The sequence below is a fragment of the Winogradskyella sp. ECml5-4 genome, from assembly GCF_036903175.1.
Classification (GTDB): domain Bacteria; phylum Bacteroidota; class Bacteroidia; order Flavobacteriales; family Flavobacteriaceae; genus Winogradskyella; species Winogradskyella damuponensis.
Genome location: NZ_JAYJLF010000010.1, coordinates 57,672 through 115,342, shown reverse-complemented (window position 1 = coordinate 115,342; position 57,671 = coordinate 57,672). Strand labels below are relative to the sequence as shown.

The 57,671-nt window shown below is 32.8% G+C and carries 52 protein-coding genes and 1 pseudogene (1 of these 53 only partly in view); 19 read left to right on the top strand and 34 right to left on the bottom strand.

Features of this window, described 5'->3' with window-relative positions; all coding sequences use genetic code 11:
• Nucleotides 1–212: 212 nt before the first annotated feature.
• From VDP25_RS12055 to VDP25_RS12045, 3 genes are all read left to right on the top strand, one after another.
• Complete coding sequence (locus tag VDP25_RS12055) at nt 213–959, top strand: class I SAM-dependent methyltransferase (RefSeq protein WP_334470083.1); 747 nt, start codon at nt 213–215, stop codon at nt 957–959.
• An 83-nt stretch (nt 960–1,042) separates the two neighbouring features.
• On the top strand, nt 1,043–1,450 hold the full coding sequence (locus VDP25_RS12050) for a hypothetical protein (RefSeq protein WP_115817482.1): 408 nt from the start codon (nt 1,043–1,045) through the stop codon (nt 1,448–1,450).
• Nucleotides 1,451–1,548: 98 nt separating this feature from the next.
• Complete coding sequence (locus VDP25_RS12045) at nt 1,549–2,829, top strand: APC family permease (RefSeq protein ID WP_334470076.1); 1,281 nt, start codon at nt 1,549–1,551, stop codon at nt 2,827–2,829.
• On the opposite strand, the gene VDP25_RS12040 is transcribed toward VDP25_RS12045, so the two are convergent.
• The 4 genes from VDP25_RS12040 to VDP25_RS12025 form a co-directional block, all read right to left on the bottom strand.
• On the bottom strand, nt 2,826–3,512 hold the full coding sequence (locus VDP25_RS12040) for a peptidoglycan DD-metalloendopeptidase family protein (protein ID WP_334470074.1): 687 nt from the start codon (nt 3,510–3,512) through the stop codon (nt 2,826–2,828). The genes VDP25_RS12045 and VDP25_RS12040 overlap by 4 nt on opposite strands.
• Nucleotides 3,513–3,622: 110 nt before the next feature.
• The gene (locus VDP25_RS12035) at nt 3,623–5,176 is read right to left on the bottom strand and encodes a hypothetical protein (RefSeq protein WP_334470072.1); all 1,554 of its coding nucleotides are present in this window, start codon (nt 5,174–5,176) and stop codon (nt 3,623–3,625) included.
• 127 nt (nt 5,177–5,303) lie between these two features.
• A complete protein-coding gene (locus tag VDP25_RS12030; protein ID WP_334470070.1) occupies nt 5,304–5,873 on the bottom strand; it encodes a hypothetical protein in 570 nt (189 codons plus the stop codon).
• On the bottom strand, nt 5,857–6,444 hold the full coding sequence (locus VDP25_RS12025) for an RNA polymerase sigma factor (RefSeq protein ID WP_334470068.1): 588 nt from the start codon (nt 6,442–6,444) through the stop codon (nt 5,857–5,859). The genes VDP25_RS12030 and VDP25_RS12025 overlap by 17 nt, the downstream gene beginning before the upstream one ends.
• 181 nt (nt 6,445–6,625) lie before the next feature.
• Between VDP25_RS12025 and VDP25_RS12020 the strand changes: the two genes are divergently transcribed.
• Together VDP25_RS12020 and meaB are read left to right on the top strand one after the other, a co-directional pair.
• Nucleotides 6,626–7,192: a DUF2911 domain-containing protein gene (locus tag VDP25_RS12020; RefSeq protein WP_334470066.1), complete on the top strand. Its 567-nt coding sequence runs from the start codon at nt 6,626–6,628 to the stop codon at nt 7,190–7,192.
• 27 nt (nt 7,193–7,219) lie between these two features.
• Nucleotides 7,220–8,299 (top strand): methylmalonyl Co-A mutase-associated GTPase MeaB, encoded by a 1,080-nt coding sequence (gene meaB, locus VDP25_RS12015; protein ID WP_334470064.1) that lies wholly within the window; start codon nt 7,220–7,222, stop codon nt 8,297–8,299.
• 69 nt (nt 8,300–8,368) lie between these two features.
• Here meaB and VDP25_RS12010 read toward each other — a convergent pair whose 3' ends face one another.
• The 9 genes from VDP25_RS12010 to VDP25_RS11970 all read right to left on the bottom strand — a co-directional run bounded on the left by VDP25_RS12010 (nt 8,369) and on the right by VDP25_RS11970 (nt 18,022).
• A complete protein-coding gene (locus VDP25_RS12010) occupies nt 8,369–8,935 on the bottom strand; it encodes a phosphatase PAP2 family protein (protein ID WP_334470062.1) in 567 nt (188 codons plus the stop codon).
• Nucleotides 8,935–9,162, bottom strand: a complete 228-nt coding sequence (locus VDP25_RS12005) for a hypothetical protein (protein WP_215924224.1) — start codon at nt 9,160–9,162, stop codon at nt 8,935–8,937. Before VDP25_RS12005 ends, VDP25_RS12010 begins: the two co-directional genes overlap by 1 nt.
• 120 nt (nt 9,163–9,282) lie before the next feature.
• Entirely contained in the window at nt 9,283–10,662 is a 1,380-nt protein-coding gene (locus tag VDP25_RS12000) for an MATE family efflux transporter (RefSeq protein WP_334470059.1), read from the bottom strand.
• Nucleotides 10,663–10,770: 108 nt separating this feature from the next.
• The gene (locus tag VDP25_RS11995) at nt 10,771–11,280 is read right to left on the bottom strand and encodes a DUF3124 domain-containing protein (protein ID WP_334470057.1); all 510 of its coding nucleotides are present in this window, start codon (nt 11,278–11,280) and stop codon (nt 10,771–10,773) included.
• Between the two features lie 131 nt (nt 11,281–11,411).
• Nucleotides 11,412–12,884: a potassium/proton antiporter gene (locus VDP25_RS11990; RefSeq protein WP_334470056.1), complete on the bottom strand. Its 1,473-nt coding sequence runs from the start codon at nt 12,882–12,884 to the stop codon at nt 11,412–11,414.
• A 195-nt stretch (nt 12,885–13,079) separates the two neighbouring features.
• Nucleotides 13,080–14,021, bottom strand: coding sequence for an NAD(P)H-dependent flavin oxidoreductase (locus VDP25_RS11985; protein WP_334470055.1), 942 nt, complete (start codon nt 14,019–14,021; stop codon nt 13,080–13,082).
• A gap of 157 nt (nt 14,022–14,178) precedes the next feature.
• On the bottom strand, nt 14,179–15,804 hold the full coding sequence (locus VDP25_RS11980) for a S8 family serine peptidase (protein WP_334470053.1): 1,626 nt from the start codon (nt 15,802–15,804) through the stop codon (nt 14,179–14,181).
• Nucleotides 15,805–15,909: 105 nt separating this feature from the next.
• A complete protein-coding gene (gene mnmA, locus VDP25_RS11975) occupies nt 15,910–17,097 on the bottom strand; it encodes a tRNA 2-thiouridine(34) synthase MnmA (protein WP_334470051.1) in 1,188 nt (395 codons plus the stop codon).
• A 214-nt stretch (nt 17,098–17,311) separates the two neighbouring features.
• Nucleotides 17,312–18,022, bottom strand: a complete 711-nt coding sequence (locus tag VDP25_RS11970; RefSeq protein WP_334470049.1) for a toxin-antitoxin system YwqK family antitoxin — start codon at nt 18,020–18,022, stop codon at nt 17,312–17,314.
• A gap of 64 nt (nt 18,023–18,086) precedes the next feature.
• Here VDP25_RS11970 and VDP25_RS11965 point away from each other — a divergent pair, with 64 nt between their 5' ends.
• Nucleotides 18,087–19,079, top strand: coding sequence for a fasciclin domain-containing protein (locus VDP25_RS11965; protein WP_334470047.1), 993 nt, complete (start codon nt 18,087–18,089; stop codon nt 19,077–19,079).
• A 264-nt stretch (nt 19,080–19,343) separates the two neighbouring features.
• Here the strand turns inward: VDP25_RS11965 and yidC are convergent, their stop codons facing one another.
• A complete protein-coding gene (gene yidC / locus VDP25_RS11960; protein ID WP_334470045.1) occupies nt 19,344–21,242 on the bottom strand; it encodes a membrane protein insertase YidC in 1,899 nt (632 codons plus the stop codon).
• 122 nt (nt 21,243–21,364) lie between these two features.
• A complete protein-coding gene (locus VDP25_RS11955; protein ID WP_334470044.1) occupies nt 21,365–22,981 on the bottom strand; it encodes a CTP synthase in 1,617 nt (538 codons plus the stop codon).
• 587 nt (nt 22,982–23,568) lie between these two features.
• On the opposite strand from VDP25_RS11955, the gene VDP25_RS11950 reads away from it, so the two are divergent.
• Nucleotides 23,569–24,450 carry an acyltransferase family protein gene (locus VDP25_RS11950; protein WP_334470042.1) on the top strand — a complete coding sequence of 294 codons (882 nt, stop codon included), beginning with the start codon at nt 23,569–23,571 and terminating at the stop codon, nt 24,448–24,450.
• Between the two features lie 73 nt (nt 24,451–24,523).
• Here the strand turns inward: VDP25_RS11950 and VDP25_RS11945 are convergent, their stop codons facing one another.
• The 6 genes from VDP25_RS11945 to bshC form a co-directional block, all read right to left on the bottom strand.
• Nucleotides 24,524–24,751 (bottom strand): DUF3820 family protein, encoded by a 228-nt coding sequence (locus tag VDP25_RS11945; protein WP_215924199.1) that lies wholly within the window; start codon nt 24,749–24,751, stop codon nt 24,524–24,526.
• Between the two features lie 84 nt (nt 24,752–24,835).
• On the bottom strand, nt 24,836–25,369 hold the full coding sequence (locus VDP25_RS11940; protein ID WP_334470038.1) for a DUF922 domain-containing protein: 534 nt from the start codon (nt 25,367–25,369) through the stop codon (nt 24,836–24,838).
• Between the two features lie 62 nt (nt 25,370–25,431).
• Nucleotides 25,432–27,339 carry a LysM peptidoglycan-binding domain-containing protein gene (locus VDP25_RS11935; protein WP_334470036.1) on the bottom strand — a complete coding sequence of 636 codons (1,908 nt, stop codon included), beginning with the start codon at nt 27,337–27,339 and terminating at the stop codon, nt 25,432–25,434.
• 58 nt (nt 27,340–27,397) lie between these two features.
• Nucleotides 27,398–28,933 (bottom strand): glutamine-hydrolyzing GMP synthase, encoded by a 1,536-nt coding sequence (guaA, locus tag VDP25_RS11930; protein WP_334470034.1) that lies wholly within the window; start codon nt 28,931–28,933, stop codon nt 27,398–27,400.
• A 152-nt stretch (nt 28,934–29,085) separates the two neighbouring features.
• Complete coding sequence (locus VDP25_RS11925) at nt 29,086–30,456, bottom strand: pyridoxal phosphate-dependent decarboxylase family protein (protein ID WP_334470030.1); 1,371 nt, start codon at nt 30,454–30,456, stop codon at nt 29,086–29,088.
• Nucleotides 30,457–30,459: 3 nt separating this feature from the next.
• Nucleotides 30,460–32,058 carry a bacillithiol biosynthesis cysteine-adding enzyme BshC gene (gene bshC, locus VDP25_RS11920; RefSeq protein WP_334470028.1) on the bottom strand — a complete coding sequence of 533 codons (1,599 nt, stop codon included), beginning with the start codon at nt 32,056–32,058 and terminating at the stop codon, nt 30,460–30,462.
• Nucleotides 32,059–32,174: 116 nt separating this feature from the next.
• On the opposite strand from bshC, the gene VDP25_RS11915 reads away from it, so the two are divergent.
• From VDP25_RS11915 to VDP25_RS11895, 5 genes are all read left to right on the top strand, one after another.
• A complete protein-coding gene (locus VDP25_RS11915) occupies nt 32,175–34,655 on the top strand; it encodes a M14 metallopeptidase family protein (protein WP_334470026.1) in 2,481 nt (826 codons plus the stop codon).
• A 154-nt stretch (nt 34,656–34,809) separates the two neighbouring features.
• A complete protein-coding gene (locus VDP25_RS11910; RefSeq protein WP_334470025.1) occupies nt 34,810–35,634 on the top strand; it encodes a hypothetical protein in 825 nt (274 codons plus the stop codon).
• A 346-nt stretch (nt 35,635–35,980) separates the two neighbouring features.
• Nucleotides 35,981–36,544, top strand: a complete 564-nt coding sequence (locus tag VDP25_RS11905; protein WP_334470023.1) for a helix-turn-helix domain-containing protein — start codon at nt 35,981–35,983, stop codon at nt 36,542–36,544.
• A gap of 131 nt (nt 36,545–36,675) precedes the next feature.
• On the top strand, nt 36,676–37,071 hold the full coding sequence (locus VDP25_RS11900; RefSeq protein ID WP_334470021.1) for a hypothetical protein: 396 nt from the start codon (nt 36,676–36,678) through the stop codon (nt 37,069–37,071).
• Between the two features lie 50 nt (nt 37,072–37,121).
• Entirely contained in the window at nt 37,122–38,006 is an 885-nt protein-coding gene (locus tag VDP25_RS11895) for a hypothetical protein (protein WP_334470019.1), read from the top strand.
• A gap of 42 nt (nt 38,007–38,048) precedes the next feature.
• Here VDP25_RS11895 and VDP25_RS11890 read toward each other — a convergent pair.
• Nucleotides 38,049–38,243 (bottom strand): annotated as a pseudogene (locus tag VDP25_RS11890) (transposase); the annotation flags it as partial.
• A gap of 369 nt (nt 38,244–38,612) precedes the next feature.
• Between VDP25_RS11890 and gapS4a the strand changes: the two are divergent.
• The 5 genes from gapS4a to VDP25_RS11865 all read left to right on the top strand — a co-directional run bounded on the left by gapS4a (nt 38,613) and on the right by VDP25_RS11865 (nt 43,422).
• Nucleotides 38,613–39,548 (top strand): GapS4a family protein, encoded by a 936-nt coding sequence (gene gapS4a, locus VDP25_RS11885; protein WP_334470017.1) that lies wholly within the window; start codon nt 38,613–38,615, stop codon nt 39,546–39,548.
• A 2-nt stretch (nt 39,549–39,550) separates the two neighbouring features.
• A complete protein-coding gene (gapS4b, locus tag VDP25_RS11880) occupies nt 39,551–40,657 on the top strand; it encodes a GapS4b family protein (protein WP_334470015.1) in 1,107 nt (368 codons plus the stop codon).
• An 881-nt stretch (nt 40,658–41,538) separates the two neighbouring features.
• A complete protein-coding gene (locus tag VDP25_RS11875; RefSeq protein WP_334470013.1) occupies nt 41,539–41,910 on the top strand; it encodes a VOC family protein in 372 nt (123 codons plus the stop codon).
• A 43-nt stretch (nt 41,911–41,953) separates the two neighbouring features.
• Nucleotides 41,954–42,664 carry a flavodoxin family protein gene (locus VDP25_RS11870; RefSeq protein WP_334470012.1) on the top strand — a complete coding sequence of 237 codons (711 nt, stop codon included), beginning with the start codon at nt 41,954–41,956 and terminating at the stop codon, nt 42,662–42,664.
• Nucleotides 42,665–42,879: 215 nt separating this feature from the next.
• Nucleotides 42,880–43,422, top strand: a complete 543-nt coding sequence (locus VDP25_RS11865) for a DUF4287 domain-containing protein (protein WP_334470010.1) — start codon at nt 42,880–42,882, stop codon at nt 43,420–43,422.
• Between the two features lie 36 nt (nt 43,423–43,458).
• On the opposite strand, the gene rimO is transcribed toward VDP25_RS11865, so the two are convergent.
• Nucleotides 43,459–44,766: a 30S ribosomal protein S12 methylthiotransferase RimO gene (gene rimO / locus VDP25_RS11860; protein ID WP_334470008.1), complete on the bottom strand. Its 1,308-nt coding sequence runs from the start codon at nt 44,764–44,766 to the stop codon at nt 43,459–43,461.
• 79 nt (nt 44,767–44,845) lie between these two features.
• Between rimO and VDP25_RS11855 the strand changes: the two genes are divergently transcribed.
• Nucleotides 44,846–45,925 (top strand): serine hydrolase domain-containing protein, encoded by a 1,080-nt coding sequence (locus VDP25_RS11855; RefSeq protein ID WP_334470006.1) that lies wholly within the window; start codon nt 44,846–44,848, stop codon nt 45,923–45,925.
• Here the strand turns inward: VDP25_RS11855 and VDP25_RS11850 are convergent.
• The 9 genes from VDP25_RS11850 to VDP25_RS11810 form a co-directional block, all read right to left on the bottom strand.
• Nucleotides 45,922–46,269, bottom strand: coding sequence for a hypothetical protein (locus tag VDP25_RS11850; protein ID WP_334470004.1), 348 nt, complete (start codon nt 46,267–46,269; stop codon nt 45,922–45,924). The two genes, VDP25_RS11855 and VDP25_RS11850, sit on opposite strands and share 4 nt — an antisense overlap.
• 41 nt (nt 46,270–46,310) lie before the next feature.
• Nucleotides 46,311–47,285 (bottom strand): signal recognition particle-docking protein FtsY, encoded by a 975-nt coding sequence (gene ftsY / locus VDP25_RS11845; RefSeq protein ID WP_334470002.1) that lies wholly within the window; start codon nt 47,283–47,285, stop codon nt 46,311–46,313.
• 185 nt (nt 47,286–47,470) lie between these two features.
• Nucleotides 47,471–47,623: a DUF4295 domain-containing protein gene (locus tag VDP25_RS11840; RefSeq protein ID WP_008271041.1), complete on the bottom strand. Its 153-nt coding sequence runs from the start codon at nt 47,621–47,623 to the stop codon at nt 47,471–47,473.
• A 6-nt stretch (nt 47,624–47,629) separates the two neighbouring features.
• Nucleotides 47,630–47,812 (bottom strand): 50S ribosomal protein L33, encoded by a 183-nt coding sequence (rpmG, locus tag VDP25_RS11835; RefSeq protein ID WP_215924165.1) that lies wholly within the window; start codon nt 47,810–47,812, stop codon nt 47,630–47,632.
• A 27-nt stretch (nt 47,813–47,839) separates the two neighbouring features.
• On the bottom strand, nt 47,840–48,076 hold the full coding sequence (gene rpmB / locus VDP25_RS11830) for a 50S ribosomal protein L28 (RefSeq protein WP_215924163.1): 237 nt from the start codon (nt 48,074–48,076) through the stop codon (nt 47,840–47,842).
• A 169-nt stretch (nt 48,077–48,245) separates the two neighbouring features.
• Nucleotides 48,246–49,493 carry a competence/damage-inducible protein A gene (locus tag VDP25_RS11825; protein ID WP_334469992.1) on the bottom strand — a complete coding sequence of 416 codons (1,248 nt, stop codon included), beginning with the start codon at nt 49,491–49,493 and terminating at the stop codon, nt 48,246–48,248.
• A gap of 7 nt (nt 49,494–49,500) precedes the next feature.
• Nucleotides 49,501–49,842 carry an Hpt domain-containing protein gene (locus tag VDP25_RS11820; protein WP_334469990.1) on the bottom strand — a complete coding sequence of 114 codons (342 nt, stop codon included), beginning with the start codon at nt 49,840–49,842 and terminating at the stop codon, nt 49,501–49,503.
• Entirely contained in the window at nt 49,843–50,454 is a 612-nt protein-coding gene (locus VDP25_RS11815; protein WP_215924157.1) for a fumarylacetoacetate hydrolase family protein, read from the bottom strand.
• A 19-nt stretch (nt 50,455–50,473) separates the two neighbouring features.
• Nucleotides 50,474–51,250, bottom strand: a complete 777-nt coding sequence (locus tag VDP25_RS11810; protein ID WP_334469987.1) for a 3'-5' exonuclease — start codon at nt 51,248–51,250, stop codon at nt 50,474–50,476.
• Nucleotides 51,251–51,481: 231 nt separating this feature from the next.
• On the opposite strand from VDP25_RS11810, the gene VDP25_RS11805 reads away from it, so the two are divergent.
• A complete protein-coding gene (locus VDP25_RS11805; RefSeq protein WP_334469985.1) occupies nt 51,482–53,701 on the top strand; it encodes a response regulator in 2,220 nt (739 codons plus the stop codon).
• 311 nt (nt 53,702–54,012) lie between these two features.
• Here the strand turns inward: VDP25_RS11805 and VDP25_RS11800 are convergent, their stop codons facing one another.
• Both VDP25_RS11800 and VDP25_RS11795 read right to left on the bottom strand, forming a co-directional pair.
• Complete coding sequence (locus VDP25_RS11800) at nt 54,013–56,355, bottom strand: hypothetical protein (RefSeq protein ID WP_334469983.1); 2,343 nt, start codon at nt 56,353–56,355, stop codon at nt 54,013–54,015.
• A gap of 316 nt (nt 56,356–56,671) precedes the next feature.
• Nucleotides 56,672–57,671, bottom strand: partial view of a dihydrolipoamide acetyltransferase family protein gene (locus tag VDP25_RS11795; RefSeq protein WP_334469981.1) — the 3' portion only. Its footprint extends 395 nt past the window's final position; only the last 1,000 of its 1,395 coding nucleotides appear in the window; the start codon falls outside the window, past its right edge — the gene reads right to left on this strand; the stop codon is at nt 56,672–56,674.

Below are 57,671 nucleotides of genomic sequence, written 5' to 3'. Positions count from 1 at the left end.
GATTTACAAAACGTTAGTTCTTTTGCGTTTAACCTTCGTTAATTAAGATTAAATGCAAAAAACAAGGTTGAACACATCAAAAACCCACCTCAAACACTGATTGTTAATAACTTAAAAAAAACTAAATTTTTTTAATGTTTAATATTTCCTATTTTTAAAAAGCTATAAATCAACTAATTGACATATGTCAATAATAAAAATGGGGAAAACAAATGACAGCCAACGTACAAAACTTAAACGCTGAGCGCTATTCAAATGAAGTATTTGAATTATGGGCCAACCAACAAAATCTGAATAAATCTGAAGATTATTTATTAAAAAAATACATCACTGACACTTCTAAACATGTATTAGAAGCCGGAACAGGAGGCGGAAGACTTTCTTTTTATATTGAAGAAAAAGGATTTAATAATATTTCTGCATTTGATGTGGTACCTAATATGATAGCGCACGCCAAAAAACGAGCGAGCACCAATGACTCTAATATTAATTTTAGTATCTCTGATGCTGCTGTTTTAGAAAATTATGAAAGTAATTCCTTTGACTATTTAGTGTATCTGCAACAAGTACTGTGCTTTATAGATAAAAAAGATTTGTTTACTAATGCACTAAAGGAAGCTTATCGTGTTGCTAAAAAGGATGCTATTGCTATGTTTTCGTTTTTAGATTATGAATCTAAAATATATAATCCTGCTTTAAGTTCTTTCGTAAATGTATTAAGAAAACTGCGAAACGAAGAACAGTCTAGTCGTCATCTTCCTTGGCTAAAAATAAATAATGACATTAATTGGAAACTGTTTCATAAAAACCAACCCAAAACCTATTGGGTAAAACGCGCAGAAATAACGTCGTTACTAGAAGACATAGGTTTTTCTATTGAAGAAGTTAAAAATGCCAATCAGTTTTCAAACAATACAGGTAAACGTAAAGGTATTCTTTATGTGGTGTGTAAAAAATAGCATAACACAACTAAAAACGTAAAATCAAATTGGTTTTTAACATTTTTTATTACCTTAAACCCTCTAACTAATCAAGTCGGTTTATGAAAAACGTTTTAGCAACCATAATTGGGTTTATTGTCGCATCTCTAACTGTTTACATTTTTGAATCATTTATAGGACATAATTTATTTCCATTACCAGAAGGTGCAAACCCTATGGATATGGAATGGATAACAAACAATATGGATAAAATCCCTATGGGTTCTAAGATATTTGTTGTTATTGGTCATTTTGCAGGTATTATAGCTGGTATGTTTGTTGCTGCTAAAATTTCTAAACAAAGCATGATCCCTTCTTATATTGTAGGTATACTTATGCTAGCAGCAACCATCTTCAATATTATTATGCTACCAAAAGAATTATGGTTTTCACTTTCTGATGGATTGCTAGCTATAGCTGGCTTCTTAATCGGGAAAACGCTGGCTCAAAAACAAATACAGAAAACTTAGTTAAGCAATTTTGTTATTGACGGATTGTAATAATTATTATAATGCTCAATCATAGCACTATAAATCAATAAGGATAAACGCATAAACTAAGTTATTAAGTGGCAGGCAAAATAAGTTTAAGGGATGCAATTTCAATTGGTATTGGAGGCATGGTTGGTGGAGGTATCTTCGCTGTACTTGGTTTAGCCGTTTCCATAGCACATGGAGGAACTCCAATCGCTTTTTTATTTGCAGGTCTATTGGCATTAATTACATCGTATAGTTATGTAAAACTATCCCTAAAATATCCTGACAGAGGCGGCACTGTTAAATTTATCAATCAAGGCTTTGGTGTTTCAATTTTTAGTGGAGCCATTAATAATTTACTTTGGGTAAGTTATATCATTATGCTCTCGTTGTACGCTTCTGCTTTTGGATCGTATGCTCCTAATTTGTTAGAGCTAACATCAAACAAAACTGTCGACTTTCATATTTACGCAAGTGCCATTATCATCCTCGCCACTGCCATAAACTATTACAGTATTGCTGTTGTTGGAAAAATAGAATCTTACGCGGTGATTATAAAACTGATTATTTTAATTGGTTTTATTGGAATTGGTGCTTATGGTCTTATTGGGAATCCCAATATGTCACAATTGGCAATTTCTAATTGGGAAACACCTGTACAATTATTTGCAGCAGGTATGGTGATTTTTGTGGCTTATGAAGGTTTTGAATTAATTGCCAACGCAGCTCCAGATATTGTAAATCCTAAAAAAAATATTCCACGTGCGTATTATTACTCCGTAATTTTTGTAATAATTCTATATATAATCATTGCCATTGTAACTGTAGGCTCACTTCCTTTTGATAAAATAGCAAAAGCCGAAGATTATGTTTTAGCAGAAGCGGCAAAACCCATGTTAGGAAAAATTGGATTTACTATCATTACCATTGCAGCGCTCATCTCTACATTTTCGGCCATTAATGCCTCCTTATATGGAGGTAGTCGTGTTAATTTTGAAATTGCAGAAGATGATGAATTACCACATCACTTTACATCTAAACTATGGAATCAACCCATTGGTTTACTTGTCACAGCGATTGCTACATTAATTTTAGTGAATATTTTAGATTTAGAAAGTATATCTACTGCCGGAAGTGTTGGGTTTATACTCATTTTTGGCATCGTTAATTTTGTGGGTTTTAAAACCGCTAAAGACACGAGTAGTAATAAAATAATTCCGTTAGTGGGTTGTACGCTTTGCGTATTAGCTTTGGTGACATTAATTAATCAACAGTACAAATCTAACCTTACAGGTGTGCTCGTTTCTGGGGCAATAATTGCTTTATGCTTTATTGTGGAATGGATGTATAAAACTTCTGAAAAGAAAGCTTAATATAGCTTCAATAGTAAATTAGGATCAGGACAATTCTCTTTATAAAATTCTAAATCTAACAAACTACTCACTCCAGGATAATCTCCTTTACATTCTTGGATATCCTTTATAATTTGAAAATGTAAATGCGGAGGATAATCACCATTGATCTCTGCCGTTCCAAGTGTTGCGATTGGGTCTCCTTGGGTTACTTCTACTCCAACGTCTAAATCCTCAATAGATTCTAAACTAAGATGACCATAGAGTGTATAAAATTCAAATTCTTCAATGTGATGTTTCAAAACAATAGTTGGTCCGTAATCACCATAATTGGTATTGTTTTTAAAACTATGAATGGTTCCTGATAAAGGCGCAAAAATTGGAGTTTCGGCTTCTATCCAAAGATCCAATCCTAAATGAATGTTACGTTCCGTGTCAGAATTTGTTTGATTAAAATAGTTACTACGTTGGTAAATCGCTCGTTTTTCTAGGTAACCTCCATAAGCGATTTTGGCATTGTTGGTGTTTATATGATTCCAGATGAATTTTTCTAAATCCTTAGAATTAGAAACATTAACAGCCTTTAATTCTGAATTATCAACGGATAAATCTAAAGGCATATATAATGCTTTTGGTATTGAAGGATCCACTAAAGGATGGACGTCAAGGGACTGTAAGAAACTTTCAAAAGAAGAAAATAGCATAAAAACAAAATTTCCATAAAAATAGGAAATCTATCTTATGGAAAACAGGAAGAGTAAACAGATTCTAAAAATGTTAGATTCAGTATTGGTTGCTGAGCAAAGCCAATGTATTAATTAATAATCACATTACTAAATTTGGCATTCACCATAATATTTCGGTTAGAACTTTGTCCATCTGGATAATTGCGAAGTGTTTTTTGTGTTGTTACTTTATTATTGTACCTAGAACGGTTGCCTTTAAAATAAAGGGTATAATCTATATCTTTTGGTAAATTAATAAGCGCATCGCTATTTTCTAAAACCAAATTGAGATTTTTAAAAGTGGCACTTAAATTGGAAATTGTTAAATCGCCAAAACTCCCATCAATAATAGCCGTGTCTATTAAATTACCTACCGTTACATTAGACGATTTAGAATTTAGCACTAAATTTTGAGCCGTTTTAATCTGAGCTTTATCCACAAAATTGAGATTTAAAGTCCCCAAATTCCAAGTATTCACCATTACCGGAGAATAGGATACATTGATGGAAGTCTCGCTTCCATCAATGTATTCTGCTACTAAAAATGAATGTGAAATATCACCTTTCATATTGTGTATTGCAGATGTTATTTTTAATTCACCATGTCTAATATTAGTCTTTAGTTTGGCTTTCTTGGGGATTCTAATTTTAATCACCTTTTTTATTTTACTATTGTTTCCCGATTCTAATCGCTTCATATAAACAGAAGTTCTTCTATCCGCTAGATGTTCATGTCGCTTGGCAAGTGCTTCCTGTCTTTTCTCTAAAGACTCACCTCTTTTCTCCATAGCTTCTGCCCGTTTTTCCATTTGTTTCTCCAAGCGCTCTCCCCAAACTTCCATTTTTTCTTCCCATTCTTTTCCGAATTTTTCACCAAATTCCTCACCCCATTTCTCTATATCCTTACCGTACTTTTCTCCAAATTTCTCTCCCCATTTCTCCATATCCTTCGCCCATTTACCTTCAAAGCGTTTGGCATAGTCTTCTCCCCATTTTTTCATTTTTTCTTGGTAACCCGATTCCCCAAACTTCCGTGCCCAGTCTTCCATTTTTTTCTGAAATTCTTTTCCACCTTGCTTTTCATACTTTTTACTCCATTCTGCTAAGTACTTTTCACCATCTTTTTGGTAACGGTCATAATCAAATTCTATAGTAGTTACTCCTTTTGGTAAGGTTGGTAACTTTGGCATCACTGGCATGTCGGGCATCTCTGGTACCATTGGCATTTCTACTAGTTCTGGTAGCATTGGCATCATTGGCATTTCTGGCATTTCTGGTAATTCGATTAATTGGTACTCTAATTCTTTTAAGGCATTAGAATACTCTGAATGCGGAAATAATGCAGAACTGCTTCCTCCTGTTGAAGATATAAGCACGCTGTTACTTGAGCCTTCTACTTTTAAATTCCAGTTTTCTAAAGCGTCTTTTAATTCGGCATCAGATAATTTATCGCCTTCAATATAAGCCTCAACGCCTACCACATCTTTGTTCCATGTATCTATTTCTATCTCTACATAACTAGTATTTAAATCGACAACGACCTCTTTGTTCACTTTGATCGATTGCGATGTTTTAGTCATCTTTTTTTGTGCAAAACCCAATGTGGTTATTAGGCACATTACTAAAATTCTAATGTTGTTCATAATTCTTGATTTTTAGAAATACCCAGAACAACTGAGTAAATTCTGTTCGTTTTTTGATTTGATTGATTTATTTATTTATTTATTTATTTATTTATTTATTTTATACAACTTTAAATACAATGTTTTTCTAAACACGTTCTTCAGAAAAGGCATCGTCATTAAACTCTTGTAATTTATCTTTTAGTCGCATGACTAAATTGAGTCTAAATTTTAAATTATTAATTAAGGCATCTAAAGTGGCTTCATTGGGGCCATTGGTATTTAACTCAATGGTTAGTGTTTTGTATTCATCATTTAACTCTTTTAGCCGTTCCACATAACCATCAAATAATTCCTTATTCTCTGGGGTGAGTTGTACTTTAGATAATTCTAAATTAATGCTGGCCAAATAATAATCTTCCACTTTTTTTAAATCTGGTGAAACATCTCCTAAGGATTTCATTTCGGTATTAACAACCTTTATTGGTTCTACCGATTCTACAGGAAGCTTTAAATACTTATAGCCACCATAACCTAAACCTAACAGCAACACAACACTTGCAGCGATATTTAAAATCTTTAATCTGCTGGCTGATTTTTGCTCCTTTGGAAATTCATTTTCTAATTTTTGAAGAAAACGTGCTTCATGACCTTTAGACATTTTTATATGTTGATCTTTTTGGTCTTCTTCAAATAAATTTCTAAGATCTTGTCCCATTCTTTTTTAATTTTAAGGCGTTCTTTAATTTTTGTTTTCCTCTAGATAACTGTGTCCGCGATGCGATTTCAGAAATATTCAAAATTTCAGCTATTTCTTTATGGTCGTAACCCTCTATTAAATACAATAACACCACAAACTTGTATTTATCAGGCAAGATTTCTATCGCTCGTTTTACATCTTCAACTGTAATATCGTCTTCAACAGTCCAATCATCTTCGTTATTATCTTCAATAACATTCAAATGATACGCTTCTAATTCAACTATGCGCTGTTTTTTCGACTTTAAAACATCAATACATTTATTAATAACAATCCGTTTTAGCCAAGCTCCAAAACTAACTTCAGCTTTAAAATGCTCTAATTTTGAAAATGCATTTATAAACGCTTCTTGTACCACATCTTCTGCTTCCATCGTATCTTTTACAAATCGAAGTGCCACGATAAGCATGCCGTTACAGTATTGATTGTACAATTGCATCTGCGCTTGTCTATCATTCTGTTTGCATTTTTCAACAATATGAATTTGAAACGTACTGATTTTGGTTCTGTTTTTTGATTGGTTACACATTAAAGACGACACAAAAATTGAAGTGTTGCAAGAATCGTCAATAAAAAATTCAATTTTATAAGATTTACATAAAATTCAACGTTTGACATCTATAAAGTTAGGGATTTGAATTATCTTTAAATCTTGAATGCATAAGTTTGTATTCTAAATTTTTAACCCGAATTATTTAAGATTAACAACTATGTTAAAACGCCTCCTTATTTTCTTATCCATTTTAGCTTTAGGCTTGCTATTATATTCTGCATTTGTTGAAAATATTTTTTCACCTCGTTTAAGCCCGAAAGATTCTGCTGAAATTACACTTAACGATTTAAACTTAAAGGTAGAATACAACAGACCATCAAAACGTGAACGTATTGTTTTTGGAGCACTTGTACCTTTTGAAAAAGTATGGAGAACTGGGGCAAACGAAGCTACCACTTTTGAGACTAACAAAGATTTGATAATAGAAGGTATCCTTTTAAAAAAAGGAAAATATACCATTTGGACTGTTCCTATGGAACAATCATGGAAAGTCATGTTTAACACTAAACAGTATGATTGGGGTGTTAATGAAAAAATGGAGCCTATGTGGGATCCTAACTACGATGCCTTAGAGATTGAAGTTCCAACACAACAATTAGACGAAACAGTAGAAAAATTCACCATCGCTTTTGATAATAAAACAGGGAACTTAAAATTAACTATGGCTTGGGACAATACCTTAATTGAAGTGCCCATAGAAGAGCGTTCTAATACAAAATCTTAACCTTTTTACAACTTTATTAATAAAAAAGTGGCTAAGACCAATAAAACATATCAATCTGCTTTACAAGAACAAGATGGTGTTGAATCTCCTGATAGTTTAAGTGCCAACGTTGCTAAAATCATAAAAGCAAATCGTAAAAAACAACCTTCAGTAAAAGATTTAGTTTCGGGTATTACTTCAGGAAATATAACAGCTTTAAGTAGAGCTATTACCTTAATTGAAAGTACAAATCCTACACATTCAAAAAAAGCAAACGAAATAATTACCAAATGTTTACCCTATGCCAATAAATCTATAAGAATAGGTATTACTGGAGTGCCTGGTGTAGGCAAAAGCACCTTTATTGAAGCTTTTGGAATTCATTTAACGACTTTAAATAAAAAAGTTGCAGTCTTAGCTGTTGACCCAAGTAGTAGCTTAAGTAGAGGTAGTATTTTAGGTGACAAAACCCGAATGGAAGATTTGGTAAAAAACCAAAATGCATTTATAAGACCCTCACCTTCTGGTGATTCTTTAGGTGGTGTAGCTAGGAAAACACGTGAGACTATAATTTTATGTGAAGCTGCCGGTTTTGACACTATTATAATTGAAACCGTTGGTGTAGGACAAAGTGAAACAGCCGTTCACAGTATGGTAGACTTCTTTTTATTATTAAAATTAGCAGGAGCTGGAGATGAGCTGCAAGGTATTAAACGCGGTATTATAGAAATGGCAGATGCCATAGTAATTAATAAAGCGGATGGAGAAAACATAAAAGCCGCAAAATCTGCAAAAGTAGAATTTAATAGAGCATTGCATTTATATCCTGCAAAAGCCTCGGATTGGTCGCCAAAAGTATCTTTATGTAGTGCTCTTAAACGTGAAGGCATCTCTGATGTTTGGACTATGATTGAAGATTACACCAAAACGACTTCAGAAAACCAATATTTTGAAACTAACAGAAATAATCAAAATAAATTTTGGTTACTCCAAACTATAGAAGACCGTTTAAAATCTAAGTTTTATAATTCAGCTAAGATAAAAGTTGAATTACCAATGCAAATCGCTTTAGTTGAAACAGGAAAAACAACGCCTTTCGCTGCCGCTGAATACTTACTTTCACTTTAGAGCAAAATAGAAAAGGTTTTTGTTTTAACTTAGATTACAAAACGAAGAAATAAGCTTACAAAGCCGGAATTAACGCATATATCTTTTAATAAGATAATTGTGCAACTTATAAAACCCAAAACCAGATAAAGCTCCAAAAGTTAAACCACATAACAAATCTAACGGATAATGTACTCCAACATAAATGCGACTATAAGCCACAACTAAACTCCAAAGTATTAAAACATATATAAGATTCTTAAAATAAGGTTTTAATATTAGACCAGCGAAAATCGCAGCAGCCATAGAATTGGAGGCATGTCCTGAGAAAAAGCCATATAAACCACAACGAGGCGCTATAAAACGTGTAAAGTCCATCACTCCTTCTGCTCTACAAGGCCTTGGACGCTGAAAAGTATACTTAAAAAGATTCGTGATTTGATCGGTAAATGTGATCATAGCAGCAATAACAAAGACCATTAATAGCAATGTTTTCCAGCCGTATTTTTTAAAAATCACATATAATAATAGAGCATACAACGGAATAAAAGTTAGCTTATTGGTTATAACTAACCATAAACCATCCCAAGACTCAGACCCTAAATTATTAAGGAACAAGAAAAGTTCTTCATCGTATTGTATAAGTTGGTCTAGCATTACTCGTCGTATCTCGCAATTTCTCTATCGTAGAAATCTGTTGCTTGTTGAATGTAGTTCTCAGTTTCCGTTTCTAATTCTTTTTCATCGTGCTGATCGAATTCTTCAAACCATTCTACCTCATCATTTTCAAGATTAATAATAAAACGAGGAAATTCTGTATGTATAATAAATATGGCATTAGGATAATCTGTATTGTCTCCTAATATAAATTTTGGTAGTTCCATTTTTTTTGAATTGTGTATTTAAAAACCCGAAGCTTTCCGAATTTAAGTTACAAATATATAGATTTTGAATGAGCTACTCGACTAATATTAAAATATCAAAACACCAATAAAAATCACCCGTTAGTTAGATGATTTAACTATAAGTTTCTTAGTCAGCAAATTAAATCTAATAAACAAGAGAATAGCGGCTACAGTTAATCCTGCAATTAATCCAATCCAAATACCAAGACTTCCATAAGCTTCTGCTTTCCCTAAATAATAACTAATAGGAAAACCTACAACCCAATACGAAATAAAAGTAATTATGGTTGGAATTTTTACGTCTTGTAAACCACGTAAAGCGCCAAGTGCAATAACTTGAAGACTATCACTTATCTGAAAAACAGCTGCTGTTAATAATAATGTAGCTGCAATCTTTACGACTTCTGCTGTATCTACTGCATTTTCAGGATCATCTAAATCGACATACAAATCAGGAAGCATTTGATGAAACGCCACAAAGAGTAAGGCAAAAATCACCGCAAAAATAAAACCGACTAAGAATATAGATTCTGCTATACGTTTTAAAGCTTTAAAATCTTTTAATCCTTTTTGATTTCCTACCCTAACCATAGCAGCAACGCTCAATCCTGTTGCCACCATAAAAGTCATTGAGGATAAATTTAATGCAATTTGATTAGCTGCTTGAGCATTTGCCCCCAATGTTCCACTTAACCATATAGCTGCCGTAAAAATACCAACTTCAAAAAACATTTGCATAGCACTTGGCAGTCCTAGATTGCTTAGTTTTTTAATAGGCTGTTTACTTAATTGAAAGAACTTTAGATTAGTCACATACGCTTTCGATTTTTCGCGTTTAGCTAGTAACCACCATAAATAAGCTACCATAACAAAACGAGAAACTAAGGTTCCAACTGCGGCTCCAACTATACCCATTTCAGGAAAACCAAACTTTCCAAAAATCAACACATAATTAATAGCGACGTTTAGTAAATTGGCAACTATTGTAGCATACATAGGGTATTTGGTTAGCGACAAACCATCACTAAATTGCTTAAATGCCTGAAAAATGATTAATGGCACTAAAGAAAATGCCACCAAGTCTAAATAAGGAATAGCCAAATTCACGACTTCTTCTGGCTGATCCATAATATACATCAAAGGTTTAGCAAATAATAAGATGCCAAATAAAATCAATCCTAAAACTGTACAAAGAAAAAGGCCATGTTTAAACACTGACTTTCCTTTTTCAAAATTTCCTTCAGTATCAGCTTCTGCCACTAAAGGTGTAATGGCTGTGGAAAAACCAATTCCTATAGACATGGCAATAAAAATAAAGCTGTTACCTAAAGATACTGCTGCTAATTCTGCTGCACCTAATTGGCCTACCATGATATTGTCTATAAAGCTCACAAAGGTATGACCAAGCATACCCAACATCACAGGAGATGCAAGTTTAAGATTGTATCTAAATTCTTTAGTGTAGTTGCTTAAAACCATGGCGCAAAAGTAATACTTCCATTTAGTTTTAAGAATGAATAATTTGGTAAATGATAAGGGGCTTTTAAAATTTTAACAGGTCTTTATAATTCTCAAAATAAAAGGTTATTAATCAATTCTTTTAGCTTGTGTTAAAAAAGATAAACCTTGCTGACCAGACGTAGAAGTCATCACTCCTTCAAAAATGGGTTCAGGGCAATTTTTAGGTGTTTTCCAATCAAAAATAAAATTACCACCTGTACCACCTGCATCATCTACTTCGTTGATAATAATATCTATGGTTTCCATAGGAGTTAAATAAGCAGGTTTGTCAATATACGTTTTTAACAAGGTGCCATGTGTATCATAATAGTCGACTTTAGACAAATAAATAGTGTCTTTAGCACTTGTATTTCTTATACTTATCATCGCTGTAAGATTATACGTTTTGTGCTGTGAATAACTATAGATTTGAGAATAAACAGACAAATATGATTTCCCCACTTCTAACGAATCTGAAGGTTTTATAGTGGCTTCTCTGGCGTTCCAATTAACTTTTTCATATTCTTCCTTACCTAAAATATCATTGCAAGAGTAAAAACCAAAAAGCACTATAAGTAAAGTTATTATTTTTTTCATGATGTGATATTTGATATATGATAGGTTATAAAATAATAGATTGGAAGTTAATTTAATTATAACGATAAATTTTAAAACTGCAAATAAAAATTAAATAATATTAGTTACGAAGCTAAAGTGAAATACCAATCTTAACCTATTAAAGCTTGATTAAGTATTTCTTTTACATCACTTAAGCTATCTTCATTATCTAATAGAAGCACTAGAGTATCATTAGCTTCAATAACTGTAGAACCTCCCGGACGCACAAACTTATCATTACGCTTAATCATTACAATAAATGCAGACTTAGGAAAATGTAAATCTATAATTCGTTTGTCTACCGCAAAACTATTAGGTGGTATTAAGATTTCTTCCATTGCTGATTTAGGCAAGTTAAGAATATAACGATCGTTCTCTGCAATAGGTTTTACTTCTTCTGGCAACGCCACATTTAGCCATTTTGCAAAAAGCGATAAGGTTGTTCCTTGAATTAAAACAGAGGTTACAGAAATAAAGAAGACAATATTAAATATCATATTGGCTTTATCAATGCCTGCCAAAAGCGGATAGGTGGCAAACACTATAGGAACGGCACCACGTAACCCCACCCACGAGATATAAAACCGTCTTCTCATTTTCATTTTAAAAAAGATGAGACTTATAAATACAGCAGCTGGTCGTGCAACAAGAATTAAGAATACTGAAATTAACAATCCTATGCCCATATAAGGAATAATATGCGACGGAAAAACAAGTAAGCCTAAGGTAAGGAATAATACAATTTGCATTAACCATGCTATCCCATCAAACATTTTAAGAATTGTAGATTTATGGATTAAATCTTGGTTTCCTAAATACACTGCACATATATAAATGGCGAGAAATCCATTTCCTCCAACAAAATCAGTTGCAGAAAATGTAATAAACATTAGCGCAATTACCAAAACAGGATAAAGCCCTTCAAAACCTAATTTAATTCTATTGATAATAATCTTACTCAATTTACCAAAGGCAAAACCAGCAATACCACCTAAGATCATTTGCTGAAAAAACATTAGAACCATGGTAAAAACACTCTGGTCTTGATTAATAACTAAACTTAAACAAGCCAACGTTAATACATAAGCCATGGGATCATTACTTCCACTTTCTAACTCTAATGTTGGTCTTAAATTTGTTTTTAATGCTAAGTTTTTGGAACGCAAAATAGAAAAAACAGCTGCTGCATCTGTAGAAGACACAATAGATCCCAACAACAAACTTTCATAAATAGTAAAATCGGTAACAAACCAAACAAAGACACCAAGAGTTGCTGCGGTAAGAAATACTCCTAGAGTAGACAAGACCAAACCTTCTTTAAGAATGGGTTTTATGGCTTTAAAATTGGTATCTAGACCACCAGAAAACAATATAAAGTTAAGAGAGACAATACCTATAAACTGTGCTAATTTAGGATCATCAAAACGAATACCACCAATACCGTCTGAACCGGCTAACATCCCTATTGCTAAAAAAAGTATTAATGTTGGTACCCCAAATTTATAAGATGTTTTTCCTACTATAATACTTATAAAAAGTAAAAGAGAACCTATTAAGAGGATGTTTTCAGTGGTTAAATTCATACGCTACTAGTTAAAATTAGTAAGCACAAATTTAGGTTTTTTATTAAAAAAAAATAAGTAATTAAGCGTTTTAAAATGTAGTAGTTCAATAATTTATCAACTTAAAAAAAACAAGGTTAAATTCAACAATTTTAATAATATTAAACCACTTTAATTATGAGACCTATAGCTGTTTAAGCGTGTTTAATTTAAAAACTATAATGCACTTAACATTTTCTTGGCTTCCTCAAACTCACTTATCATATCATCAACAATTGCTGCCACAGGTTTTACATCATGAATTAAACCTGCTATTTGGCCTATCTCAAGCTCTCCATCTTCTAAATCTCCTTCAAACATACCGCGTTTGGCTCTAGCTCTACCTAATAATTCTTTAAGTTGCTCTGGTGTTGGGCTCGTTTTATAAAGTTCTTGTAGCTCGTTATAGAATTTATTCTTTATTAATCTCACAGGAGCTAATTCTTTTAAAGTAAGCTGCGTGTCTCCCTCTTTAGCATCAACTACAACTTGTTTAAATGCTTGGTGTGCTGAAGATTCTTCACTCGCTACAAATCGGCTACCCACTTGTACTCCATCAGCACCTAGCACCATACAAGCTAACATGGCTTTTCCTGTGGCGATACCTCCTGCTGCTATTAACGGAATTTGAAGTTGCTCTTTTACCATTGGAATCAACGTCAAAGTCGTAGTTTCATCTCTTCCATTGTGTCCTCCCGCTTCAAAACCTTCGGCTACAATGGCATCTACTCCTGCTTCTTGTGCTTTTAATGCAAACTTCACACTACTAACCACGTGCACCACTGTAATACCTTTGTCTTGTAACCATTTGGTCCAAGTCTTTGGATTTCCTGCAGAAGTAAAGACAACTTTAACACCTTCTTCAACAATAATATCCATAATTTCCTGAACATTTGGATATAACATTGGTACATTAACACCAAATGGTTGATCTGTTGCAGCTTTACATTTTTGTATGTGTTCTCGTAAAACATCTGGATACATAGAACCTGCGCCAATTAAACCTAAGATTCCTGAATTACTTGCTGCAGATGCTAATTTCCAGCCGCTATTCCAAATCATTCCCGCTTGAATAATTGGATATTTTATATTGAATAGTGATGTGATTCTATTTGCCATATTCTAAAATTATATCTGTTATAATAGTGTATAAATTTCGGTAATTCAAGTGAATTTCACGATTGAAATTGAGGTTAATTTTTATTATACCACAGGAATTGTAGTCCACACAGTTCTCGATACAATTTCTCATACCTCAAAATCACTTAAACTGACATTAATTATGACTTTGACCTTTAATGAACTTAACTGTTTTAGAATTATTTGTTGTAGCCAATTTAATGAAATAAATCCCTGAAGCTAAATCTGATACATTGACAAAACTTAAATCTTTAGTTATCCATTGATTCAAAACCTCTTGACCCAATTGATTATAAATTGACACTTCTAATTGATTTACAGTAGAAGGTATTTTAATATTAAGTCTTGTTTCTACTGGATTTGGATAAAAACTAAAGTTTTCAATTTGAGATTTATCTATAGATAAGGCATTACTTAGGGCTAAATCTAAATCTGGTATCCCATAGCCTAAAAAATCATCAGGTGTATTAAATTGTGATGCAGATTGCCTAACATAATCCATAATTTCTGTAGGTGAAGCATCTGGAATGGCTTGCCATAATGACGCAATACCTCCACAAAGAATAGGTCCACTAAAAGAAGTCCCATTATTTTGAATAATACTATTAAACTCATTTATAACATAAGCAGCTCCACCTCTAGCCACTACATCTGGTTTTTGATAACCTATTTGTGCTGCTCCTCCTTGTGAACTAAAAGCTACATAGTCGCCATTTTCATCTACAGCTCCAATAGACAACACAGCTGGAGAGTCGCCAGGAGACCCAACGGTTTGCCAATCTGTTGCGCCAGAGTTACCTGCACTTACCACAACTAAGATTCCTTTTTCTACGGCAATAGCAGCTCCTTTAGCAATAAAGGTGACTTGCCCATTCATATCTGCGGGAGTATAATTGTAATTAGGATTGTCAAACATACGATACCCTAGAGATGTATTAATCATATCTACACCTAAACTATCTGCGCGCTCGGCTGCTTCTACCCAATAACTTTCTTCTACAGGATTTTCACTTCCAGAATCTTCTGTTCTAAATAAATAATAAGAAGCATCTGGCGCTGTTCCTACAAACTGATCTTGAATAAAACCAGCCATAGTACTCAATACTTTTGTACCGTGATTACTACCTGTAAATGCATATATTTCTGAGGTTCTATCTACAAAATCATAACCATCTAACAAATCATTGTTATCTCGTAACCGCTGAAATGCGCCCATAGTATTTGCATTGGGGAAGCCAGAATCCATAACAGCAATAGTTATACCTTCTCCTGTAAAATCCGCTAAATGAAGATTATCGACATTAATCATTTCTACTTGATTTTGAGTATCTCCATAAGTAAATGCAATTGTTTCTTCTTCAATTTCGGTCTTATTTAGGCTTGTATAACTTCGTGATGCAGAATTCAAATTATGATCTGCAAAATCTATACGTTCTACAAACGTTAGACTACTTAAAGCATTTATAGCTTCTTCTGTTCCTCTAACATGAACCGCATTAAACCATTTCGATTTTGCTAAGGCTGTAATTCCTGTTTGGGCTTTTATATCTGAAATATAAGTTTCATTTACGGGCACATCACGTTCGTCAATAGCCACATTATGATTTTGTTTTCTATCTATTGCTTTTTGAGTGAGTATACTAATTGGGTTTGCTATTGAAGCGGCAACGTTTGGTTTATCTGTGAAATAAACCCATGCATCTTGTTGCGCAAAACTGTTAGCGATAACCACTAAACATAGAAGTGTAAAAATCTTTTTCATAGGACCATTAATTATTGAACTTAAAAATATAGTTATTAGTGAACTATCTTATGGTTAAAAACACAAATTGTTCAATCATAAACACCTAAATACATCAACTGTAATTTAGGAAATAACTCCCGAACCTAGTAATTCATCTTCCAAATACCAAGCAACAAATTGACCTTCGGTAATTGCAGACTGCTTATTTTCAAACTCTACATACATACCAGAATTAACCTTATATAAGGTGGCCTTTTCTAAATTTTGTCTATAGCGAATTCTAGCCATTACAGACATTGTTTCACCGTCCTTTAAAGCTAAATCTTCTCTAACCCAATGCAGTTCTTCATTGGTAACAAACAACACATTTCTGTATAAACCAGGATGTTGTTTACCTTGACCTGTATATATTATATTTTCTTTAACGTCAGTATCAATTACAAATAAAGGCTCTACAGTACCTCCAACACCCAAACCTTTTCGTTGACCTTTAGTAAAATAATGTGCTCCTTGATGCTTGCCAACTACTGTTCCATCTGTTAAATGATATGTTGGTTTTTTAGATAAGAATTCTAATTCATTCTCTTTAGAATCAAATTGCGGTAAAACTTGGCTATACATTTCAAACGTATCTGCCACCTCAACAATATGCCCCTCTTTTGGTTTTAGTTGCTGTTGCAAAAACTCTGGCAATCTTACTTTTCCTATAAAACATAAACCTTGAGAATCTTTCTTTTCGGCTGTTATTAAACCTTGAGCTTTGGCTATTGCTCTTACTTCTGGTTTTTGTAATTCTCCAATAGGAAATAATGCTTTTGCCAATTGCTGTTGTGATAATTGACAAAGAAAATACGATTGGTCTTTATTATCATCTGCTCCAGCTAACAACTGATGGATTTGTTTTCCGTCTTTTTCAATCGTGCCTTTTCTACAATAATGCCCCGTTGCCACGTAATCTGCACCTAATTCTAAAGCGATATCCATAAAGACATCAAACTTTATTTCACGGTTGCAAAGGACATCAGGATTTGGTGTGCGTCCTTTTTCATATTCATTAAACATATAATCTACAATACGTTCTTTGTATTGCACGCTTAAATCGACCGTTTGAAAAGGAATACCTAATTTATCTGCCACAAGCATGGCATCGTTACTATCTTCTAACCAAGGACATTCGTCTGAAATGGTTACGGAATCATCATGCCAATTTTTCATAAACAGACCTATAACCTCATAACCTTGCGCTTTTAAAAGATAGGCTGCAACACTAGAATCTACTCCTCCCGAAAGTCCTACAATGACTCTTTTCATATTAATTACCTGCAAAAGCAAGTATCTCTTTTTAATTAATAACTAGATGCTTTTTTAAACATCCCTCCAGTCCTTTTAAGAGGACAACCTAAAACACTAACATAATAATAATGATACTATTTTAGTTCGAAAAACTTCGGCAAAATTACAAAATAAAAAAGGCAATCCTATTAAGATTGCCATTCTGAAATTCTATATATAATATAGTTTTAAACTATTCTTTCTTGTATAACACTTCTTGTGTGGTGTGGTCTATTTTTTTTGTAAGCTTACCATCTTTATAATATTTCCAAATGCCTTTTTTCTGGCTTTTAATATAATTACCTTCTGAAGTTATATTACCATTAGCATCATAATTAATGGTTTTACCTTCTAAATGATCGTCTTTATAATGTGTATGCCTTAACAATACATTCTTTTCTGAAAACCATTTTGACTCTCCATGTAATAAGCCATTTTTATAATGGGCACTTTCTGCTACCAATCCATTTTTAAAATAAACAAAGCGCTCACCTTCTAGTAACCCGTTTTCATTATAATTTTCAACAATCATTTTGGCCGAAGAGTTTTTATGGTAAAACGTCCATGTACCAATAAATCGTTTACCATTCATTTTACCTTCACTAATCACTTTTTTAGTTGAAGCTAAAAAAGTAACATCTGCAATACTGTCTTTTTCATTAAAAACTTTTATAGCACTCAAAACACTTTTTCCTGCAGATAACGTATAGTATTTAAATGAGTCAATTTCTTTACCATGCTTAAATACCCCTTCATAACGTTTTTGATCTGTGTTATGATAGTTTTTAGTCCAAATACCGTGTCGTAGCCCGTCTTTATCAAATTGATTCACTGGATTTTGAGCATAGACAGATGTTAAAAATAGTGTTAAAGTGAAAATCGTAAAAACTTTTTGTTTAATCATTTCGTATTTTTGTTAAACAAACTGATATAAGTTTGCAATGTTGAACAATATAAAACTCAAAACAATGAAAATTATTTCAAAAAACTTCAAATTACTTACAGTATTTCTATTAGTTGTAGGTATTACTGCTTGTAGTGATGATGATGACAATAGGACATCACCAACGCCAACAACAGTGGTTGACATCGCCATAGAAAACAATTTAACGTCTTTAGCTGCAGCATTGCAGGCAACAGACTTAGTCACAACCTTACAAGGTGAAGGTCCTTTTACTGTATTTGCCCCTAGTAATGATGCATTTGCACAATTACTATCGGATACTGGTCTAGATCTAGACAACTTGTCTACAGCTGAAAAAGCCTTAGTTAAAAACATTTTATTAAACCATGTTATTATTGGTAGCACTCTAACATCTACAAACTTAGTTGATGCTGAATCTGGTTATACCAATACTGCAGCAACAGGACCTAATGAGGCAAATTTAAGTTTGTACTTTACCACTTCTAATGGAGTGATGTTGAATGGATCTTCAACAGTTACAAATGCAGATAATGTTGCAAGCAATGGAATTGTACACATTGTTGATGAAGTCATTGGCTTACCTACAATCGCAACCTTTGCGACTACTAATCCTGCTTTATCAAATTTAGTGGCAGCATTAGAATTAGCTGATTCGGGTACACCAACAGTACCATACATTGCTACAGTATCTGATGCTACTGCTGGACCATTTACAGTATTTGCACCAACTAACGATGCTTTCTCTAATTTATTAGTAGAATTAGATCCTTCAGGAAATACTGCTCTTGCAGATTTAGATCCTGCAACAGTTGACGCTGTATTAACCTATCATATCGTTAGTGACAACATACAATCTAGCGGTTTACCAAACGGAGCGGTTATGACATTAGGCGGTGAAATTACTGCTGATAATTCTGCATTTACTTTAACGGACTCTAATAACCGCGTCAGTAATATTGTTACTAGTTTAGTAGACATCCAATCTATGAATGGTGTTGTACATGTTATTGACATGGTGCTTTTACCAATGCAATAAATAAAATAATGAGGCATATAACCTCACAACTTTTTAGGTTGATTAATTAGTTAAGAGGCTCAAACTGTAAAAGGTTTGGGTCTTTTTTTATTATCCTATTTAAGAAAAGACAAATACAACATTAAGTTAGATTAAGACAATCTACAATCCCCTTATCTGCATCCTTAGAAACGTTGTTTTCTGCGCGTTAAAATCATTTAATAAAATAGCCTCAACAAAAATGTTGAGGCTATAATTTAATTATTAGTATTTAGACAAAAATGATTATTTCTTTTTGCCTTTTTGTTGTGCTTGTTTTTGTTGCTCTGCTTGCTCCATCATCTCAGCCATTTTCTTCTGAAACTTGTTTTGTTTCTTAGGCTTTGTTTTACTTACTTCAATCTTAGCTAGCACTTTTTCTTCATCAATAATATAATTTTTGATTACTAACATAATACCAATACTAATTAAGTTAGAGATAAAGTAATATAAACTTAATCCAGAAGCATAGTTATTAAAGAATACCAACATTAAAAGTGGAGAGAAGTAAATCATATACTTCATCATTTTTGCCATATCTGGCATCCCTTCTTGAGTTGGCTGTGTTGCCATTTGCTGACCTGTTGTCATTTTCATATAGAAGAAAATAGCAATAGCAGCTAAAATTGGAAATAAACTAACATGACTACCATAAAAAGGAATATGAAATGGTAAGTCTAAAATAGAATCGTAAGAACTTAAATCTTTAGCCCATAAAAACGGTTGCTGTCTTAAATCGAAAGCTGATGGGAAAAATTGAAACAAGGCATAAAACACAGGGATTTGCATTAGACCAGGCAAACAACCACTTAGCGGACTGGCACCTGCTCGACTTTGAATAGCCATAGTTTCTTGCTGTGCTTTTAATTTGTTGTCTTTGTACTTTTCTCTAACAGCATCTAATTCTGGCTTTAAAATTTTCATTTTAGCCTGAGACAAAAATTGTTTGTATTGTACAAATGACAGTACTATTTTAGTTAAAATAGTCATAACTACAATAGCAATTCCATAAGGAAGGAAACTACCTAAAAATGAAAATAAAGGCATAAAGATATAGCGGTTTATCCACCCAAAAATGCCCCAACCAAATGGTACAATTTCATCTAAATTTCTACCATAGTCATTTAAAACCTTAAAATCACTTGGTCCAAAATAAAAGTCCATAGGTTGATTTATCTCACCACCTTGGTATGCTAATGGAATTTTAGATGAAAATTGTTTTGTAAAAACAGTATCTATTTCCTCATCTTCAACTAAATCTTCAGCTTCTATTCTTGCCCTTTTAAAAGCTTTATCTGTTAATAAAACAGAAGTAAAGAAATGTTGTTTGTAACCAATCCAAGTGACATCTTCTAAATCCTCTTCGGTATCTCTTGCACCTGTATAATCTGGTTTACCGTTTTCGTGCTCGTAATGAATATCTGTATATCTATTCTCGTAACTGATACTTTTTGCATGACGGTACGCTTTTAAATCCCAATTGAGTTCTAAAGGTAGTGATGTATTAAAAACTCCACTTAACCCTTGAGATTTAACTGAGAAATCAATCATATAGTCATTTGGTTTCAACTCATAACGGTATTCTAAAAATGCCGTTTCAGAAACTTTAAGTTTCATAGACACAATGGTATGGTCTCCGCTTTTAGTTACACTAGGTTGAAATGGTAAATCTTTAGAATTGAATGTACGATTATCCGATGTACCAAAGGTGATATTAAAAGCACTATTACCATCCTTAATTAAATAAATTGGCACCGAATCATAGTCTACAAAATTCTTCAGCTTTACTTCTGCTAAATAACCACCTTTTCTGTTAAATTTTAGTTCAAAAACATCTGTATTAACGGTTGTTATTGCTTCTCCTGGCACTGTTAAAGCATAAGATAATGCTCCTAATTTACTTTGAGCAGCAACAAGCTGTGTTGAATCTAAAACCTGAGAAGTTCCATAATCTTCTGAAGTGGTAACCAAAGTTTCAGTTTGCTTACTGCTGTTCTTCTCAGCTTCCAATTTTTCTTGCTCTGCTTTTTTCTGTGCTTCGAGCTCTTCTGGAGTGGGCTGATTTTGGTACATCATAAATACCAAAATTCCGAATATGAGGATAAAACCTATTATAGATTTAATATCGAATTTTTTTTCTTCCATGTTTATTTTTCAGTTTTAGACCCGTAAGGTTAGAGAAACCCAACAGGTCTTGTATGGTAACAATTGCATAACTCAAATAGTTATCCAAAATCTATTTTACGCCAAAGTGGCACATTTTTTTATTATTTTTTCTTTTTATATTTTAATGTTGCAGCCACAAAAGCGACAAATAATGGATGTGGATTTTTCACTGTACTCTTATACTCTGGATGGTACTGAACACCAACAAACCAATTGTTTTCTGGTATTTCTACAATTTCTACTAAGCCCGTTTCTGGATTAAAACCTGTAGCTTTCATACCTGACTTTTCAAATTGAGCTTTATAATCGCTATTAAACTCAAAACGATGTCTGTGTCTTTCTGTAATCGTTTCGGTTTTATATACCTTATAAGCAATACTATCTTTTTCTAGATTACAATCCCAAGTACCTAAACGCATAGTACCTCCTTTATTAACCACATCTTTTTGTGACGCCATTAAATTAATTACAGGATCTGGAGTTTGCTCATCCATTTCTACAGAATTCGCGTCTTTAAGATTTAGTACGTTTCTAGCATATTCTATAACGGCCATTTGCATACCTAAACAAATACCTAAAAAAGGAATATTTTGTTCACGTACAAAACGTACCGCTTCAATTTTACCTTCAATACCACGTTCGCCAAATCCAGGTGCAACTAAAACACCATCCAAATGACCTAGCTTAAAGTCAATATTACTCTTAGATAAATATTCTGAATGAATAGGCTCTACATTAACCTTAACTTCATTTTCTGCTCCAGCATGAATAAATGACTCTAAAATAGATTTATAAGAATCCTGAAGCTCTACATATTTTCCAATTAAACCAATAGTTACTTCGCTTTTAGGATTTTTATGACGTTTTAAAAATTCATTCCAACGTTTCAAATCTGGCACATCACTTTTGAGTTGTAGCTGATTTAAAACAACTTTATCCAAACCTTCTTCTAACATTAAATTTGGCACATCGTAAATAGTTGAAGCATCTATAGATTCTATAACCGCTTCCTTTTTTACATTACAAAAACGTGCCAACTTTGTTTTAATACTATCGCTAAGTTTGTGCTCTGTTCTACAGACCAAAACATCAGCTTGTACACCACTTTCCATCAATGTTTTTACACTGTGTTGGGTTGGTTTGGTTTTTAATTCTCCTGCTGCAGAAAGATAAGGTACTAGTGTTAAATGAATAACACATGTATTGTGTTCGCCTAAATCCCATTCTAGCTGTCTTACAGCTTCAATGTATGGCAAAGACTCTATATCTCCAACGGTTCCACCGATTTCAGTTATCACGATATCGTAATCTCCAGAGTTTCCAAGAATTTGAATTCTTCGTTTAATCTCGTCGGTAATATGTGGAATAACTTGAACCGTTTTACCTAAAAACTCACCACGCCTTTCCTTATCTATTACACTTTGATAGATTCTACCAGTTGTAACGTTGTTAGCCTGCGATGTTGGTACGTTTAAAAAACGTTCATAATGGCCCAGATCTAAGTCAGTTTCTGCTCCATCATCTGTAACGTAACATTCGCCATGTTCATACGGATTTAGAGTTCCTGGATCAATGTTAATGTACGGATCTAATTTTTGAATGGTTGCTCTGTAACCTTGTGCTTGCAAGAGTTTAGCTAGAGATGCTGCTATTATGCCTTTTCCTAGAGAAGAAGACACGCCTCCTGTTACAAATATATATTTAGGGTTTGTGGTCATATTGCGCTGTTAAACGCAGGCAAATTTACGAAATAAAACGAGTTATCTATGAATTGTTTATGGTTTGTTAATATGTTCTTATTTTTATGGACTACCACAAACAAATAACGAACTTACACAATGACTGTCAAGCCATTACAAACACCATTTCATAATACATTACACGCTAAAAACAAGCTCACAATGCTTTTAGATGATAAAAGGATTACTACTTAAAACCAATTAAGGGAATACACTAAGCATTTACGCTATAAAAGAAACGCTAATAGAACAGATGTATAGGAAATTTTAAATGAGAAAAAGACACTTGCAGTTCTAAACACACATTCCTAAAACATAGTATTAATTTAAGCACATTAATCAAGAGACGAATTAAAATAAGTGCAAGGGTTACTCGTTTTGAAAAAAATTTAAAACCCAGAGAAACCTGTCTTAAAAATTTGAAGGTTTGTCTTTCTAAATATTTCTTCTACCTTCGTTTTACATTTTATATAAAACATTTACATAGAATACTGCAACAACTTTAATATATAGAAGTATAAAAATGCTTGCATATCCATATAAAGACATTGACAACAGTTAATTGAATGAAACCAAGTATCGAATTAATTAGGTTAATTGCAGTAATACTAATTGTATTTACTCATACTAAAAATGAATTGGAATATGGTATAGCTTATGTTATAGTAGAACAAATTCCGCCTTATGGCACTGCAATTCTTTCAATAATTTCAGGTTATTTATATTTTGAAGTATCTAGACATAAACAAAATTTATTTTTTAAAAAGATTAAAAGTTTATTAATTCCATATCTAATTGCCAATATGGTTGTTTTAATTTTAGTCTTGTTTGTGTACTATATTTTAGGATATAATCCTCTAAATCGATTAAGTTTTGATTTGTCTCTAATAACAGAAGGGCTCTTCTCTTTAAACTCAGCTCCAATAAATCCGCCTACCTATTTCATAAGAGACATATTTGTTATTTTTTCAATCATTGCTTTAGTCACTCAAAAAGAGTTTAAAACGCTATTTGTTATACTCCCTTTCTTATTACTTGGTACACTAATCTTAAGGTTAGATGTCGCGTTTTTATTTTTAATTGGTGTTTTATACTCAAAATATCACAACAAGATTGATAAAAAAACCTTAATCATTACCTCTGTTATCTTAAGTGTTATTTTAGGTTTTTTCTACGTTGATTTTCTAAAATTTCCTATCGCATTTTTGATATTTATTCTATTAATAGATATTCAAATTAAGTTTTATAATACAGGTAGATTTTCTTATTTACTGCATTTGTACCACTCTCCTATTATTGTAATCTCATATCCTATATTAACCACGTTTATTGAGGATCCAATACTAAAAATAGTTGCTCAAATTGCAATGGCCTTACTTCTTGTATATGTCTTTTTTTTAGTCACAAAAAAGTATGATTTTCTTAAGATATTGAGTGGAGGACGATAAAAAAACAAAGCATAAAAAAGCGAAAACTATTACTACAAATTACTTAGGTCAGCATTAAGACAACCCTCTAATATCACTTCCTAAAATCTCTTCGGATGGTATAAATTAACTCTTCTAAACCGTTAATTTTAATATCACACATTTGTGCCATCATCTTTCCTAGCTTACCTTGAGGAAACCCTTTTTGTTGGTACCAGATGTAATAATATTCTGGAATATCTACGAGATATTGATCTTTGTATTTACCAAAAGGCATTTTATAATGTGCCAATTCAATTAAAACCGTGCCATCTAATTCCATTTTAATTAAATTTTATGTGTAAATAAAAGTAGCGTATTGCTTTTTATAGAATTGATAAATGAAGTACTAGCTTTCAAACAATTACTATTTAAATTGATCTAAAGCTTTAAGCTCTTTCCCAATAAAAACTTCCCATTCTTTTTGTTTTTCAATATTCATAGAATGCATAGTCTCTTGGTCATAACGTTTTTGAGTTTTGCTAACAGCCTCGTTAATGGCATTGTGCAATGCATTCATCTGCGCTTTTATATTTTGATTAACCTCAAGCTCAGCTAATTGTTGTCTAAACTTTCGTGCGTAGAGTTCTGTTATATCAAAATGCAATTGCTCGTGAGCTAAAATATGAGCGTTTCCTTTATCTTTTAAATACCACGATTTATTAGGATAAAAATGAGCTTCTACAGTGGTTGAAACCGCTGCAATTCTTTTACCAGCCGTCTTTAGAGAATAGCCAAAGGTAATCCCTGAGGCCGTTAAAGCTACAGCATCGGATTCTGCATCTGGCTCTGCCTTAAAATCTGCCCAAGTAAGCTTAGATGTTTCATCCCATGTTACGGTTTCTTCATTAGAAAAAATCCCAACACATAATAAAGTAAAAAATATAAGTAAGCTTTTCAAGGGTGATTAATTTTAATATTTAGGATATAATCTATAAGCTTTTTTTGAGGGTATTCTTGCAACTATTTTGCTTCTACAATTCGTAAATCATCAAACTTTACAACGTAAACCGCTTGATTAACATAACCTCCAAAAAGCACTTTATTATATCTAAATTTATTTTCTATATACTCTGTTTCAATAGTATCTTTAGAAGCAATATATAAATTTTCTGCAGAAGCCAATCGCATTAAAAGATCTAATGTTATATCAAACCCACGAGCAGCATACTTACTCGGTGAAACACCATATGCTTTTCTATAAGCTTTAACAAAACCGTTAGACTTTGTTTCATCAAAATCTTTATGTATAGAAGGATAGTGAAACTTTAATTTAGACAAACTAATATTGTCTATATCTTTACCTTCAAATGCTTTATTCTTATCTGTTGTTACTAAAACTATTTCAGTTTTATTTACCACTAAACCATTTAATAAACTTATTACACTAGAAATAAACGAGTTATTATTGGTTTGTAAAAACACATAAGTTTTACCAGCAGAAAACACATTTTGTATATCTGCAGGATAAATATAATGCGCATCTTTAGTTTTATTTTTCTTATCCATTCTCGATAATATGAGTTTCGAGTTTGGAAACTCGTTTTGTAGAGCTTGACTTCCTACTTTATGAGCTTGATCAGAAATAATAACAACTTTTGTCTTTAAGCTATCTGCTTTTACAAAATCTACCATTGCCTTGCGCAACAATTTATCGTCTGGAATGGTTTGAAATACATTGCTATAAACTTCCTTAGGTTTATTCATCGCTGCAATTACAGGAACATGATTTGCCTTTAATGCCATGGCCACACGATTAAAACTCGTCTCTTCCATTGGACCAATAACCGCATCGTAATCTGAAAAATCATTTTCGTCTAATAACTTTCTTGTCGCTGCAATATTATAACGTGTATCTAAAACCTTTAAGTCTGTTGAAATTCCTAATTGCTTTGCCGAATCTAATGCCATTAATACACCAACATGAAAATCTAAAACAGCCGATAAACGTCTACTATTTTTAATTTGGTCTTTAACTTCTTCAACAGAATCTACATCAATTCGGTGCAGCTGATAAGGCATCATTAAGGCTATTTTTTTAGTCTTAAAGTTTATTAAACTCGTTTTTAAGTTTGTTTTACCTACAGTTGCCATACGTCCTGTTGTATCTACATCTGCTGGCACCTTTAACACCATTCCTGCTTTTAAACCTGTTGTTTTTAATTCAGGATTTAATTGCTCTAATTGTTCTTGTGTTAAATTAAGTTTCCCCTTAAGGCTATAAAATGTTTCTTTTGGCAATACTTCATAAAAACCAAAACTTGCTTCTACTGTTTTTTCTTCTTTATCTTCAATATTTGGCACATTAAGCTCGTCTCCTGGCTGAATGGTTTCATTCATAAAAGGATTTAAAGCTTCTAATTCTGCGACAGTAATGCCAAATTTATAGGCAATTCTCCATTTGCCCTCCTTAGGTAATACAGTATATTTTTTTACGGTATTAGTCAAGGTTTGCTTAGAAACAACTGTTCTATACCTTGGAATTCTAATTTTATCTCCTTTTTTAAGGTTTTCAGAATACAAGAATCGATTTGCTTTCTTTATCTCATCTTCAGAAACGTTATATTTTTGTGCTAAACCATATAACGTTTCTTTACGTTTTACCTTATGATTTTTATAGTCAATAAGTTCTCTGCTTTCTCCTACAATTGGTTCATTCTTTATTTTTGAATTCGGAATAATCAATATTGTATTAGGCTGAAATTTACGTTTTGCATCAGGATTAAGTGCGTAAATATCAAAAGGAGTTACTAAATACTTCTTAGAAATACTCTCTATTGTTTCCCCTGTTTTTACCGTATGCTCAATATAATTTTGAGCCGTTAAACCAAAGGTAAACGCAATTAATATGATGGTTAAAATGTTCTTCATGTATTCTATTTTACAACAAACTGTACTTTGACATTGCTAAGCAATTCGTTCTTATTTTTTATTCCCACTCAATCGTAGCTGGTGGTTTTGAGCTGATATCGTATACCACTCTATTAACACCTTTTACTTTATTTATAATTTCATTTGAGGTTTTTTGCAAAAACTCATATGGTAAATTTACCCAATCTGCCGTCATGCCGTCTGTACTTTCTACAGCTCTTAAAGCTACACATTTTTCGTAAGTACGTTCGTCTCCCATGACACCTACACTATTCACTGGCAACAACATAGCTCCTGCTTGCCAAACTTTATCGTATAAATTCCAAGAACGAAGGTTATTAATAAAAATAGCATCTACCTCTTGTAATATACGTACTTTTTCTTCAGTTAGATCTCCAAGAATTCGAATTGCTAATCCTGGACCTGGAAATGGGTGACGACCTAACAGCTGACTATCCATATTCATTGACGCTCCAACACGTCTTACTTCATCTTTAAATAAAGCGCGTAAGGGCTCTACCACACTTAGCTTCATATAATCTGGTAATCCACCAACATTATGATGACTCTTTATGGTTGCACTTGGGCCTCCTGTTGCTGAAACACTTTCTATAACATCAGGATATATTGTGCCTTGCGCTAACCATTTTACATCTTGTATTAAATGGGCTTCGTCATCAAAAACAGCGATAAATTCAGCTCCAATAGCTTTTCTTTTCTGTTCTGGATCACTCAATCCTTTTAAGGCATTCAAAAAGCGTGCCGAAGCATCTACTCCTTTAACGTTTAATCCCATGCCTTCGTATTGATGCAATACATCTTTGAATTCATTTTTACGTAGCAATCCATTATTTACAAAAATACAGTAGAGATTTTTACCAATAGCTTTGTGTAATAACATGGCAGCGACTGAAGAATCTACTCCTCCAGATAAACCTAGTACCACTTTATCGTCGCCTAGTTTTTCTTTTAAATCTTGAACCGTTTCTTCAACAAAAGCATTGGGTGTCCAATCTTGTTCAACCGCAGCTATTTTAACTAAAAAGTTCTGTAATAATTGATGTCCATCTGTAGTATGGTACACTTCAGGATGAAATTGAATCGCATATGTTTGCTCGCCTTCTATTCTGTAAGCAGCATTTGTAACATCACTCGTACTTGCTAAAAGCACACCGTTTGTTGGTAATTGTTTAATGGTGTCACTATGACTCATCCAAACTTGACTCCCTTCATGAATATTTTCAAAGAAATCTTCATCAGACTTTATAAAAGCCAAATTTGCTCTTCCGTATTCTCTAGTATTTGATTCTGCGACTTCGCCTCCTGAAAAATGTGCCAAATATTGCGCGCCATAACAAACGGCTAGCATTGGTTTTTTCCCTCTTATAGTCTCTAAATCAGGATGAAGCACATCTTCGCCTCGCACTGAGTTTGGACTACCAGATAATATGACGGCTTTAAAGCTCTCTGAATCTGAAGGAATTTTGTTAAATGGGTGAATTTCGCAGTAGATGTTTAACTCTCTGACGCGTCGCGCAATAAGCTGTGTGTATTGCGATCCGAAATCTAAAATTAGGACTTTGTTGTGTTGCATGCGCAAAAATAAGGATTGATTTGCGAATTACGATTTACGATTTACAATTTTTTAGATTAAGTTTTTAACATAAAATCCGCTTTTGTGTTATTAAGTTAATATCACAAATCCATCAAATAATTCATCAATTTACTACATTACATTTAGTGAACTTAGACCATACTGTCTAGAATCATAGCAATATCCTTTTCGGTAGTATCAGGATTGATAAAACAAAAACGTGAACAAGTTTCATAGGTATCACCATTTTTCCATTTGGTTGGTGTCACTAATGCAAATCCTTTTTCATGGTTTTCATAGGTCCAGTGTGTGTAATCTTCGGGTTTCCAACCTATTCTTCTGTATAAAACACAAGATAAACTTGGTGCTCTCACCAATTCCAAATCTGGATGCGCTTCAATGAGTCGTCCTGCTATTTGTGCCAATTCCAAACCACGTTCTACAGCTTCTTTATAACGGTCCGTACCATGTGTTGCTAAAGAGAACCATAAAGGCAAACCTCTAACTCTACGTGTCAATTGAATTTGGTAATCGGTTGGATTAAATCCATGTGCTCCTTCATCCTTAAATATTTCGAGATATGAGCCTTGTTGCGAATGGGCATTTTTTGCCAATTCCATATTCTTATAAATTACAGCACCACAATCGTATGGTGAAAACATCCATTTATGCGGATCAATGGTAATACTATCGGCTTTTTCTATACCCTTAAATAAATGACGTACAGAATCAGCCACCAAAGCGCCTCCTCCATAAGCCGCATCGACATGAAACCATAAATTCTCTTCTTCACAAACTTTGGCTATACTATCTAAATCGTCAATGATTCCGGCATTAGTGGTTCCGCCTGTTGCTACAACGGCAAATAAACATTTACGTTGGTTTTCAGTTAATGTTGCAATCGTTTCTTTAAGCGCTTCGCCTGTTAAATGCTCTTCAGAATCTACCAAAACAATATCCACATCAGCCACTTTTGCCATGGCTTTTATGGATGAATGTGCACCAATTGAAGTGACAATCAATCCTTTTTCGCGCTTAAACTCCGGATTTTCTCTCCAATGTTCTCTAGCAGTAACAATCGCAGATAAGTTGGCTGCTGTACCTCCACTTGTAAAAACTCCAAAAGCACCTTCTGGTAAACCGGTTAAAGACACAATCCATTTCATGGCTTCGTTTTCACAAAAAATACCTCCTGCACCTTCCATCCAATACGCGCCATGTATACTTGATGCCGACGTAATTAAATCGAACATAATGGCTGCCTTAGTTGGCGAAGCTGGTACAAATGCTAAGTTTCTTGGGTGATCTACAGGCACATTGGCTTTTGCTAAATGTGCTTTCCAAAGGTTAAACGCATATTCACCTCCAACACCATCAGGTGTTACAGTTTCGCCAACTAATGCTTTTAATTCTTCTGATTTTTTAGGTTTTCCTATTTGATGTTCGGTTGCAGAAACGCGGCCGATGACATATTTCATGACATCTAAGGTCATTTCTACCAACTCTATATCAATCTTGTGCATGGACTATTTTAAATTTAATATTAAGAACTCACCTTTCAATGGCTCTAAAGCTTTCTTTAATTCTGGAATTAATTGCTCACCAAACTCTAAATACAATTCCGAAAAATTAGTGTTTCGTTCTTGTAAACTTTGATTAGGAAATAATTGTTCTTGCAATGCTGTACAACGACTAATTTGGTCTGCTAATTTCCGTTTTTGAGCTGTTAACAATCGTTTTTCAAGATGTTTTAAGCCTTTTAATTGTTTGACTTCTTGGGCTTTTACAGCACCAACAAAGGATTTATCAGTTTGTTCTGCTAAATCATACAAGCCTTTAAACTGGGTTTCTAAATGTTGAATTTGTTCAGAAAAGTCAATATCTATATTCGATATTTTTCTAACCTTTTTATTAATAAACGAATGTCTATCTAAGAACAAATCGTTATCCGAAATATGCAATTTTTCAAGTTTCTCTGCTTGCTTCGTTGTTTTTACCAAGGCCGAATTTCGTAATAGCAACATCGGAAATGTAACGTTCTGCGCTTCAAAATTAGATTTTAATTGCAACCAATAAATCATTTCTCCGCCTCCTCCAATGTAACAGAGGTTTGGTAAAATCACTTCTTGATATAAAGGTCGCATAATCACGTTTGGCGAAAATCGCTCCGGAAATTCATCAAGATGCTCTAGTAGCTCACTCTTGCTCCAAGAAATATCAGTATCAAGCACCGAATACACTCCTTCACTTTCTACAATACGCTCGCGTAAACCATCTTTAATATAAAAGAGGTTGATTTCTCTAGGATTTACTTGAATCTTTAACTCTAAATCTTCTAATTTCTTATTAGTTTCAGAAACAGTTTTAAATGCTGTTTGTTCTAGCATTTCTTGTTTCATCTGCGGAATAAACAAACGTTTCAATTTCCTATCATCGGCATCTATAATCACTAAACCATGTGCTCCAAATAATGCGTTAGCCAAATAACGTGTAGCATCTGCTAAATTATGATGTTTAAGATACCCTTCCTTAAACCATGTTTTTAGTTGTTCTGCATTTTTTCCACCTCCAAATTCTAAAGAAATCACCTCGAATACTTCATCTAAACCTTCAGTATTAAAATGACCAACAGCTCCCGTTTGCTCAGAATTCCACTGAATCTTTTTGCCTTTAAAATTGAAATAATTGATTTCTTCAAAATCATGATCCTCAGAAGCCATCCAATACATAGGCACAAAATTGTACTCTGGATATGCTGTTTGTAATTGCTTTGCTAGGTTTATAGTAGAAATAATCTTGTACAGAAAATACAATGGTCCTGTAAATAAGTTTAATTGATGACCAGTAGTAATCGTGAAGGTATTTTCAAGATTTAGACGTTCAATATGTTCTGCTGTTAACTCTGAAGTCGCTATGTTTTTATATTGCTGCTTTAAAGTTTCTGCGAGAATAGTTCTAGACTGCGCTTTAACAGACAAACCTTTTTCTTTTATCTGTGCTTCAAAATTTTCCAACTTAGGAAAACGATGGTAGAATTCTTTTAACTCTTCTTTTTCAGCGAGATAATCGCATATAAAATCTGAGAAATAATTAGTATCCTTAAACGGAATATAGTTGGTTGGCATTATCAAACTTATTTATGGCATAAAGATAATACTCTTCAATTTTTTATCTGCTAATTTTTAGTTAATTCAGTTGCACTAACTATCTTTACTAGCTTACAACCTTAATTTTAAATTAAATGCAAAAATTCATCTTAGTTCTTTTGGTCGTTTTTGGCGGCCTAACCTTAGCTTCAGCGCAAACCATTCCATCTCCAACAGACTTTTTAGGTTATGATATTGGCACACAATTTAGCAGAAATCATCAGGTTATTGATTATTTTAAAGCCGTTGAAAAAGCAGCTCCTCATCAAGTAAAATTAGAAAACTACGGAAAAACCAACGAGCGTAGAGATTTGTATGTGGCTTTTGTAACGAGTGAAGCTAATATGAAGCAACTCGAAACTATTAGAGAAAACAATTTAAAAAATGCAGGTTTATTAGAAGGCGAACCAACGGCAACAGATATTGCCATTGTTTGGTTAAGTTATAATGTGCATGGCAACGAAGCATCGAGTTCTGAAGCGTCTATGCTTACCTTATATAAATTATTAACTGAGCAACAAGAATTACTTAAAAACACGGTTGTAATTATTGACCCAAGCGTCAATCCTGATGGTCGCGATCGTTACGTAAATTGGTACAACAGAACCAAAAGCGAACCATACGATGTTGACAAACAAGCTAGCGAACACAACGAACCTTGGCCAGCAGGACGACCAAATCATTACCTCTTTGATTTAAATAGAGATTGGGTTTGGGCAACACAAGTAGAAACACAACAACGTTTAGAGGTTTATAACAAATGGATGCCTCATGTGCATGTCGATTTTCATGAGCAAGGCATTAACGAGCCTTACTATTTTGCACCTGCAGCAGAACCACTTCATGAAATTATTACCGATTGGCAACGCGACTTTCAAACACAAATAGGACAAAATCATGCTAAGTATTTTGACAAAGAAGGTTGGCTATTCTTTACCAGAGAACGTTTCGATTTATTATATCCAAGCTATGGAGACACCTACCCAACGTTTATGGGAGCCATGGGAATGACTTATGAGCAAGGTGGTCACGGTATGGCTGGTTTAGGTATATTGAATGACGAAGGCCATGTGTTAACATTAGTAGAACGCTTAACACACCATACAACCACAGGACTTTCTACAGTTGAAATGGCATCAAAAAATGCAAAACAATTAAATACTGAGTTTGGTAAATTCTTTAATAATACCAACTTAAAATACAAAAGCTACGTCTTAAAAGGCAATGAAGATAAATTGAATAGCCTAAAAACGCTTTTAAATAAACATCATATTGCTTTCGAAAATGCCACAAACACTAAGGTTTCTGGTTACCATTATGCCACAGGAAAACAAGGTAGTTTTAATGTAGATGCAAATGCGGTAGTGGTGCATAGCAATCAACCAAAAGGTAAAATGGTAAAGGTATTATTTGAACCAAACACCAAACTTTCAGATTCTTTAACTTACGATATTACGGCTTGGTCACTGCCTTATGCCTATGGATTAGATGCTATTGCAAGCACCTCTCAAGTACAGAGCAGAATACTTTTAAGCAAAAAAGCACTTCAAAACTTAAACGATGCTTATGGCTATGTAAGCAAATGGAATTCTATGGAAGATGCTCAGTTTTTAGCCGAACTATTAAAGCAAGATTTTAAAGTAAGGTTTACCGAAAAACCATTCACTTCTAATAATACCAAATTTGAACGTGGGTCACTCATCATCACCAAAGGCGACAATAAGCATATTGAAAAAATGGTTTCAAAATTAAATGCCATTGCACAAGAGCATGCACAACCTTTAACAGCAATTAATTCTGGATTTTCACAAAGCACTCCAGATATGGGCTCACCAGATATTAAATTAGTAAACAAACAAAAGGTGGCTATTCTTTCTGGTGAAGGCACATCGTCTTTAAGCTATGGTGAACTATGGCATTTCTTTGAGCAACAATTACACTATCCGTTAACCTCTATAAATACGGATGATTTTAGCAAAACCAATTTAAACAAATACAATGTATTAATCCTGCCAAATGGCTATTACGGCAAAGTGTTCACCGAAAACAACTTAACTAAACTAAAAGATTGGGTAAAATCTGGCGGAAAAGTAATTGCTATTGATGGTGCACTGCGAAGTTTTGCTGGTAAAGAAGGCTTTAGTCTCAATTTTAAAACACCTGAAGCTGATGACCAAAAAGAAAACCTAACGGCTTATGCCGATCGCGAACGCGAGTATAGCAACCACCTTATTACAGGAGCCATTTTTAATACCAAAGTAGATGCGACGCATCCTATGGCATTTGGTTACAGCGATCAGTATTTCACGCTTAAATTAGGAAGCTCTGCATACAATATATTAGAAAACGGCTATAATGTGGCATACTTAAATGACACCAAAGTGTTTTCTGGTTTTGCAGGCCAACAAGCTTTAAAAGCATTAGACCAAACCTTAGTATTTGGCGAAGAACCCATGGGAAGCGGTAGTTTTATTTACATGGTAGACAACACGCTTTTTAGAAGCTTCTGGGAAAATGGAAAATTGTTTTTAGTGAACGCTGTGTTCTTTGTGAACAATAACGCTTATGAGTTGTAATAAACTCTTGTTTTAGTTTATTAACAATTGAAGATAAAAAACTAGATAATTAAGACTGAGTCACTTGACTTTAAATCTCAAAAAAACTACTTTCGTTTAATGTTGGATATAGAACCTCAGAACGCTTTTATATGCGCGAGACATTAGCACAAATATGAAAAAACGAATTCTGACAATATTATCAATTCTAATTTCAACACTTACTTTTGCTTGTGATTGCGTTGTTTATAATCCTATATTAGAATTTTATTCATCAGAATATGTTTTTGAGGGGGAAATTATTTCAAAAATTTACGCTAAAGATAGCTTGACTTATAAAGTTACCTTTGACATTTCTAAACATTATAAAAACGGAGATTTTCCCAAAACACTAGAATTTGATGTAACAGCAGAAGAAGAATATACTGGACAATGGACTTCTTGCGATTGGAGCGCTAAAAAAAATCAAAAATGGTTAGTTTATGCCTATAAATATAAAGGTAATTTAACTTTTAGTGGAATGTGTTCTAACTCAAAAATTATTAACAATAGACCAATTGGTCTGAGAGAACAAAAAATGTTAGATAATGGCAATTCATTCAAAATTGAAAATTACATTTTTGAATATGAAAGTGAGTTTAACTACTGTATAAATGTAACTGACATAAACTCTATTCTCGAAAATGGAAAAATAAAGGAATACAAAAAACCCATTACTCTTTTAAATGTTTTGATTGATTCAAATGGTAATTTAATTTCAATAACAAGACAAAGAGAATTAATAAGAAAGAAAGATTCTATCTTTAATTTAACAACAGGAATTGAAGATGCTAATAGAAAACCTATTACAGAATTTGAAAAAGATGCGATTGAATTAATTAGTCAAGTTAAAAAATGGGAAGTAAAAAAATATAAGAAGACAGGTATTAATGTTCCCTATTTAAGACATATTTGGGTTTCTTATGATTTAAAGACAAATAAATGGAGTTATGAATTATAAAATACTTGTGCTAACACCGTATGTAATTTATTGCTAGTTCTAGCCTACTTACGAAAATCCTCGCGGATTTTCTATCTGGTTTTTATTTGCTAAATTACGTACTAAACCACGCAACAAACCATATACAAACACGTAAGGGATCACTAATCTAAAACACGTTATAGTTCTCCTCTTTTTCTATATAAAGATATTTATTACAAACTAAAGAAACACGTTGCCACCAATTAAAAATAACTCAACAAAATCAACAGATTGACAAGAATGTCGTAAAAATGTCGCAAATAAACCGTTATCAAAATGATAGATTCATAAGTAGTTTTGTAGAAACAATAAAACACAAATAACTATGAATGGAATCGGAAAAAAAATTAGAGAAATAAGAAAGACAAAAGGGCTTTCTCAAGAGGAATTAGCTGAATCTGCAAAAGTAAATTTAAGGACAATTCAACGGATTGAAAATAACGAAAGTGAACCTCGTGGAAAAACCCTGAATTTAATTTGTGAAGTTCTTGACATAAGTGCAGAAGATATTTTAGACTATGGTAAACAACCTGATAAAAGCTATCTAACAATTTTTCATCTTTCTGTAATAGTCTTTTTAGCAATTCCTGTTGGAAACATAATTGTTCCTCTGATTTTATGGATGAATAAAAAAGATAAAGTTGTCGGACTAAAAGAAATCGGAGCAAACCTTTTGAATTATCAAATTCTATGGTCGATTATAACATTTTTAAGTATAACTGGATTCGCATTTTCGAAAATTATGCATTATGGTTATTATCCTATTCTTTTTTATATTTTTATCGGACTTTATGTTTTAAACATAATATTACCAATAACTTTTGCGATTAAAACGAGTAAAGGAAAAACAGAGAATTTATATCCGAATATAATTAAACTGATAAAATAACTGGTGGCAACAACGTTTATAATTAATAGCAGGTTATCACCTACTTACGAAAATCCTCACGGATTTTCTATTCAGTTTTTATTTGCTAAATTAGGTGCTTAAACACGCCACTAATCATACACAAAACCGTAATGCATTATAACGACACACAAATACAAATCTTAAACGATGTTAAAGAGTTTGCGAGAGTCGCTATTATTAATGGTAGTTATGATGAAGAAACAATTTCAACTTTAGACCAATCTATACAAGAGCATTTTACACTTGACCAGTTTATAGATTTAATGTTTTATTTAGATAATCCAAGTGTTTCAAACATTGGCTCTGACACTAATGCAAGAATGGGTTGTTTCTGGTGTAATGAAACTATCAGTGAAGGACCTTGCCATCTAAATGGGAATGGAGTTGTTGTTAAAACAATTACATTTAGAAAGAGAAGAGTTTTCATCGGTTGGAGTAATGGTGAAGCAGACGTTCCTTGTTCAGACTCTGAGATCTGGGATCAATATGATGATATTTTTAATTAATAAAAAGATTTCTATAACACCTTTAAAGAGGTGCTATAGTTTTTTAAAATATGAAGAACTTAGTTATACTTTATTTTATTTTATTTACATTAAATTTATATTCACAAAATAGAACTATCACTTTCATAGATGAACAAAAAAAACCTGTTACCAATTTTCAATTAAACTTTTTTATTAAAGATAGTCTCACAATATATAAAAGCACAAATAGTAACAATTATAATTTTAAACAATCCTTAATAAAAGAGATAGATTCTGTATTTATAACATTTGATAGCTTTTATTCGAAAAAAATTAACATTACAGATTTAATACTAAAAGACTCCATATTTTTAAAAAAAGAAATTCCTTTAGATGAAGTTATTATTAATAAAAAATTTATAAGAAAAGAGTTGGGAGTTATTTCTAAGAATAGAAATATTTTTAAAATTGGTAATGCTTCTAGAACTGATAAAATAATTGAAATTGACGTCAGCAATCATTTTGGTGTTTCTATCGAATCAATTAACTTATATATTTTTGAAAAATTTCGTGATTTATATAATAAAAAGCATACTAATAAAAATTTAGATATTAAATTTTACTTGTTTCAGTCAAATACCAATCCAAATGAAAATGTGATAAATCTATTAGAAAAGGAATTAGTAGTAAATACCGAAAGAGGTAATAAAGGTTGGGTTAGTATTGATTTAAAAAAATTAAACATTAAGATTAAAGATTTCAAATACTTGTACATTGGTTATAGTGTTTTTGGTAAACCTATTGCAGCTGGAGCTGTAAAAAGAAAGAGAATTAAATCGGATAAAAATATTACATCTTACATAAGGAGTTCTAGTAAAGATGTAAATAGAAAATGGATAAAAAGTCACTTTAAAATATATTTACCCGAAAAAGAACTTTCCGAACCTGCAATTAAAATCGAAATAAAATATTAACGCATTACAACAAAGAACTGAGTTAAAAAACAAGCAACTTTAAGCTAATTTTGCACGCTTTCCTTTAGCTACAATTCTATCATATAAGGCTTTGCAGCCTCGGTTATATTTATAGGCCGAAAAGGCTACTAAAAACACAAGATCTCTTAATTTCTTATTGCCTACTTTGCTTATTCTACTTCGCCCTCGTACACTGCTTCCAGATTCTCGAATCGTTGGTGTAATTCCTACATAGCTATTTTCTAGATGAACCGACCTCAAGCTTAAAGGCCATAAAATATAAAAAGGACGTCCTGTAATTAAACACCTAACCTCATCAATAGCAAGTTTGATCTGTATAGGGTTTTGGTTATTATGAATTGACTATTACGGTTTACCGTAAGTTATTTAGAATAGAAGGCTTTAACTTGGTTTTTGATAAAGCGCAGCTGTACGTAACTTTACGTATAGGTTTTTGAAAAAATAGAATTAACTTCGTAGCTCATGACTTTAAATATTTAAAACACTTGCTAATACCTACCTAATTAGTGGGATATGAGTGATAAAAGTTATGATAGAACAAGTTGGCTGTAATTTAACTGAAAACTAAGATTAAAAAATATAACTATGGGAGAATGGTCAAAATCCATTGGAGAAAAAGGAGAGAAAATTGTCAAATTTATATTTGAGGAAATTTTAGAATTTAATTCTCTAGTAGAAAACTCTTCAATAGATTGTGTAAGAGGCGAGAAACATAAAGAAAAGACAGCTAAAAAAAACAAAACTACTCACGGTATAGATGGGTTAGTCTATGTTGAAAGTCCTTTAGAAGATGGATTATTAGACACAGTAATCATTTCTTCTAAGTACACGACAAAATATCCTCAAAACCCAAAATCATTATTTAAGTCTCATATAAAAGATTTGGCTTTTACTATAGAATGTTTTAAAAATTCTAAATTAAACAATTCAATAAACCAAAAATTTAGTTCGGTTGACAAAACTCAACTAACAGGTATCTTAGTTTGGCTTTCTAATGAAGATGACATTAATTTTGACCTAAACTCTAAAGTAAATAATATAGCGATTGATAGCTCACTAATATTTGACAAAATCATTTTGCTCGACAACAGTAAAGTGAACTTCTTATATCAAAGTATATTCCGTGCTAAAGAAATTTACAATAGAGATAACGTTTCATATGTTTATCATAATTCAAGCTTAAACTACAGTTCTTTACAATCATTCACATACGGAAAGATTTTTCCAGTAAATTATTTCTATTCAGATATAATTCCTATTCGAGTTGAACAAAACAACAGTGTTTTTTTAATTATATATGTTAATGATGATTTTTCCCCAGAAAATTTTTCTCAAATCTTGTCATTTGCGAAAACATTTGACCATTTGAACTCTATAGAAAAAACTATAGTGAACTATAAAAATTTTGACAGTCTTTTAAATGATAAAGAAATTAAAGATGTTTTAGTAAGTTTCCAAAAATATAAACTTGACAAAAATTTAATAGTAAATAAATTTCCTGCTGACTATAGAAACATTTAATTATGAATAAAGAATTTTTACCACAAGGAGATAATATTAGACAACTATTAGTTAAATCAAATATTTCACAGTCAAATATCAATTTGTTATTAAGAGAAAAAGGAGTTTATTTAGGTCATTCAGAAAAGAATAATTCTGTTCCTTTATTAATGAAAAGCATAATCAGCCCTAATGATTTTGAAACTTTATATTCAACTCAAAAAACTAAAGAAGATAGTATAAAATACAGAACTGCTTCAATTAATTGTAGTTCAGATTTCAATGTATCTGAAATATTTTCTGATGCTTTAGATTTAAATCAATCAATTATTGAAAAACATACTTATAAACCAAACTATAAAGTTATTGGTAATCCAAGTTTCTATTTTGAAAACGAAAACACAGCTGTAATAGATTATAAAATTGAAAGAGAAAATTTACTAAATGACTGGAGCAACAATAAAACATATCACGAAGGTTCTGTAATTTTAAAAAAATTACAGAATGACACAATACAGGTTACCATTCAACAAAACTCAACATCTAAAGAGACTTTTGAAGTAAATAATATTATTATAAATAACGTCAAAAAGTTATTAAGTCAAAACTCTGTAATTGAAAACAAACAAGATTTCATAAGAATTAAATTCAATGATTTTTCAAATAGTAATAGAATAAAATTTTTATATTCATTTACCGCTGAGTTCTGTCTTTATTTAGAGTTTAAATCCATAACAGATATTGACTTATTTCTCGACCCAGATATTGAAAGTCCACAAGATGTTAGAACTTTTTTAAAGGAGATAGATAATCTAAAATTAAATGGTAAAGGACTACAAAATCACTTATTACTTACAAATGAAATCTACTATCCAAAATTAATTTTTGGCTCAATTAAATTTAAATACAAAATAAACTATCGTGGAATGGAAGGTATTGCTAATTTAAACCTTTCATTTCCTGAGTATATTAAAAGTAATCAAGAAAATGCCGAATTACAAATCTCAATTGATTTATTATTAAATAAAGAGTATCGGAATTCAAGAACTGAAAATGAAATAAGAAAAAAATTATTTGAATTCATTGAAAAAAAGAAAATTGAAAGTTTTAATAATTTTAGAAACAAATAAAAACTACAGCCAACAATGGCTATAAGTAATTGCTTGGTCTCGCCTACTTCTGAAAATCCTCGCGGATTTTCAGTTTGGTGTGTACTTGCAAAGTTAAGTACTAAACCACGCAACTACTCATAGCCGAGACCGGTGGTATGAAATTGCCTTCGGTACGTAGAATCGCGTTTTGAAAACGATTCCCTTCTACTAATTCCATACCATCATCCAGTGTTAATTACAATTCCTCAAATTTTATGCTATATTAAGTCGAGTCTACGATAACTCCAAACGAAACTACACACATCAGCGCGTATTGTGAATGAGGGACAATTATGGCTGCCCGTGAGACGCGCCTCACTTCGCCATACACAGTAGACGATAAACGAATAAGCAAACCTAAACACTTTATTCACCGCTAAGCAATACCCATACCCATTGGCTTTTTCACGTACACGTTCCATACTTGCCTTAGTTTTTATTCCTTTCTAGTAAACCCATCACCCACTTTTTGTGCCGTCGGCTGACCATTCAAATCCTAAAAATTAATACCATACAACCTTCCTACTAAAGGGGTAATTTCGGTCTGTTGTGTCATAATATCAAATTTTAATCTAAACACCTATAATACAGCAATATACAAAATTTCACAATACAGGTTATAGCGTGGTTATAGCATGCTTATAAGGTGCTTAAAACAAGCTTATAGCATCACAAAATACACTACGTAAGGTACAATACTAATATCTAGATTAATAATACAGGCTTATAACCTTAAGGTTTGCATAACTAATTGCTGGTGCTGTGTGTACTCGGTCATGAGAACTAGTATTAAAACACATCTACCAAACGCCATAATTAAAACTTTCATTACCTTTAAGTACTCACTTAAACTCTAAATTATGAAACTAGGCGCATTTTCAATAAGTCTTGCGGTAAAGGATATAAAAGCCTCACAAACATTTTACGACACTTTAGGATTTTCAGTATTTGCTGGAAGTATAGAACAGAACTATCTCATTATGAAAAATGGAGAATCCTTAGTGGGTTTGTTTCAAGGCATGTTTAAAAACAATATACTTACCTTTAATCCTGGTTGGGACCAACACGCCAATACACTTGAAAAATTTGATGATGTGCGTACCATTCAGAAACATCTAAAAAGTAAAAACATCACACTAGAACACGAAGCCGATGAAACCACTTCTGGACCTGCAAGCTTTGTGGTTTTAGATCCTGATGGCAATGCTATTTTAATCGACCAGCATGTCTAATAATTTTTTATTATCTTTTAAGGATAACTAAAAAACGAAACACATGTCAAAGCCAGATTTTTCAAATTTAAAAGCCGTTTTCATTAACTGTACACTTAAGAAGTCACCAAGAGTGAGTCATACACAAGGCTTAATGGATCGCTCCATAGACATTATGAAAAAGGAAGGTGTTAGTGTAGATACCATTCGTTTTATAGACCATGATGTGGCATCAGGAGTATATCCTGACATGACGGAATACGGCTGGCAAACCGACGAATGGCCAACACTCTTTGAGCGTATTTTTGAAGCAGATATCTGCGTTATTGGCACACCAATTTGGTTGGGTGAAAAATCCTCGGAAGCCACCAAATTAATTGAACGTTTTTATGCCATGAGTGGCCAACAAAATGACAAAGGGCAATATCTATTCTACGGAAAAGTTGGAGGTGCTATTATAACAGGCAACGAAGATGGCGTAAAACATTGTGCCATGGGTATGCTTTATGCCTTGCAACATATTGGTTATTCTATTCCACCACAAGCAGATTGCGGTTGGATTGGCGAAGTTGGACCTGGTCCTAGTTATCTCGATAAAGAAGCAGATGCTAAAAACAACGATTTTACCAATAGAAATACCACCTTTATGACTTATAATTTAATGCATTTGGCTAAACTTTTAAAGGAGAATAATGGGTATCCTGCTTACGGTAATTCTCGTAAGGATTGGGATGATGGTACACGTTGGAATTTTGAAAATCCAGAATACAGATAAATGAAATCAATTAAAATAAAGCCTTAAAAAACGAAAGGCAGCATTTAAAAAACAAAATACCAAATAATAGCACTAACAAGCGTATAAAACAATAATAAACCAATTTGCATTCTATTGTGTTTTACTGAGCTTGTCATATTACTACGGGTTTGTATTCAATTATATGACACAAAACATCACAAATTGTCACTTGTTTAACAGAAATACCAAACAAAATGGAAAAAGCTTTACAAACCATGATTCATAATATGCCTGAGAAAACAGGCAAATCCTTAGAACAATGGAAATCTATTTTAAGTAAAAAAGCATTTGCTAAACATTCTGAAGGAGTCAATTTTCTAAAAAAAGAACATGGTGTCACCCATGGTTTTGCCAATACCATTGTTACCCTTTCTAAAGAAGAAAACAATACGTCTGAGGATTTGGTGAGCAACCAATATAAAGGCAAGGAGAGTTTATTTCCTATTTATGAAAAGATACTTGCTAGCGTTAAAACCTTTGGAACAGATGTGACCATCACACCTAAAAAAACCAGTGTTAGCATTATTAGAAAACGTCAATTTGTCTTAATAAAACCTGCTACAAAAACACGAATTGATTTAGGATTAAAGCTTCCTGAAAAACCAACTACAGACCGATTAGGCAATTCCGGACCTTTTGGCACCATGTGCACACATCGTGTTCAAATAACATCTATTGACGACATTAACGACGAATTAATTGAATGGATGAAAGAAGCCTATATAAAAGCCGAATAGTACAACTGTAAAAAGCTTTAGCTATTTCAAATTGTTTTAAGACACTAAGACTTCGCCATACAAATCAAAATCTTCTGCTTCAGTTACTTTAATGGTTGCAAATTCTCCGGTTTTTAAATAAACCTTAGAGGCATCAATTAAAACTTCGTTATCTACATCTGGCGAATCAAATTCAGTCCTACCAACAAAATAGTTACCTTCTTTACGGTCAATAACCACTTTAAACTCTTGTCCTATTTTGGCTTGATTCAATTCCCAAGAAATCTGAGACTGAATTTCCATGATCTCATTGGCACGCTGAATTTTCACCTCTTCAGGTACGTCATCTTCTAAGTTATAAGCATGTGTATTTTCTTCGTGAGAATATGTAAAGCAACCTAAACGCTCAAAACGCATTTCAGAAACCCATTGTTTAAGTTCTTCAAAATGTGCTTCTGTTTCACCAGGATAACCAACAATTAATGTTGTTCTGATGGTCATTTCAGGAACTATAGCTCTAAATTCATGAATCAATTTAGTGGTCTTTTCTTTAGTTGTACCACGACGCATCGATTTTAATAAATCATCAGAAATATGTTGTAACGGAATATCTAAATAATTACAAATTTTAGGTTCACGCTTCATGATGTCTAACACATCCATCGGAAATCCTGTTGGAAATGCATAATGTAATCGTATCCACTCGATACCTTCAACCTTAACTAAGTGTTCTAGTAACTCAGCAAGATTTCGTTTTTTGTAAATATCTAAACCGTAATAGGTTAAATCTTGAGCAATTAAAATTAATTCTTTAACTCCTGTAGCAGCCAATTTCTCAGCTTCAGTAACTAAATTTTCAATTGGAGTACTTTTGTGTTTTCCGCGCATGATAGGAATTGCACAAAAACTACAAGGCCTATCACAACCTTCTGCTATTTTAAGATAAGCGTAATTTTTTGGTGTTGTTGTTAAACGCTCTCCAATTAACTCATGCTTATAATCGGCTCCTAAAGCTTTTAACAAGCCAGGTAATTCTGTAGTACCAAAATACTGATCTACATTTGGAATTTCTTTTTCTAAGTCTGGCTTATAACGCTCACTTAAGCAACCTGTTACAAAGACTTTATCAACTTCTCCATCTTCCTTTTTCTGCATGTATTCCAAAATGGTGTTCACACTTTCTTCCTTGGCATTATTAATAAAACCACAAGTGTTAATCACTACAACGTTGCCTTCTTGCTCATGGACAACGTCCTTTCCGCTAGCTTTTAGCTGTCCCATTAACACTTCGCTATCGTAAACATTTTTACTACAGCCTAGTGTTACTACGTTGATTCTGTTTTTCTTAAGAGTTTTTGTACGCATGTTTAAATAAATCAGTTTGCAAAGATACAATGTAAATTAAACCTTTAGTATATTTATAGGTCTTAAATAAAAACTTACGATGAAATCTTTTCAATTTACATCCATTTTTATAGTTATATTTCTATTTATTTCTTGTTCAAGTGATGATACTTCTTCAGAGAACCAAGGCTCTCCAACCGATGAGATCTATTTCCCTCCTTTAAATTCCGATACCTGGGAAACTAAATCAATTTCAGAATTAAATTGGAATGAAGATCAGCTTCAACCATTATTAGACTTCCTAGAGGAAAAAAACTCTAAAAGTTTTATGATTCTTCATAACGGCAAAATAGTTGAAGAACATTATTTTAATAACCATACCAGTTCTACTCCATGGTATTGGGCAAGTGCAGGAAAGACATTGACTACTGCAGTTACTGGAATTGCTCAAGATGAAGGTTTATTAGATATCAATAATAAAGTTTCAGATTATCTTGGTACTGGTTGGACAAGCGCTCCATTAGAAAAAGAAAACCTAATTACTTGTAAAAATTTATTATCCATGACCTCTGGTTTAGACGATACTTTAGGTGATGATGTTTCGCCTGTGAATTTACAGTATATGGCAGATGCTGGTACGCGTTGGGCTTACCATAATGTGTATGTAAAATTACAAGATGTTGTAGCTGAGTCTAGCAATACAACTTGGGACAACTACTTTAATACACATCTTAGAGACAAAATAGGAATGACTGGAAATTGGATAGACTTAAGTGGCTTAAGTGTTTACCTAAGCGATACCAGAAGCATGGCTAGATTTGGCTTATTAACTTATGCCAAGGGCAAATGGGAAGATGAACAAATTGTAAACGACAATTATTTATCTGCTGCCACCAACACTTCTCAGGAGGTTAATTTGGCTTATGGTTATTTGTGGTGGTTAAATGGTAAATCTTCGTATCATTTACCTCAAACTCAAGTTGAATTCTCTGGAACACTTATTCCTGATGCACCAGATGACATGTATGCTGCGTTGGGTAAAAATGATCAGAAAATCTATGTGGTTCCTAGTAAAAAATTAGTCATCATACGAATGGGCCAATCTGCTGACGATAATAATTTTGCGCTTTCTAATTTTGATAATGAGCTTTGGATAAAAATTAATGCTTTGATTAATTAGCCATAAGGATTAAAACGCATAATGCATTGGTAAATATGCCACTGAAAAATGCAAAACAAAAATACAATTCCAAACAGAGCATAAACACGTTTAACATTATACTGTTTAGTCCATAAACTTCGCATACTAAAGAAACTTAAAACACCAAAAAATGCGACTATAAAATATAACGGAAAGGATGCATAAGCATTTAACTGCTTTGGAAGTAAAGGGCTTTGTGGTGTTGCATAGACCAATATTAACGACGCTGCATATTTAAAAAACATAAAAGCCGAATACAATACCGTAAGTATTGTAATCGGCTTTAAAATCTTATAATCCTTTAAATGTAGTAGTTTACACATTATAAAACGCCTAATGGTGCTATACCTGAACTTAGAAGGTGTTATTTAAAGAATGAATCTACAAACTCGTATTTATTAAAGACTTGTAAATCTTCAATACCTTCTCCTACTCCAATATATTTCACCGGAATTTGAAACTGGTCGCTAATACCAATCACAACTCCTCCTTTGGCAGTTCCGTCTAACTTGGTTACGGCTAAAGAAGTAACTTCGGTTGCTGCTGTAAATTGTTTAGCTTGTTCAAAAGCATTCTGACCTGTTGAGCCGTCTAAAACTAAAAGTACATCGTGAGGCGCATCGCCAACTACTTTTTGCATGACACGTTTTACTTTTGTCAGCTCATTCATTAAATTGATCTTATTGTGTAAACGTCCAGCTGTATCAATAATAATGACATCTGCATCTTGATTGACACCAGATTGAATAGCATCAAATGCTACAGAAGCAGGATCAGATCCCATTTCTTGTCGTATCATTGGTACATCTACTCTATCTGCCCAAACCTGTAATTGATCTATTGCTGCTGCTCTAAAGGTATCTGCAGCTCCAAGTACTACTTTTAAGCCTTTCTTTTTAAACTGATAGGCCAATTTACCAATGGTTGTTGTTTTTCCAACACCATTTACTCCAACGACCATGAGTACATAAGGCGTTTTAGAACCATTAGTTTGTTTTGGTAATTCAGGAATTGTGTATTCTGTTTCTTCTCCAGACTTAGTTTCTGAGAGTAACGCAGCTATTTCTTCCCTTAGAATTTTGTTCAATTCTGAAGTGCCTAAATATTTATCTTTGGCAACACGTTCTTCAATACGCGTAATCACTTTTAATGTCGTGTTAACACCAACATCACTAGTGACTAAGATTTCTTCAAGATTATCTAAAACGTCATCATCGACTTTAGATTTTCCGGCAACGGCTTTATTTAATTTATTGAAAAAAGAAGATTTAGATTTCTCTAAGCCTTTATCTAAGGTTTCTTTCTTTTCGGAAGAGAATATTTTTTTAAAAAAACTCATTTTGTTGTTAGGTTATTAATCAGCACCTCGACAAGCTCAGTGTGACAGTATTATTCGCAATTATTACATTGCAACAACCTTGCCTTTAATATTTTACTGTTAAGATGTCAGATGTTTTCAAATATAAACATAAAAAAACTGCTTTCAAATGAAAGCAGTTTAGTTAATCTATATATAGATAAAGATTATTTTTTGTTTAAAAAGTCATTGACAAATTCTGGTGCCATTACTGATTCTACGAACATGTATGCTCCAGTTTTTGGTGATTTCACCATTTTTATAGCTTTTGTCAAACGTTTTGATCCTGTCTGTAAAGACGCTACTGATTTCTTTGCCATGGTTTCTTATTTTATCTCTTTATGAACTGTCATACGCTTAAGGATAGGATTAAATTTTTTAATCTCCATACGGTCTGGCGTATTCTTCTTATTCTTCGTTGTAATATATCTTGATGTTCCTGGTTTTCCAGAAGTTTTGTGCTCTGTGCACTCTAAGATAACTTGTATTCTATTTCCTCTTTTTGCCATTGTAAATTGACTTAAGCGCTAACGCTATTATTTGTAAAATCCTTTTGCTTTAGCTTCTTTTAACATTGCTTCGATACCAATTTTATTGATAGTCTTTAATGCTGATGTAGAAACTTTTAATGTTACCCACTTATCTTCTGAAGGAATATAAAAACGTTTTTTGATTAAATTGGCATCAAATGTACGTCTTGTTTTATTCATAGCGTGAGAAACATTGTTTCCAACCATCGCTTTTTTCCCAGTAAGTTCACAAACTCTTGACATTGTTTTCTTTCTTTAGGTGTATTATTATTTTTCTGCTAACTCTTAAAATTTTATTTTTCTCAAAGAAATTCCTTGAAAATACTAACCCTAAGAATTTAATATCTGAACATAGATATTTTAAACAGGGTGCAAATTTAATAAAACTTTACGTTTCAGCAAATATAAAACTCTACTTTTTCAAAAAATATTTTTGAAGCATTTCAAAAGCTTTATTTGTAGCTCTACCAATCACTTTTTCACGATGATCTCCAAAGTTAAAAACTTCAGAATACACCTGGTCTTTAGAGGCAATTGCAATCCATACCGTTCCAACCTCTGCTTCTGAATCTCCTTTTGTTGGTCCTGCGTTTCCTGTTGTACTTATAGCATAATCGCTCTCAAATAATGTTCTTACATTCTTTGCCATAGCTTCTGCTACCTGTTTACTCACTACAGAATGTTTTTTTATAGCCTCTTCTGAAACGTTTAAAATCTTTACTTTAGATGCTGTAGCGTATGTTACTACACTGCCTTTAAAATAAGCAGAAGATCCTGCATTTGCTGTAAATGCTTCGGCAATGCGTCCACCTGTACAACTTTCTGCAACAGCTAACGTTTTTCCTTGCTCAGTTAAACGTTTTCCAATAACAGCTTCAATAGATTCATCTTCCTCATAACCTACAAAAACATCTTCAATCTGTGTTAATAATAAATCTACCTGATGCAGTATTTCTTTTTCAACTACAGATTTATCAGTAGCTTTTCCTGACAAACGCAAACGTACTCGTCCTAAACTTGGCAAATAGGCTAACTTTATAAAGTTAGGTAAATTATTTTCCCATGTTTCAATACGTTCTGCCAATGCACTTTCTCCTAAACCATAAGTTAAGATGGTTTTGTGCATTATATAAGGAAACTTAAATTGTGCTCTTAATTTTGGAATAACTTGCTCTGTAATTAAGGCCTTCATTTCGTAAGGCACGCCAGGAAGCGATACAAATACTTTTCCGTTTTTTTCTAACCACATCCCTGGTGCTGTACCATTATGGTTCATTAATACTTTACATTTAGAAGGCACTAAAGCTTGTTGCTTATTAACTTCTAATAATGGTGCAGAATTATATTTTGCAAAAATCTGCTCTACATTAGTTAAAACAGCTTTGTCTTCTACTAAGGTATCCTCAAAGTATTCGCAAATAGTATGCTTGGTAATATCGTCTTTGGTTGGTCCTAAGCCACCAGTTATAATAATGATATCTGCATTTTCTTCAGCTTCTTTTAGCGCTTTAAGGATATGAGATTTTTCATCTTGTACTGATGTAATCTGATAAATAGAAATTCCGAATTTATTAAACTCTTTGCCTAAGAACGCCGAATTTGTATCTACAATTTGGCCAATGAGAATCTCATCTCCAATAGTAATAATCTCTGCTTGCATCTATATGTTATAGTCCAAAATCGGCTTTAATTTCATTTACAGCATTATCTACTGCAGTTAAGACTGTTGTAAGTTGCTCTTCTATATTTTTATCTGATTGCTCAAACTTACCCCAATCCTGTACTTCTATCAATGTATCTAATACACCAAGTTCAAATAGATCTATGGTTGGCTTCATTTTATGAGCAGCTTGATAAACTTCCTTATAATCTTTTTCTGGCACTGCTGTTCTTAAACGTTCAGCGTCTTCTGGCACCTCTTCTAAAAAAGCGGCTGCTAAAGCTGCAACGAAATCTTCGTCATTATCAGCCATTTCTCGTACGCGATGTAATTTATAATATTCTGACATTTATTTTATTTTTATTGAAAACATTTCCTCGTTTTCAAGATATCCTTTTAATTGGTCTTCTGCAAAAACTTTACCAACTCCTGCTGGTGTGCCCGTAAATATAATGTCTCCTATTTTTAAAGTGAAATATTTTGAGACATATTCTATAAGTTCATCAATTTTCCAAAGCATAAGCGCTGTATTCCCTGTCTGAACGGTGTCGTCATTTTGCTTTAAACTAAAATTGATATTGTCTATATTTTCAAATTTAGTTTTTGGCAACCACTTCCCTATTACAGCAGCTCCATCAAAGGCTTTCGCCTTTTCCCAAGGTAAGCCTTTGGCTTTTAATTGTGCCTGAAGGTCTCGTGCTGTAAAATCTATACCAAGCCCTATTTGGTCATAATATTTATGTGCAAATTTCTTATCTATATATTTCCCTACTTTGTTGATTTTCACTAAAACTTCTACTTCATAGTGAACATCATCTGAAAAATCCGGAATAAAAAAAGGCTGCTTCTTTAATAATATTGCCGTATCTGGTTTTAAAAACACGACTGGATCTGTAGGTTTTTCGTTTTCGAGTTCTTTAATGTGGTCCGTGTAATTACGACCTATACAGATTAGTTTCATTCTTCTTAACGCTTTGGTATTAACTTAACTTATTATTAAATTGACGCAGTTTAATTGCCGTTAAAACCTTCTTGGTATACAAAGGAAAATCTGCATTTAGTAACCAACCAAAATAGCCTGGTTCTTGTTCCATGACATCAACCACACGTTTGCCTTTATGCTTTCCAAATGAGAAACACTCTTCTCCTTCTTTATTAAAGATTAAAAAACCTGCAAAATCTGCAAACTTTTTACGTGAGCTAAATTCTGCTAAAAACTTGGTATCGTTTTCTAAATCTTCGTAACGCTCTAATTGTGCTTTTAAAACTTCGTAAGTGGCTTTAGTATCTGCTTCTGCGCTGTGAGCATCACTTAAATCTTTATCACAGTAAAACTTATAAGCAGCCACTAAAGTGCGCTGTTCCATTTTATGAAATATGGTTTGCACATCTACAGATCGTGTATTTTTCATATCAAAATCTACACCTGCTCTTAACATTTCTTCTGCCAATAAAGGGATATCGAATCGGTTAGAGTTAAAACCACCTAAATCTGAATCCTTAATTAAGTTATAAATTTCCTTGGATAATTCTTTAAAAGTGGGTTTATCTGCAACATCTGCATCCAAAATACCGTGAATTGCTGTCACTTCAGCTGGAATTGGCATTTCAGGATTCACTAACCATGTCTTTGCTTCTTCCTTACCATCTGGATGGACTTTAAGGATTGAAATTTCTACGATACGGTCTTTTGAAATATTAATTCCTGTAGTTTCTAAATCGAAAAAGCAGATGGGTTTTGTAAGATTGAGTTGCATTACTTATTTATTTTTCACAAAGGTAGTTAGATTCTTTAATAAAGACATGTTTGGTTAAAAAAACCTATGGCATATAAAACTATGTTCTAGTAAATTACTTTTATAGTTTATTAGAAAACCTAATCATTAGAACAAACCTAAAAATTCCTCAATTAATGTTATAAAAACCCATAGTAAAAAGAATAAATTTCAGTATTTTGTCCTAATAATCATATCCTTTACCGAGTAACAATGCGATTTTTACTACCCTTTATCCTATTACTTTCCCTCGCTTGTAGTGTTCATGCGCAGCATACAAATGACACCAATGATAGTGTTATAGACACTTCTGAGTCTGAAATCACAATTCATATTGATTCCATTAAAAATGTAATGATAGCAGATTACTATGAAGAAAACTACAGTTCTGTAATTCTTAATGCTAGCGAAATTTTAAAACTTGTTGACCAAAATGAGCTTCCTCTCGAAGTTTTTAACATCCGTAGTTACCTAGCCAATTCCTACCTCCATTTAAACGATTCTGTAAAAGCTATTGAATACGCTCAAAAAAACAACAAATTATCAGAACAACTTAAAGACACTACGGCGATTATAGGCGCTAAGATAGACCTTGGTAATATTTATTTAGCGTTTGGATCCTCTGTTGAATCTATACATTCTTTTGAGCAAGCCTTACCTCTGGCAAAAAAGCAAAATAACAAAATGGCGCTTTTTATATTAAACTATAATATTGCAGATATCCATTTTAACCAACTTAACGATCCTACAGGCGCTAAGCCTTATATAGATGCTGCTGAAGAAAATGTAGGCAAAGATTTTAAATTAGGACAAACCGGCATTAGTTTACTTAAGTCGCATTATGCATTTTACAATAAAGACTACGATGTAGCCGCAGATTTATACCAGCAAACCATACGCATGGCTAAAGAAACAAACTATATCGATGTCTTAAAGCAAGGCTATGAAGGCTATATTAATTGCCTTGTAAAAAAAGAAGATTATAAAAAGGCTTACGAGGTTGGCAAAATACAGGACAGTCTTTCGCTTGCAAGACGTGAAGAGGAAATTGAGAAATCGGCAAAAATTTTAACGGCAGGTTTAAAAAGTGCACAAATCCAAGAAGAGCTTGAGAATGAAGAATTAAGAAGTAAATTGGCGATTGAAAAATCCGAAGCACAAAAAAACCTACTAATAGGCAGTGTCTTAGTTTCATTATTACTTTTAGGACTTTTATTCTACCTTCTAAAGGTGATAAAAAACAGAAGAAGACTAAATAACGAACTCAAGATTAAGAATCAAGAATACCTAGAAGCGAAATTAGAATCTGAAAAATTAGCAGAAGTAAAAACGCGTTTCTTATCTACAATGAGTCATGAGTTACGCACACCATTATATGGAATTATTGGATTAAGTACTGTACTTAACAACGATAAAAGTCTAAAATCTCATAAAACAGAATTACAATCTTTAAAATTTTCTGCAGACTACTTACTCAATTTAGTAAATGACGTACTGACTTTAAATAAAATGGATTCTAATGAAAAAAATGAATTAGAAGCTAAGGCCTTTCTTCTTAAAGACCTATTAAATAATATAAAAGAGTCTCTAGAATACATCACAGGCCAAACCAACAATAACCTTACAATAGCTTTAGATAGTAAAATCCCTAAATGGATAAAAGGCGATCAGACAAAAATGTCACAGATCCTAATTAATTTACTTGGTAATGCTTTAAAATTCACTAATAATGGAGAAGTACAACTTGTTGTTACTTTAATAGAAAAGGTCGAAAACAATTTAAAGCTAAAATTTGAAGTTATAGATAATGGCCAAGGCATCTCTGAAGCAGACCAGAAAAAAATCTTTGAAGAATTTGGACAACTAAAACATCAAGGCCATTTTCAAGGTTCAGGGTTAGGACTTACCATTGTGCGTAAATTACTTTTTGATATGGGCTCTAAAATAGAACTCAAAAGCGTTGTTGGTGAAGGTTCAAATTTCTATTTCGAAATCACCGTAGGTCAAGCCCAAAAAGAACACGCCAATGAAAATATCGAAGACAAGATATCGATAGACAAGCTTAAAAACAAAAGAGTTTTAGTTGTAGATGATAATACTATTAATCTTTTAGTTACCAAGAAAACACTAGAGAGTCACAACATTTTAGTCGATGTTGCCACTAACGGACAGGAAGGTATTGATAAAATCATGCAAACCCAATACGACTTAGTTCTTATGGATGTTCATATGCCTGTGATGGATGGTATTGAAGCTACAAAAAGAATACGCGAACTTCAATTACCCTTAACCATTATTGCGTTAACTGCCGTAACACAAAACGAACAAGATAATCGTTTTAAAGAAGCTCAGTTTGATGACTCTATTGTAAAACCATATAAGATTAATGAATTTTTAAAAACACTCTCCTACAACCTCAACAAAAGAACTTAACAATACAACATATCAGGCAGGTTATCACATAATAAGACAGTATAGAAACAATCTAACACTTTTTTTTAATAGCAATACAATTGTTATAGACATCTTACTCACAAGACAATAAAAAAGCACAGTCTAAAACTGTGCTTTTTATTTTTATACATTATAAAATAATAGAAATTTCTACGATTCTATCTTTTGAAATATTAATTCCTATAGTTTCTAAATCGAAACAGCAGATGGGTTCGTCTTAAAAAAATCCAGAAAACAGAGGCTTCCCAATACGCTAATATCCAACTAGCAAACAAAGGCCTTTACTCTAACTATAGACTACAATTACCATCAACAATATCTTGTACAGTAGGATTAAACGCGTTATTTTCAATGAATACACCATATATTAAAAATGGTCCAGAACTTTCTTCTTGATAAGTACCATTTGTAAATAAGTTCTGTAGAGCACAAAAATCTGACAAGTTTTGATTTGGAGCAACATCTATAACGTCAAATGCTAAATCTCTACCAATATTAACTCCTGTAACATCAATTAAATTATCTAAGCCACTTAAACTAGTTAAGGCATCATTAGCACCAATAAAAAACAAGTTTACAGACGATAAATTATTTAAACCAGATAAATCTGTAAGAGCATCGTTATAACTAATTCGTAATCTATCTAACGTTGTAATTTGATTTAACCCTTGTAATGAAGCCAATAATGGATGTCCATAAACTTCTATTCTGTTGGCAACTGTTAAATTACCTAACTCTGAAATTGAAGTTAAGACCGCATTATTTCGGATTGACACATCATAAGCAGACGTAAGCGACTCTAAACCAGCTAATGATATTAAAGAGTTGTTATTATCAACAACCACATTATTAGCATTTGTAATTCCACCTAAACCACTAAGTGAATTAAGAAGTTCATTAGAAGAAATACTTACATTTCCAACCTCAACCAAGTTCTCTAACGCTGAAATTGAAGTTAATGATGGATTAACATTTATACGAAGCTCTGCCACTGACGTTATCCCATTAAGACCATCGAGACTTTGTAAATTAGGATTATTTTCTATAGCCAAAACGCTTTCAATGTTTTCTATACTTGACAATGGTGTTAAATCAGTGATATCTGATGCGCCATTATAACCAACTATTTGCAAACTACCATCAATACTAGTATAACCAAATATTCCGAAATTATTTACCTCATTTTGATTTGACAAAATAACATTTCCATCGTATGTACCACCTGTATCACCACAAGTGTTTAATGTTCCTAAATTTATATTTTGATTATCTATCATTACGTCTTCTACAGTTACCCATTGATTGGTATCATAATCAAATACAACAACAGAAATCATCTGTGTTGCTGCGCAAGTCACAACACCTATATCAATTGTTCCATCTGTAATACTAAATACATTTTGTTCATCTATGTAAACATATCCATTAGCTAAAGGATTACCATCACAATTAGTTACCACACCAGTAAGCGATGTTGCTGTATATTCTTCTGTAAAAGAAACGTTTAAACTAGCATCTGTAGCATAACCTCCAACAGTCTCTGAATGTATTAATTGACTATTACACGATCCTGAAACTCCATAAATTGACATTATAAGCTCTTCATTTTCAGGTATTAACCCACATTCAAGATCACTAGAATTTATATTTCCTGAATAAACAGTTTGATTATTAATTGCACGTTCAATTGACACATAATACAATGTACTAGACGCATTACTATCTGGTTCAATAGAAAAACATAATTCCACAAAATCTAATGGAAGATCACAATTCCACCAAGTAAAATGAGATACAGAACCGACATATTTATTACCTGTTTTAACAGCTTGCCCTTCTTCCTTCCAATAGCCTTGTACTTCATCAAAATACCACAACGGAATAGTTTCTGGCGCAATACTGGTTTGATCAGGAGCTACTGGTAAATATATGGTTGATGGACTGTCTTCATCTATATTTAAAGCGTCACCTGAAGGTGAAAATAAGTTAACCGAAATCATTCCATAGGTTTCTAAAATCCTAGCATCATTTGCTTCAGTTTGTGCAAATAAACGACCAGGCATTTCTGAAAATGTACTCCTTAAAGTTGGATCTAGATAATTTACAACAACATCTACATCACCTTCATACGGATCTCCTTGGGCTGTTATAAAATCGCCACTAAAATCTACCTGAGCACCATTAGGCAAGGATACTTGTGAAGCCACTCCACTGCTTACTCTTGCTGTCACTTCTTTTTCTAATAAAACTATATCTACCTTATTAACTCCATTAACTTTTGGGATTACAACTCTTGACCCATTTATATACCCTTCTTTTTGAGCCTTAATGTAAGCAAAATTCTCATAGACATCTGCATCATTTATAATAAACACACCGTTCACATCTGTGAAAGCTGCAGAATTACCAATCATAATCTGAACATCTGATATTTCATTACCACTTTCATCTTTAACAATACCTATAAAATTTCCTGTTGTGGATTCACCAAAATTTTCAGTTTTAAAAATGGCATCATTTAATTCTGGATCGTCATTTTGACCATTATTGTTTGTATCTACGACTTCAGTTTCACAGCTGATTAAACAAAAAATAACACATAAAATTGCAAATGGTTGAAGTAATTTTTTCATGATTATATATAAATTAATTATTCTTTTTCTTTAATATTAACAACTTGAAATGATGACCTAAAGCCATGATTTCTATAGCAATACAACAACTGTAAGTGAATATACACAAAAAAAAGCACAGTACCAAACTGTGCTTTTTTTCAAATTTTATTCTATAGTTGCTATTTCACAAAAAATAAAATTAATACAACTATATAGTAAAGAATAACGGAAGAAACAGCTATAAGAAGTATACCTCCAACCCAATATAATATAACTTCCACTACCTCAAAAAACGTAGATTTCGTTTTATTATCAATTGGTTTTTTAGAATTCATTATATCTCTCTATCACTATCCCAACCTTCCAAATAATCTTTTACGGCTTTTACAAATTGTCCACCTAGCGCTCCATTAACAACTCTGTGATCGTAAGAGTGCGACAAGTACATTTTATAACGAATACCAATATAATCTCCTTCTGGTCCTTCAATTACAGCTGGTGCCTTTCTAATAGCACCTAAGGCTAAAATACCTACTTGAGGTTGATTGATAATAGGTGTTCCCATAATACTACCAAAAGTACCAACATTGGTTACGGTGTAAGTTCCGCCCTGTATATCATCTGGATCTAATTTTCCTAAACGCGCTCTGTTAGCTAGATCATTTACACGTTTTACCATACCAAATAAATTTAACTGATCTGCATTTTTAATTACAGGTACAATTAAATTACCATCAGGTAAAGCCGCTGCCATACCAACGTTAATAGCTTTCTTTTTAATGATTTTATCTCCTTGTACAGAAATATTCATCATAGGGAAATCTTTTAGAGCTTTAGTTATAGCTTCCATAAAGATTGGAGTAAAGGTCAGATTTTCACCTTCACGTTTCATAAAACCGTCTTTAACCTTTTTTCTCCAGTTCCATATATTAGTGACATCAGCTTCTATAAACGATTGCACGTGTGCAGACGTCTGTACTGAATCTATCATATATTTTGAAATGAGTTTCCCCATTCTACTCATTTCAATAATCTCATCTCCTCCTGATACTGCAATTGGCTTTTCTTTAGGTTTTTCAACCTGTTTCTCTGCCTTAGGTTGCTCTGGTGCTTTAGTTGGTGCTGCAGGTGTTTCTACTTTTGGTGCAGCAACTGGTTCTGCCTTAGGAGCTTCAACTGTTTGTGCAGCAGGCGCAGGACTTGGTGCAGAACTACGAGATTCTAAATACGCTTTAATATCGTTTTTAGTCACACGATTATCTTTTCCTGTTCCTGGAATGGTATCTAATTCGGCTTGAGAAATACCTTCTTGTTTTGCTATATTTTTAACTAAT

Excerpts from the sequence above, each read along its gene's own strand:
- VDP25_RS11985 (WP_334470055.1), bottom strand. The coding sequence starts at position 14,021 with ATGGCAAATAGAATCACATCACTATTCAATATAAAATATCCAATTATT.
- VDP25_RS11995 (WP_334470057.1), bottom strand. The coding sequence starts at position 11,280 with ATGAAAAAAATAATAACTTTACTTATAGTGCTTTTTGGTTTTTACTCT.
- VDP25_RS11925 (WP_334470030.1), bottom strand. The coding sequence starts at position 30,456 with ATGCACAAGATTGATATAGAGTTGGTAGAAATGACCTTAGATGTCATG.
- VDP25_RS11850 (WP_334470004.1), bottom strand. The coding sequence starts at position 46,269 with ATGTGTAAACTACTACATTTAAAGGATTATAAGATTTTAAAGCCGATT.
- VDP25_RS11820 (WP_334469990.1), bottom strand. The coding sequence starts at position 49,842 with ATGTCAGAATATTATAAATTACATCGCGTACGAGAAATGGCTGATAAT.
- VDP25_RS11895 (WP_334470019.1), top strand. The coding sequence starts at position 37,122 with ATGAAGAACTTAGTTATACTTTATTTTATTTTATTTACATTAAATTTA.
- VDP25_RS12030 (WP_334470070.1), bottom strand. The coding sequence starts at position 5,873 with ATGGGACAAGATCTTAGAAATTTATTTGAAGAAGACCAAAAAGATCAA.
- VDP25_RS11800 (WP_334469983.1), bottom strand. The coding sequence starts at position 56,355 with ATGAAAAAATTACTTCAACCATTTGCAATTTTATGTGTTATTTTTTGT.
- VDP25_RS11855 (WP_334470006.1), top strand. The coding sequence starts at position 44,846 with ATGAAATCTTTTCAATTTACATCCATTTTTATAGTTATATTTCTATTT.
- VDP25_RS11950 (WP_334470042.1), top strand. The coding sequence starts at position 23,569 with ATGAAACCAAGTATCGAATTAATTAGGTTAATTGCAGTAATACTAATT.
- ftsY (WP_334470002.1), bottom strand. The coding sequence starts at position 47,285 with ATGAGTTTTTTTAAAAAAATATTCTCTTCCGAAAAGAAAGAAACCTTA.
- VDP25_RS12000 (WP_334470059.1), bottom strand. The coding sequence starts at position 10,662 with ATGGTTTTAAGCAACTACACTAAAGAATTTAGATACAATCTTAAACTT.
- VDP25_RS11825 (WP_334469992.1), bottom strand. The coding sequence starts at position 49,493 with ATGCAAGCAGAGATTATTACTATTGGAGATGAGATTCTCATTGGCCAA.
- VDP25_RS11935 (WP_334470036.1), bottom strand. The coding sequence starts at position 27,339 with ATGAAGAACATTTTAACCATCATATTAATTGCGTTTACCTTTGGTTTA.
- VDP25_RS12025 (WP_334470068.1), bottom strand. The coding sequence starts at position 6,444 with ATGTGTAACCAATCAAAAAACAGAACCAAAATCAGTACGTTTCAAATT.
- VDP25_RS11945 (WP_215924199.1), bottom strand. The coding sequence starts at position 24,751 with ATGGAATTAGATGGCACGGTTTTAATTGAATTGGCACATTATAAAATG.
- VDP25_RS11980 (WP_334470053.1), bottom strand. The coding sequence starts at position 15,804 with ATGAAAAAGATTTTTACACTTCTATGTTTAGTGGTTATCGCTAACAGT.
- mnmA (WP_334470051.1), bottom strand. The coding sequence starts at position 17,097 with ATGAAAAGAGTCATTGTAGGACTTTCGGGAGGAGTAGATTCTAGTGTT.
- guaA (WP_334470034.1), bottom strand. The coding sequence starts at position 28,933 with ATGCAACACAACAAAGTCCTAATTTTAGATTTCGGATCGCAATACACA.
- VDP25_RS11875 (WP_334470013.1), top strand. The coding sequence starts at position 41,539 with ATGAAACTAGGCGCATTTTCAATAAGTCTTGCGGTAAAGGATATAAAA.
- VDP25_RS11990 (WP_334470056.1), bottom strand. The coding sequence starts at position 12,884 with ATGAATTTAACCACTGAAAACATCCTCTTAATAGGTTCTCTTTTACTT.
- VDP25_RS12010 (WP_334470062.1), bottom strand. The coding sequence starts at position 8,935 with ATGCTAGACCAACTTATACAATACGATGAAGAACTTTTCTTGTTCCTT.
- VDP25_RS12050 (WP_115817482.1), top strand. The coding sequence starts at position 1,043 with ATGAAAAACGTTTTAGCAACCATAATTGGGTTTATTGTCGCATCTCTA.
- VDP25_RS11955 (WP_334470044.1), bottom strand. The coding sequence starts at position 22,981 with ATGACCACAAACCCTAAATATATATTTGTAACAGGAGGCGTGTCTTCT.
- VDP25_RS11965 (WP_334470047.1), top strand. The coding sequence starts at position 18,087 with ATGAAAATTATTTCAAAAAACTTCAAATTACTTACAGTATTTCTATTA.
- gapS4b (WP_334470015.1), top strand. The coding sequence starts at position 39,551 with ATGAATAAAGAATTTTTACCACAAGGAGATAATATTAGACAACTATTA.
- VDP25_RS12035 (WP_334470072.1), bottom strand. The coding sequence starts at position 5,176 with ATGAACAACATTAGAATTTTAGTAATGTGCCTAATAACCACATTGGGT.
- VDP25_RS11810 (WP_334469987.1), bottom strand. The coding sequence starts at position 51,250 with ATGCAACTCAATCTTACAAAACCCATCTGCTTTTTCGATTTAGAAACT.
- VDP25_RS11805 (WP_334469985.1), top strand. The coding sequence starts at position 51,482 with ATGCGATTTTTACTACCCTTTATCCTATTACTTTCCCTCGCTTGTAGT.
- VDP25_RS11870 (WP_334470012.1), top strand. The coding sequence starts at position 41,954 with ATGTCAAAGCCAGATTTTTCAAATTTAAAAGCCGTTTTCATTAACTGT.
- yidC (WP_334470045.1), bottom strand. The coding sequence starts at position 21,242 with ATGGAAGAAAAAAAATTCGATATTAAATCTATAATAGGTTTTATCCTC.
- VDP25_RS12055 (WP_334470083.1), top strand. The coding sequence starts at position 213 with ATGACAGCCAACGTACAAAACTTAAACGCTGAGCGCTATTCAAATGAA.
- rimO (WP_334470008.1), bottom strand. The coding sequence starts at position 44,766 with ATGCGTACAAAAACTCTTAAGAAAAACAGAATCAACGTAGTAACACTA.
- VDP25_RS12040 (WP_334470074.1), bottom strand. The coding sequence starts at position 3,512 with ATGCTATTTTCTTCTTTTGAAAGTTTCTTACAGTCCCTTGACGTCCAT.
- VDP25_RS12020 (WP_334470066.1), top strand. The coding sequence starts at position 6,626 with ATGTTAAAACGCCTCCTTATTTTCTTATCCATTTTAGCTTTAGGCTTG.
- VDP25_RS12005 (WP_215924224.1), bottom strand. The coding sequence starts at position 9,162 with ATGGAACTACCAAAATTTATATTAGGAGACAATACAGATTATCCTAAT.
- rpmG (WP_215924165.1), bottom strand. The coding sequence starts at position 47,812 with ATGGCAAAAAGAGGAAATAGAATACAAGTTATCTTAGAGTGCACAGAG.
- VDP25_RS11840 (WP_008271041.1), bottom strand. The coding sequence starts at position 47,623 with ATGGCAAAGAAATCAGTAGCGTCTTTACAGACAGGATCAAAACGTTTG.
- VDP25_RS11900 (WP_334470021.1), top strand. The coding sequence starts at position 36,676 with ATGCATTATAACGACACACAAATACAAATCTTAAACGATGTTAAAGAG.
- VDP25_RS11865 (WP_334470010.1), top strand. The coding sequence starts at position 42,880 with ATGGAAAAAGCTTTACAAACCATGATTCATAATATGCCTGAGAAAACA.
- rpmB (WP_215924163.1), bottom strand. The coding sequence starts at position 48,076 with ATGTCAAGAGTTTGTGAACTTACTGGGAAAAAAGCGATGGTTGGAAAC.
- VDP25_RS11910 (WP_334470025.1), top strand. The coding sequence starts at position 34,810 with ATGAAAAAACGAATTCTGACAATATTATCAATTCTAATTTCAACACTT.
- VDP25_RS11905 (WP_334470023.1), top strand. The coding sequence starts at position 35,981 with ATGAATGGAATCGGAAAAAAAATTAGAGAAATAAGAAAGACAAAAGGG.
- VDP25_RS11970 (WP_334470049.1), bottom strand. The coding sequence starts at position 18,022 with ATGATTAAACAAAAAGTTTTTACGATTTTCACTTTAACACTATTTTTA.
- bshC (WP_334470028.1), bottom strand. The coding sequence starts at position 32,058 with ATGCCAACCAACTATATTCCGTTTAAGGATACTAATTATTTCTCAGAT.
- gapS4a (WP_334470017.1), top strand. The coding sequence starts at position 38,613 with ATGGGAGAATGGTCAAAATCCATTGGAGAAAAAGGAGAGAAAATTGTC.
- VDP25_RS11915 (WP_334470026.1), top strand. The coding sequence starts at position 32,175 with ATGCAAAAATTCATCTTAGTTCTTTTGGTCGTTTTTGGCGGCCTAACC.
- VDP25_RS11815 (WP_215924157.1), bottom strand. The coding sequence starts at position 50,454 with ATGAAACTAATCTGTATAGGTCGTAATTACACGGACCACATTAAAGAA.